The following is a 57,671-nucleotide window of genomic DNA, read 5'->3' on the forward strand; positions in this document are numbered from 1 at the left end:
TTGTTGGTGAGGACGGTGCCCTGGGCCTCCATGACGGCGAGGGGGGCGAAGTTCTCGGAGGCGATCATCTCCAGGGTGGACTGCTGGCGGTGCAGCTCGGCGTCGACGGCGGCGGCGACCTCGGGGTCCAGCTCGTGCAGGGGTGTGTTCAGAAGCGACATGCGTACGACCTCGTCTTCTCAGCCAGCGGTGTGGGCGACGTACTCGTCGGCGGAGAGCAGGTCGTCCGGCTCCTCCGCGACACGTACCTTGAACAGCCAGCCGCCTTCGAACGGGGCGGTGTTCACCAGCGACGGGTCGTTGACGACGTCCTCGTTGATCTCGGTGATCTCACCGGAGACCGGCGAGTACAGATCGCTCACCGACTTGGTGGACTCCAGTTCGCCGCAGGTCTCGCCCGCGGCCACCGTGGAGCCCACGTCGGGGAGCTGGGCGTAGACGACATCGCCGAGCGCGTTCGCCGCGAACTCCGTGATGCCGACCGTCGAGACGCCGTCCTCGGCGACCGACAGCCACTCGTGCTCCTTGCTGTAACGCAGCTGCTGGGGGTTGCTCATGGCCTGGATTCTCCTGTACGCGGGGGAGTGGTGATGAAGGGGGGACGGCTGAAACCGCTGTTGAACAGCGCGGATGTGCCGAGGGTCACGCTCGGGGTCCGTACGACGCCGCTTCTACGAAGGTGTCACTTCTGCCGCTTGTAGAACGGCAGCGCCACGACCTCGTACGGCTCGTGACTGCCCCGGATGTCCACGCCCACACCGGCGGTGCCCGGCGCGGAGTGCGTGGCGTCGACGTACGCCATGGCGATCGGCCTGCCCAGCGTCGGGGAGGGCGCTCCGGAGGTGACCTCGCCGATCACCTGACCGTCGGCGACGACCTGGTACCCGGCGCGCGGCACCCGGCGGCCCTCGGCGACCAGGCCCACGAGGACGCGCGGCGGGGCCGAGGCGGCACGCTCGGCGGCGGCCGCCAGAGCCGTGCGCCCGACGAAGTCGCCGTCCTTCTCGAACTTCACGACCCGCCCGAGCCCGGCGTCGAACGGCGTCAGCCCGGTGGACAGCTCGTGCCCGTACAGCGGCATCCCCGCCTCCAGGCGGAGCGTGTCCCGGCAGGACAGCCCGCAGGGCACCAGGCCGACGCCCTCGCCCGCCTTGGTCAGCGCCTGCCACAGCTCGACGGCGTGCTCCGGCGCGACGAACAGCTCGAAGCCGTCCTCGCCGGTGTACCCGGTGCGCGCGATCAGCGCGGGGATCCCGGCGACCGTGCCCGGCAGGCCCGCGTAGTACTTCAGACCGTCGAGGTCGGCGTCGGTGAGGGCCGCCAGGATGCCGGGCGACTCGGGCCCCTGGACGGCGAGCAGCGCGTACGCGTCCCGGTCGTCCCGCACCTCGGCGTCGAACCCGGCGGCCCGCTCGACGAGCGCGTCCAGCACCACCTGGGCGTTCGAGGCGTTCGCGACGACGAGGTACTCCGTGTCCGCGAGCCGGTAGACGATCAGGTCGTCGAGGATGCCGCCGTCCTCACGGCAGATCATGGTGTAGCGGGCGCGGCCGGGCTTCACACCGCCGATGTGGCCGACCAGCGCGTGGTCGAGCAGCGCGGCGGCCCCGGGACCGGAGACGGTGATCTCGCCCATGTGGGAGAGGTCGAAGAGACCGGCCTTCGCGCGGACGGCGAGGTGCTCGTCGCGCTCGGAGCCGTAGCGCAGGGGCATGTCCCAGCCTGCGAAGTCGGTCATCGTCGCACCGAGGGCACGATGCAGGGCATCGAGCGCGGTACGGCGCGATCCAGCGGTGGGGCTACTGCTCATCGGTTCTGCTCCCAGGGCATGACAGGCGAGGGCGATCCTCCCCTTCTGTCATCGGAACCTGAGAGGTTCACCGCGACCGCGCGTACCGGTGGTCGTGGTTTGCACCTTGGGTGGAGCCGTCCCCTACGGAAGAGAGGTGCGGCCCGCTTTTCAGATGTGCCTCGCCCGCGCGGTATCTGGGCCTGAGAGATTCAAGGGAGGGACTTGCTCCTTCGGCGCCCCAGCGAGACTGCTGGGAGCTCTCCCGCGCGGATTCAAGCGGCCGGTATGCAGTTGGCGCGCACATCATTGCACGCATCGACGCGGCGCGGCAGGGGGACCTTTCACAGGTGGGGGACGACGAGAGGAAGCGGACACAGCGGTTCGTAGCACTCTTGTGGCAGGACGAGGACTGAACCAGGAGGGATCGGGCATTACCTTTTCTTTACAGTCTGTGGGGATGGGTCTCCATACCCCTGGGGAGGACGATCACGGTGAACAGGACCACGGCGTACGCGACGACCTCGGGCATCGCCATGCCCAAGCAGCCCGTCGCACCGGCCGGTGAGGCGTGCGGCCCGTTCCCGAGGGCGGTCGTCCGCGACCTCAGGGAACGTGCCGGGCGCAGCCCGCACGGACTGTCCTTCGGCCCGCAGGACCTGGTGGTGGTGACCGGACTGCCCGGCAGCGGCAAGTCGACGCTGATGCGGCGGAGCGTCCCGGGCGTCCGGATCGACTCCCAGGACACCCGCGACCGGTTCGACGCGCGCTTCGCCCGCCATCTGCCGTACGCGGCGTACCGGCCCTTCGTGCGCCTCGCCCACTACGCCGGGCTGCGGCGCGCCCTGCGTTCGGGGGAGGGCGTCGTCGTGCACGACTGCGGGGCGCAGGCATGGGTACGAAGTTGGCTCGCCCGGGAGGCCAGGAGGCGGGGCGGCACCCTGCATCTGCTGCTGCTCGACGTGACACCCGGCGAGGCGCGGGACGGGCAGCGGGAGCGGGGGCGAGGGGTGTCGCGGTACGCCTTCGCGCGGCACCGGAGTGCCATGACCAGGCTGCTGCGTGCGGTCGAGGAGGGACGGCTGCCGCAGGGGTGCGGCGCGGCGGTGCTCCTCGACCGGGCGGCGGCGGACGTCCTGAAGCGGATCGACTTCGTGGGGTAGCGGGGCGCCCCGGAAGGGCGCGCCCCCGGCCCGGAAGCAATTAAGGTGCAGGGACAACAGCATCACGGAGCAAAGCGGTAGGCAGCAGATGGACTTCCCGGCGGACTTTCCGGCACAGGCACATCCCCACGGGCACGGCGGGTGGCCCGGCAACGAGCTGGAGGAGGTGCTGTCCGCGTCGCTCGGGGTGCCTCAGGCCGGGGCGCGGATCGTGGAGGTGCTGGCCCGCAGCTTCGTATGGGTGCCGCTGCCGGAGGGCGGCGGCCCGCAGAGCGGTCAGCTCGACCTGCCCACGATGGAGTTCGACGGCCAGGCGTACGTGCCGGTCTTCACCTCCGAGGAGCAGTTCCGCCAGGTCGTCGGCCACCACATGTCGTTCACGATCGCCCCGGCCGTCGAGTTCGCGCGCGGTCTGCCCCCGCAGATCGGCCTCGCCCTGAACCCGGACGGCGTCGTGGGCATGCCCTTGCCGCCGCCCGCCGTGGCCGAGCTGTGCCGGGCCGGACGGACCCCGCTGGACGGCGCGGCGAACGGCGCCCGCGTCCGGCTCTTCGAACCGGACTGGCAGGACGACCCCGTGGACTTCCTCGCGGCCGCCTCCGCCGAGTTCGCCGCGACCGGGGTGGTCCTCTCCGCCCGACGCTGCCTCGCCACCATCGAGACCGCCGCCCCCGTCATGTTCATCGGTGTCGAACTGGCCTCGTGGGAGGCCGACCGCGGCCTCCCCCTGGCCGCCCTCGGCAGGGCCCTGGCCAAGACCCCGGTTCCCTGGCCGGTCAACATGGTCTTCCTGGACGTCGCCCAGGACCCGGTGGGGGACTGGCTCCGCGAGAAGGTACGGCCGTTCTACCAACAGGGCTACTGATCAGCGCTTCCCGAAGGAGCGCGGGGAACGGCGCGACCAGCGACAACGCGCCCGCTCCGCGTGACGCACGACAACCCCCGAGCCCTGACCGGCTCAACCCGCACACCACCTAAGCTGTTTCCCACCACCAGGGTCCACCACCCACCACGGTCCACATCGAAGGGCGGCCAACGTGAGCGCGAGCGGCAGCCGCATCGCCACCGGGCAGGTCGAGCACATGCTGCGGCAGGTGACGCCCGGGCGTTACGACGCCTACGAGGCGCTGCTGCGTGCCCTCGCCACCCCGTCCTCCGGCCAGATCTGGATGCTGCTCTGGCACGGCCAGGGCGGCTCCCCGGACGCCCAGTACGGGAACATGGAGGTCGAAGGGTTCAACTACGCCCCGTGCGTGACCTCCGCCCAGGAGCTCTCCGCCAGTGGCTGGAACCGCAGTTACGAGGTGGTGGACGGCCTCGACGTGGCCCGCACCCTCTACCCCGACCACTACGGCCTCTGGCTGAACCCGCACGCCCCGGGCGGCGGCGTCGGCATCCCCTGGCTCGACCTGCGCCGGATCGCCACGGGCCTGGAGCGGCAGCCCGCCGGCCCGCTCCGGCTGTCCGAGCCGGCCATCGAGATCCCCCAGTTCTACGGCCTGCTGACGCAGAACGCGCACCGCACGCCCGCCGTGCGCTCGCTGCGCCGCGCCTGGGTGCAGCCCGCGCTCGGCGCGCCGTACCTGGCCATCGGCCTCGACGTGTACGACACCTCGCCGCCGGCCGTCGACTCGGTGCGCGCGATGATGCAGCAGTCCATCGGCGCCGTCCCGGACGGCCTGCCCGTGTCCACCGTCGCGATGTCCGACGAGTACGACCCGGTCGCCATGTGGCTGCGCGCCGGCGCCCGTCCGTTCTACGACCGCGAGGCCCACGCGGCCCCGGCACAGGCCCCGGCGGCGGGCGGCTACGGCTATCCGAGCCGGTACTGAACCGCCGCGCCCACGGCTCTCCACCGCACCCACCGCTCAACAGAGCGTCACGTCCGGATAGCGGAACCCCGCTGGCCACATCACGGTTGCGCATACATTCGCCGCCGGGTCTGGTGCCTGATCGCGCGGCCGTTGAAGACTCCCCCAGAGCGATGGGGGGATCCGGCGAACGCGCTGTTCACGCTGCGAAGTTCGATGCCGTACCTCTCCCTCGTACCCAGCAGTAGTCACAGAGCAGACGAAAGAGCAGTGGTGACGGACCGCACCGCAGACCCGGGCGGCCGCCAGGCACAGTCGGCAACCACCGGCACGGGCAAGCACGAGGGACGATGACCGCACCCATTGAGACGACCGGATCGCAGGCCGAGGCACAGCCCGAAGCCGTGCTGGAAGGCGTCGAGGCCAAGAAGATCGAGGGCCGTTCGCTCGGCCAGATCGCCTGGACCCGCTTCAAGCGCGACAAGGTGGCGGTCGCCGGTGGTCTCATCGTCGTCCTGCTGATCCTGATCGCGGCCCTCTCCCGGCCGCTGCAGTCGCTGCTGGGGCTCGACCCCAACGCGTTCAACCAGGACCTGATCGATCCCAACACCTCGCTCCCCCAGGGCGATTTCGGCGGGATGAGCTGGGACCACCCGCTCGGTGTCGAGCCCAAGTTCGGCCGCGACATCCTCGCCCGCATCCTGGAGGGCTCCTGGGTCTCCCTGGTCGTGGCCTTCGGCGCGACGATCCTGTCGAACGCCATCGGCGTGGTGCTGGGACTGGTCGCCGGCTACTACGGCGGCCGGGTCGACACGGTCGTGAGCCGGCTGATGGACACCTTCCTGGCGTTCCCCCTGCTGCTCTTCGCGATCGCCATCTCCGCGACACTGCAGGGCGGCGCCTTCGGCCTCGAAGGACTGCCGCTGCACATCTCGGTGCTGATCTTCGTCATCGGCTTCTTCAACTGGCCGTACATGGGGCGCATCGTGCGCGGTCAGACCCTGGCGCTGCGGGAGCGGGAGTTCATCGACGCCTCGCGCGGGATGGGCGCCGGCGGCCCGTACGTCCTGTTCAAGGAGCTGCTGCCCAACCTCGTCGCGCCGATCATCGTCTACTCGACCCTGCTCATCCCGACGAACATCATCTTCGAGGCGTCGCTCAGCTTCCTCGGTGTCGGGATCCAGCCGCCGCAGGCCTCCTGGGGCGGCATGCTCAACCAGGCTGTCGACTTCTTCGAGGTCGACCCGCAGTACATGATCGTTCCCGGCCTCGCGATCTTCATCACGGTGCTGGCCTTCAACCTCCTCGGTGACGGCCTCCGGGACGCCCTCGACCCCCGCAGCCGCTGACGTCTGCGACCGCGGCCCGGTTGTGGCCCGTAGTCCCACGCAACTGTCCAACTACGAAGGAGAACCCGACCATCATGCGAAGGTCAGCAATGGCCGCTGTCGCGGTTGTGAGCAGCGCCGGCCTGCTTCTGTCCGCGTGCAGCAAGGCGGACGACGGCACGGATGACGCCCCCAAGGGCGCCGGTGCCAACGCGGCGACCAAGGGTGTCGTCAACGAGTCCACGGCGAAGGGCGGCACGGTCACCTACGCCAGCTCCGACGCCCCCGAGTCCCTCGACCCGGGCAACATGTACTACGCGTACGGCTTCAACTTCAGCCGCCTCTACGCGCGTCCGCTGATGACGTTCAAGCCCGGCGCGGGCGAGGCGGGCAACGAGCTCGTCCCGGACCTGGCCGAGAGCGCGGGCACGCCGAGCGACGGCGGCAAGACCTGGACGTACAAGATCCGCCAGGGCGTCAAGTTCGAGGACGGCACCGTCGTCACCTCGAAGGACGTCAAGTACGCGGTCGAGCGCTCGAACTTCGCGCGTGACGTGCTCTCCTCGGGCCCCAACTACTTCCAGCAGCTGCTGGCCGGCGGGGACAAGTACAAGGGCCCGTACAAGGACAAGGACGAGGCGGGCATCGCGTCCATCGAGACGCCGGACGACAACACCGTCGTCTTCAAACTCAACAAGCCCTTCGCCGACTTCGACTATCTGGCGAGCATGCCGCAGACGGCCGCGGTGCCGCGGGCCAAGGACACCGGCGTCGACTACACGAAGAAGGTCGTGTCGACCGGCTCGTACAAGTTCGAGAAGTACGAGGAGGGCAAGCAGATCGTCCTCGTCCGCAACCCGGAGTGGGACGCCAAGACGGACCCGCTGCGCAAGCAGTACCCGGAAAAGATCGTGGTGAACCTGAAGGTCAACAAGGCCACCATCGACAAGGACGTCATGTCCGGCGACACCATGATCGACATCCAGGGCACCGGTGTCGACGCCCAGACCCAGGCCCAAATCCTCAAGGACAAGGACCAGCTGGCCAACACGGACAACGCGCTCGGCGGCCGTCTCGTCTACACGGCGATCAACACCAAGGTGGCGCCGTTCGACAACGTCGAGTGCCGCAAGGCCGTCGAGTACGCGATCGACAAGACCGCCGTGCAGACCGCCATGGGCGGCCCGATCCGCGGTGACATCGCCACCACCGTCCTGCCCACCGACGTCTCGGGCTACGAGAAGGCCGACACGTACGCAACCCCGGACAACAAGGGTGACGTCACCAAGGCCAAGGAGCACCTGAAGGCCTGCGGCAAGGAGGGCGGCTTCAAGACCTCCATCTCGGCCCGCACCGACCGTCAGGGCGAGGTCGACGCGGCCACCGCGATCGTCGAGGCGCTGAAGAAGATCGGCATCGAGGCCGACATCAAGCAGTACCCGTCGGGCAAGTACTTCTCCGACTACGCGGGCGTGCCGAAGTTCAACAAGAAGAACGACATCGGCCTCATCATGATGCAGTGGGGCGCCGACTGGCCCACCGGCTACGGCTTCCTGCAGCAGATCGTGCACGGCAAGGCCATCGGCCAGGCCGGCAACACCAACCTGTCCGAGCTGGACGACCCCGCGATCAACAAGCTGCTCGACGACGCGATCGGCAACACCGACGAGGCCGCCCGCACCGCCGCGTACACCGAGGTCGACAAGAAGGTCATGGAGCAGGCCGCCATCGTGCCGCTGACCTACTTCAAGGTCCTGCTGTACCGCTCGCCGTACGCCACCAACCTGGTGTCGTCCTCGGCCTTCAGCGGTCAGTACGACTACCTCAACATCGGTGTCAAGGAAAAGAAGTAGCCCCGGAAGGCAGGTGAAGGCATTGGCGCCCGCGGGTGAGCACACCCGCGGGCGCCGGCGCCGGTCCTCGTGATCTCGTACATCATCCGCCGGACGATCGCGGCGGTGATCCTGCTGCTCGTCGTCACCGCGGTCACCTTCGGCATCTTCTTCATCCTGCCGAAGCTCGCCGGACAGACCGCCGACCAGCTGGCACAGCAGTACATCGGCAAGAACCCCTCGCCCTCGGACATCGAGGCGGTCAAGCGGAACCTCGGCCTGGACCAGCCGGTCTACGAGCAGTACTGGAACTTCATCAAGGGCATTGTCTCCGGTGCCACGTACGACCTGGGGCCCTCCACCGTCCGCTGTGACGCCCCCTGCTTCGGCTACTCCTTCAAGGACCACCTGGAGGTCTGGCCGCAGCTCACCGGCCGGCTGCCGGTGACCATCTCGCTCGCCTCCGGCGCCGCCGTGCTGTGGCTGCTGGGCGGTATCACGGCAGGTGTCATCTCGGCCCTGAAGCCCGGCTCGTTCTTCGACCGGGCCGCCATGGGCGTGGCGCTCGCGGGCGTCTCCCTGCCCATGTTCTTCACCGGCCAGCTCGCCCTGCTGCTGTTCAGCTATCAGCTGGAGATCTTCGGCCGGACGTACGTCCCCTTCACCGAGAACCCCTCGCAGTGGGCCAACACCCTCTTCCTGCCGTGGTGCTCGCTCGCGCTCCTCTATTCGGCCATCTACGCCCGGCTCACCCGCTCGGGCATGCTGGAGACGATGAACGAGGACTACATCCGCACCGCGCGCGCCAAGGGCCTGCGCGAAGGCAAGGTGGTCGTCAAGCACGGCCTGCGCGCCGCGCTGACCCCGCTGGTGACGGTCTTCGGCATGGACGTCGGTCTGCTCCTCGGCGGCGCTCTCATCACCGAGACCGTGTTCTCCCTGCACGGCATCGGCGAGTACGCGGTCCAGTCGATCAGCGCCAACGACCTGCCCCCGATCCTCGGGGTGACCCTGCTCGCGGCGTTCTTCGTCGTCTTCATGAACCTTGTGGTGGACCTGCTGTACGCCACGATCGACCCGCGGGTGAGGCTCTCGTGACCGAACTGTCCAAGACCGGGGCCGCCGTGGGCGAGCCCGCACGTGCCGGGGACGCCCCCACGGCGTTCCTCGAAGTGCGCGACCTCAAGGTGCACTTCCCCACCGACGACGGCCTGGTCAAGTCCGTCGACGGCCTCTCCTTCCAGCTGGAGAAGGGCAAGACCCTCGGCATCGTGGGCGAGTCCGGCTCCGGCAAGTCGGTGACCTCGCTGGCGATCATGGGCCTGCACCGGCTCGGCGCGCGCGGCAAGAACGTGCAGATGTCCGGCGAGATCTGGCTCGACGGCAAGGAACTCGTCGGGGCGAGCCCCGACGAGGTGCGCCGGCTGCGCGGCCGCGACATGGCGATGATCTTCCAGGACCCGCTGTCCGCGATGCACCCGTACTACAGGGTCGGCAGCCAGATCGTCGAGGCGTACCGGGTCCACCACGACGTCAGCAAGAAGGTCGCCCGCAGGCGCGCCATCGAACTCCTCGACCGCGTCGGCATCCCGGAGCCCCACAAGCGGGTCGACGGCTACCCGCACGAGTTCTCCGGCGGTATGCGCCAGCGCGCCATGATCGCCATGGCCCTGGTCAACAACCCCGAACTGCTGATCGCCGACGAGCCCACGACCGCCCTGGACGTCACCGTCCAGGCGCAGATCCTGGACCTCATCCGCGACCTGCAGAAGGAGTTCGGCTCCGCGGTCATCATCATCACGCACGACCTCGGCGTGGTCGCCGAGATCGCCGACGACATCCTCGTGATGTACGGCGGCCGCTGCGTGGAGCGCGGCCCGGTCGACGACATCTTCTACGGACCGCAGCACCCCTACACCTGGGGCCTGCTCGGCTCGATGCCGCGCATCGACCGCGCCCAGACCGACCGGCTCATCCCGGTCAAGGGCCAGCCGCCGAGCCTCATCAACGTCCCCTCGGGCTGCGCCTTCAACCCGCGCTGCCCGTACGCGGACCTCCCCAAGGACAACATCACCCGCACCGAGCGCCCCGAGTTGCGCGAGGTCGGCGGCCGGCACTTCACCGCCTGCCACCTGTCGCAGGAGGACCGTACGCGGATCTGGACCGAAGAGATTGCGCCGAAGCTGTGAGCGAGACTGAGACCCGGGCCGCCGTGCCGGCCCCGCGCACCGACGCCGACGAGAAACCGCTGCTCAGGGTCGAGGGCCTGGTCAAGCACTTCCCCATCAAGAAGGGCCTGCTCCAGCGGCAGGTCGGGGCGGTCAAGGCCGTCGACGGCATCGACTTCGAGGTTCGCCGGGGCGAGACCCTCGGCGTCGTCGGGGAGTCCGGCTGCGGCAAGTCGACCATGGGCCGGCTCATCACCCGTCTGCTGGAACCGTCCGGCGGCAAGGTCGAGTTCGACGGCACGGACATCACGCACCTCAAGACGGCCGGGATGCGCCCGCTGCGCCGCGACGTGCAGATGATCTTCCAGGACCCGTACGGCTCGCTGAACCCCCGCCACACCATCGGCACCATCGTCTCGGCGCCGTTCAAGCTCCAGGGCGTCGAGCCCGAGGGCGGGGTGAAGAAGGAGGTCCAGCGCCTCCTGGAACTGGTGGGCCTGAGCCCCGAGCACTACAACCGCTACCCGCACGAGTTCTCCGGCGGCCAGCGCCAGCGCATCGGCATCGCCCGCGCGCTCGCCCTCAAGCCCCGGATGGTCGTCGCGGACGAGCCGGTCTCCGCGCTCGACGTGTCCATCCAGGCGCAGGTCGTCAACCTGATGGACGACCTCCAGGACGAGCTGGGCCTGACGTACGTGATCATCGCGCACGACCTCTCCGTCGTCCGCCACGTCTCCGACCGCATCGCCGTGATGTACCTCGGCAAGATCGTGGAGCTGGCCGACCGGGACTCCCTGTACGCGGCGCCGATGCACCCGTACACCAAGGCGCTGCTCTCGGCCGTGCCCATCCCGGACCCGGCGCGCCGCAGTGCCAAGAGCGAGCGCATCCTGCTCAAGGGCGACGTGCCCTCGCCGATCGCGCCGCCGAGCGGCTGCCGCTTCCACACCCGGTGCTGGAAGGCCACGCAGGTCTGCACGACCACCGAACCGCCGCTGGCCGAGCTGAAGCCGGGGCAGCGGGTCGCCTGCCACCACCCCGAGAACTTCGAGGACCAGCAGCCCCAGGACGTCGTCCTGCTGACGGCCGCGAAGGAGGCGGGCGAGCTGGTACCGGACGCGGTGAAGAAGACGGGGGCGCCCGCGGACCCGGAGGTTCCCGCGGTGTCGGAGGCGCCCGCGGTGTCGGAGGCGTCCGCGGTGTCGGAGGCGTCCGGCGAGCCAGAGCCGCCGGTCGCGACGGAGCCGCCTGCGAAGACCAAGGCCGCCAAGGAACCGGAAGCCGCCAAGGCACCGGAAGCCGCCGGGGAAACCGACGACAAGTAAGCGAAATCGAGCCCCCGCCTTGCAATGTAAGGCGGGGGCTCGTCGTTGCGTCACAATATAGGGGTGTCTCCCTATCCGCTCGACCTGATCGGCATCTTCGTCTTCGCGATCTCCGGCGCCCTGCTGGCCGTCCGCAAGAACTTCGACGTGTTCGGCATCGCCGTCCTCGCCGAGGTGACCGCCCTCGGCGGCGGGCTGTTCCGGGACCTGGTCATCGGCGCCGTACCGCCGGCCGCCTTCACCGATCTCGGCTACTTCTTCACCCCGCTGCTCGCCGCGATCCTCGTCTTCTTCCTCCACCCGCACGTGGAGCGCATCCAGTCCGGGGTCAACGTCTTCGACGCGGCCGGCCTCGGCCTGTTCTGCGTCGCGGGCACGACGAAGGCGCACGCGTACGGACTCGGTCTGACCGCCTCCGTCGTCCTCGGCCTCGCCACCGCGGTCGGCGGCGGTGTGCTGCGGGACGTCCTCGCCAACGAGGTGCCCTCACTGCTGCGCTGGGACCGGGACCTGTACGCCGTCCCCGCGATGGTCGGCGCCGGGATGGTCGTCCTGTGCATCGGCCTGGACGCACTGAACCCCTTCACCTCGGCCCTGGCCGCGATCACGGCCTTCGTGCTGCGACTGCTGGCGATGCGGTACCACTGGCGGGCCCCGCGGGCGTGGAACCGGCGGTCGGCGGCCGTCGAGGAGGCCTGAGGGCCTGAGGGCCTGAGGGTCTGCGGCATAAAGCTACCGCTTAGTAATCACCTGTTGTACGGTTCATCCATGCCCGAAGCAGCTTCCGTACAGGCCACCATCGGCGACAGCGAGTTCGACCGGGACACCGCGGTCACCCGGCGGTCGCCCGGCGTCTACGACGTCGACCTCTCCGCCGGCTGGACGATCATCGGCGCCGTCAACGGCGGCTATCTCCTCGCCGTCCTCGGTCGCGCCCTCGCCGAGGTGCTGCCGCACGGCGACCCGTTCACGATCTCCGCGCACTACCTGACCGCCTCCCAGCCGGGCCCGGCGGTCGTCCGCACGGACGTCGTACGCACCGGCCGGACCCTGTCGACCGGCCAGGCCTCCCTCTTCCAGTACGACCACGAGGGCCGCGAGGTCGAGCGGATCCGCGTCCTCGCCTCCTACGGCGACCTGGACGCCCTCCCGGACGACGTCCGTACGACGGCGAAGCCGCCGGCGATCCCGCCGATCGAGCAGTGCTTCGGCCCGCAGGACGCGCCCGGCCCCGTCCCCGGCGGCTCCGCGATCGCCGACCGGCTGTTCCTGAAGCTGGACCCCGCGACCCTCGGCTGGGCACTCGGCGCGCCCTCCGGCAAGGGGGAGATGCGGTCGTGGTTCGGGCTCGCCGACGGCCGTGACCCCGACCCGTTCTCCCTGCTCCTCGCGGTGGACGCGCTGCCGCCGACCGCCTTCGAGATGGGCCTTGAGGGCTGGGTCCCGACGGTCGAGCTGACCGTCCACGTCCGGTGCCGCCCGGCGCCGGGCCCGCTCCGCGTCGCCATCTCCACCCGCAACCTCGCCGGCGGCTTCCTGGAGGAGGACGCCGAGGTCTGGGACAGCGCGGACCGGCTGGTCGCGCAGTCCCGGCAACTGGCGCGCGCCAGGCTGACGGACTGAGGCACCCGGCGACGCCCGCCGAACCGGCCGGCACCGCCGTCCCTGTCACGAACCCGTACCGGCGTCCGCTCGTGAGGGAGCGGTGAAAGGCCGGGCCGGGCGGGTGCGTTGGGGGCGGCTTTGCCGTTCGCACAGGGTTGGCACAGCGCGAACCCAAGAGAGCCCCATGCTGCGTTGATTCGATGCGGCCCACGAACTCCTCATCGTTCTTGGAGCTGCCTCTCATGAAGCGTGCACGTCTCGTCCCCGCCGTCGTCCTGCTGGCGGCCGCACCCCTCTTCCTGGTGGCGTGCGGCTCCGGCGCCTCGTCGTCGTCCACCTCGAACAACGGCACCTCCGGCCAGCAGAGCTGCCAGGCCCCGTCGGGTGCTCCCTCGGGCGCCCCCTCCGGTCAGCCCACCGCGAACGGCCAGGCCCCGTCCGGCGCTCCCTCGGGTGCTCCCTCGGACCGGCCTTCCGGTGCGCCGAGCGGCGGCCCGGGCGGCGGCGAGAACGGTGGCCCCGGCGGTGGCGGCGGCTGCGGCGGCCCCGGCGGCGCTGGTCGGCCGGGCCAGGGCGGGCAAGCTCCGAGCGGGGCCCCGAGCCAGGAGGCGACGGCCTCGGCGTCCGAGGACGGCTGACGGCGGCGAGGCGGACGGAAAGGGCGCGCCCGTTCGGCGCGCCCTTCGTGCGTCGCGGCGTTCAGTCCAGCCAATGGCGACAGCCGATGCTGATCAGCCGCATACGGCGGCTCGCCAGCCGGGTCACCCGGGTGCGCTCCTCCTCCGGCTGGTCCCGGGCGGCCAGGAACAGCGAGGCGGTCACCAGCATCTGATCGACGTACAGGCCCGCGAGCATCAGCCGGTCGTCGTCGGTCCACCCGCCGGTCTCCGGCCGCTTGGCCAGCTCGGTCCGTACCTCTTCGGCGAACCGCGCCAGTTGCCCCTGGATGGCGTCCCGCACCGGCTGGACCCCGCTGTGCCGTTCGCGCGCGATGAATCTGACGTGTGCGGGGTACGCGTCCACATGGCGGGCGATCAGATCGACGGCGCTCTGGATGAGTTCGTCGCTGTCGCCCACCGCCGACATCAGGTCCCCGAGCACCGGGTGCAGACTGCCGAGCACCTCCTCGACCAGCGCGACACCGAGGTCCGCGGTCGAGCGGAAGTGCCGGTAGAACGCGGTGGGCGCGACACCCACGGCCCGGGTGACCTCGCGCAGTCCGAGGCTGCTGAGGCTCTGCTCCTCCAGCAGACCGAGCGCGGCGTCCATGAGCGCCTGCCGGGTCCTCTGCTTCTGGACCTGCCGGATGCCGAGCGTGTGACTCATGCCATGCAGTCAACAACTGTTCTCCGTAAATGCAAAGCCGGGCGACGCGCTAGACTTGGCAGTCAGTGAACAATTGTAACCACAACCGTTCACCAAGCTGTCACCGAAACGTCCGGACCGACGAACCGAAACGAGAGGCGGGTCCGCCATGTTGTTCCTGGTCGCCGCACTACTGCTGCTGGGTGTCGTCCTCGGCACCGTCGCCCATGTACCGATGGCCGTCTCGTCCGCCCTGGCCGCCGGCATCGCCCTGTGGCTGGCGGTGTTCGCGTACCGCGAGCGCCACGCCCGCCGCGGCCGCACCACCGACTGACCGTTCGCCACCACTCGACCGGCGCCACCGGACGACCACGCACCACCCGCGACCGTCCCCGAGAGCCCGTAGGGAGCAGACCGACCATGCAACTCACCGCCGCACGCCCGCAGACCGGATCGACCACCACCCGCACCCGTACCCGAGGCCGGGACGCCGACGGCATGGCCGTCGCCTCCTTCGTGCTGGGCCTGTTGGGCCTGCTGGTCCTCAACCTCTTCCTCGGCCCCATCGCCATCGTCCTGGCGGCCGTCGCCCTGAAGCGCGGCACGACCCGACGGGGCCGCGCCTTCCTGGGCCTGGGGCTGGGTGTCGCCGACCTCGTGGTCCTGGCCGCGCTGATGCAGAGCACGGACACGGTGTCCTGGAGCTTCTGAGGCGCGGCCGAGTGCCTTGTCGGCCATGATCCGAGAGCACCCCGAGGGCACCCGCACGGAGCCCCGTAGAATCGGCTCACCATGGCTTACCTCGACCACGCGGCGACCACCCCGATGCTCCCCGAGGCGGCAGAGGCCCTGACCGCCCAGCTGAGCGTCACCGGCAACGCCTCCTCGCTGCACGCCTCCGGCCGCCGAGCGCGGCGCACCGTCGAGGAGGCCCGCGAGACCCTCGCCGAAGCCCTCGGAGCCCGCCCGAGCGAGGTGGTCCTCACCTCCGGCGGCACCGAGGCCGACAACCTCGCCGTGAAGGGCCTGTACTGGTCCCGCCGCGCCGCCGACCCGGCCCGCACCCGTGTCCTGGCCAGCCCCGTCGAGCACCACGCGGTCCTCGACGCCGTCCACTGGCTCGGCGAACACGAGGGCGCCACCGTCGAGTACCTCCCGGTCGACGCGTACGGCAGGGTCCACCCGGACGCCCTGCGCGAGGCCATCGCCCGCGACCCCGACGACGTCGCCCTCGCGACCGTCATGTGGGCCAACAACGAGATCGGGACCATCCTGCCGGTCCGTGAACTCGCCGACGTGGCACAGGAGTTCGGTGTCCCGTTGCACGCCGACGCGGTCCAGGCCTTCGGTCAGATTCCGGTCGACTTCGACGCCTCCGGCCTCGCCGCCATGACCGTCTCCGGCCACAAGATCGGCGGCCCGTACGGCATCGGCGCGCTCCTGCTGGGCCGCGAGTACAGCCCCGTACCCGTCCTGCACGGCGGCGGCCAGGAGCGCCATGTGCGCTCCGGCACGCTCGACGTCCCGGCCGTCGCCTCCTTCGCGGTCGCCGGCCGGCTCGCCGCCGAGCAGCACGAGTGGTTCGCCCGCGAGATCGGCGCCCTGCGCGACGCCCTGGTCGACGCGGTCCGTACGGCGGTGCCGGACGCGATCCTGGGCGGCGACCCGGCCCCGGGGGGCCGCCTCCCGGCCAACGCCCACTTCACCTTCCCCGGCTGCGAGGGCGACTCCCTGCTCCTGCTGCTCGACGCCCAGGGCATCGAGTGCTCCACGGGCTCCGCCTGCACCGCGGGCGTCGCCCAGCCGAGCCATGTCCTCCTCGCCACCGGCACCGACCCCGATCTGGCCCGCGGCACCCTCCGCTTCTCCCTCGGCCACACCTCCACGGAGGCTGACGTGGAGGCGGTCGCCAAGGCCATCGGACCGGTGGTGGAACGCGCCCGCACCGCGGGCCTGAGCTGAGCGGACGTACCCGCCCCGTGCCCAGCTCTCCCCGTGCCTAGCTCTACATGACCATGAGGCCGGCCATCATGCCCTCGTCCTCGTGCTGGAGGAGATGGCAGTGGAGCATGTACATGTACGTGTCGTCCGCGAAGTCGGTGAACTCCATGGCGATCTTGATGGACCCGCCGCCGACGACCTCGTAGGTGTCGAACCAGCCGAGATCGACACCGGTCGGCTCCTCGCCGTTGATCTCGATCAGCTGGAACGGTACGTCGTGCAGATGGAACGAGTGCTCCAGCATCGTGTTGTTGGTGATCGTCCAGATCTCCTTGGAGCCCAGCGTCGTCATGATCGTCGCCATGGAGTCCATGGTGGTGCCGACCGCCCCGTTGATCGCCATCTCCAGGCCGTCCTGGTCGAGGGTGATCTCGCGCGCGGTGAAGGCGGAGGTGTCGTACCGCTCGATCGTGTTGAGCGAGGACGGCAGGTCGTCGGGGCTGTCCGAGGCGTCCGGGGTGACGGTGAGGAAGTCGTACGTACCGCTGCCGCCACGGACCCATCCCGTCGTGATGACGGCCTGCAGGGTCACCGCGTCGCTCAGGTCCATGACGAACTCGGCGCGCCCGCCCGCCACCAGCCTGATCGACTTCACCTCGGTGGCCTCGGTGAGGTAGCCCTGCTCGGTGGCGACCTGGGTGAGTGTGCCGCCGTCGCCGCGCTGGACGGTGATGATGTCGGACGGCGAGGCGTTGAGCACCCGGAACCGGGTGCGGGTCTTCGTCGCGGTGAACGTCAGCGTGGTGTCGTCGACGTTCGTGCCGTTGCACAGCACCGGAAAGCTGAGGGTGTTGCGCAGGTAGCCGTTCAGGTCGTACTTGATGTCTCCCGCCGCGTCGGTGGCCAGGCACTGCAGGACGAGCGGGATGTCGTCGACGCCGTACTCGCTCGGCAACGCGGCCGACGCGTCCGTCTCGTCCTCCACGATGATCAGACCGGCCAGGCCGTGCACGACCTGCTCGGCCGTGGTGCCGAGCGCGTGCGGGTGGTACCAGAGCGTCTTGGCCTCGTCGAGGATCTCGAAGGTGGGGGACCAGGTCTCCCCGGCGGCGAACGCGTTCTGCGGGCCGCCGTCCATGTCGGGCGGGATGTGCGCGCCGTGGAAGTGGACGCTGGTGTCGGCGTCGAGGTCGTTGGTGATGTTCAGCAGGACCGTGGAGCCGGTGGTCCACTTCATGGTGGGGCCGAGGTAGGACCCGTTGTAGCCGGCGGTGTCGCTCGTGACACCGCTGAGGATTTCATGGGTGCCGCTCTGGGCGGTGAACGCGAACGTGGTGGTGCCGTCGGAGGTGGTGCCCTCCAGGAGGTCCGGGATGTTCAGCGAGGCGGTGCCGGTCGCGGCGCCCGCCTTGTTGCCCTTCGCGTCGGTCAGCAGCGAGAAGGTCGTACCGGCCACCGCGACCGCCGCCAGCCCGGCTCCCGCCATCCCGCCGAGGAACTTGCGGCGGTGCAGCCCCTTGCCGTTGCGGCCGCCCTTGCGCTCAGTGTTGTTCGTCATGAGCCGGGATGCTCGACGTGAGGCCTGTGTGAGCACTGGGGTGAACGTAGGAGCGGACCGAGTGCGCTGTGAGCCCGCCGTGCGCGACGGACTGTCTCAACTACGGTGAGGCAGTGGGGAGTTGAGGCAGATGCAGGTCGGGTCCGTGGCGCGGGACGTATCGGGCGGCCGTCGGACGGGGTGGGAATACCGGCGCATGATCATGTGATGCCCGTCACATGTCCGTCGCGTCGGTGACGGTCTGTGCTGCCGCTGTCCCGGCCCTCTCGCGCCCCTGTGCCCCCGCTGTCGGGTGCGGCCCGGTGCCGGGGTCAGGCGGACGTCGACGACTGTGTGGCCGCCGCCGCGCGGACCAGCTTCATGTAGCGGTCCCAGTCCCAGCCCTCGCCGGGGTCGGTGTGGTCCGTCCCCGGCACCTCGACATGGCCGAGGATGTGCTCACGGTCGATCGGGATGTCGTACCGCGCGCAGACACGGGCCGTGAGCCGCGCCGAGGCCTCGTACATCTCGGCGGTGAAGTCCTCGGGCTTCTCCACGAAGCCCTCGTGCTCGATGCCGACACTGCGCTCGTTGTAGTCGCGGTTGCCCGCGTGGTAGGCCACGTCCAGCTCGCGGATCATCTGGGTGACATGGCCGTCCTTGCGGACGATGTAGTGCGCGGCGGCGCCGTGCTCCGGGTCCTGGAAGACCTTCACGGCGCTGGCGAAACTGCCCTGGGTGACATGGATGATCACCATGTCTATGCCGAAGTCGTCCGGCCGGTCCGCCAGCCGCCAGTTCGCGTCCGAGGCCGCGACCCACTTCGCTCCCGCGTAGTCGACCTCGCCCTCCTTGCGCGGCTTCGTGACCCCGGGCACGCGCCACCAGGCGCGCTTCAGCTCGTCCTTGGCCACGACGGCCGTACCGACGGCGGCCACGGCCGTGCCGATGAGCAGCGCCCGGCGTCCGACGCGCCGGCCCGTGTCCCCGCCGCCGGAGGCGCTCGCGTCGCCGCCCCCGGAACCGCTCTTCGAAGCCCTTCTCGTTCCCACGAGATCGTCAACGGATACTCGCGGGCTCCGGTTCCCGGCGACCCGTACCCTTGAAGGGTTATGACTGAGATCTCGCAGCGCTCCCGCCCCCTCCGTGTCCTCGCCGCCATGTCCGGCGGGGTCGACTCCGCCGTGGCCGCCGCCCGCGCGGCGGAAGCCGGGCACGACGTCACGGGCGTCCATCTGGCGCTGTCCGCCAACCCGCAGTCGTTCCGGACCGGGGCGCGCGGCTGCTGCACGATCGAGGACTCCCGGGACGCCCGCCGCGCCGCCGACGTCATCGGCATCCCCTTCTACGTGTGGGACCTCGCCGAGCGCTTCCGCGAGGACGTGGTCGAGGACTTCGTCGCCGAGTACGAGGCAGGACGCACCCCGAACCCCTGTCTGCGCTGCAACGAGAAGATCAAGTTCGCGGCCCTGCTCGACAAGGCCCTCGCCCTGGGCTTCGACGCCGTCTGCACCGGCCACTACGCCCAGGTGCTCGTGCGCGAGGACGGCACCCGGGAGCTGCACCGCGCCTCCGACATGGCCAAGGACCAGTCGTACGTCCTCGGCGTGCTCGACGACAGGCAGCTCGCCCACGCGATGTTCCCGCTCGGCGACACCGTGACGACGAAGGACGAGATCCGCGCCGAGGCCGAGCGCAGGGGCCTCGCCGTCGCCAAGAAGCCCGACTCCCACGACATCTGCTTCATCGCCGACGGCGACACCCAGGGCTTCCTCGCGAACCGGCTGGGCCGCTCCGAGGGCGACATCGTCGACGAGTCCGGCACGGTCCTCGGCACCCACGAGGGCGCGTACGGCTACACCATCGGCCAGCGCAAGGGGCTCCGCATCGGCACCCCCGCCCCCGACGGCAAGCCGCGCTACGTCCTCGACATCTCCCCGGTGAACAACACGGTCACGGTCGGCCCGGCCGCCGCCCTCGACGTCGACGCCCTGACCGCGATCCGCCCCCGCTGGTGCGGCGCGGCCCCCACGGGCCCCGGCACCTACACGGCCCAGCTGCGCGCCCACGGCGGCGAGACCGAGGTCCGCGCGGAGCTGATCGACGGCACCCTGGAGGTCTCCTTCACGGAGCCCGTCCGCGGTGTCGCCCCCGGACAGGCGATCGTCCTGTACGACGGCACGCGCGTCGTGGGGTCGGCGACGATCGCCTCCACCACGCGCGCGCGGGCGGGTGCCGTGTAGCGCCACGGCCACGATCGTCCCTCCCCGGGTAGCCGTCCTCGTGCGCACGGCGCAGGCTGCTTGGTGAGCTTCGAGCTCTTCCAGGAGGCCCCGGACGGGCCGCAGGGGGACGTAGGAGGTCGCCATGACAGCCACAGATCCGGCAGAACAGGCGGGAAACCCGTCCCGGGGGCCGTCCCCGGAACCGTCGCGCGCCGCGGATCCGCCACGGGACGCGGGCCGGGATCCGTCACGGGACGGGCCTCGGGATCCGTCCCGCGACGCGGCCATGGATCCGCCCCGTGACGCGGCCATGGATCCGTCACGCGACCCGTCTCGTGGTCGGTCCCCTGACCCGTCTCGCGACCGGTCCCGTGATCCGTTCCGGGACCCGACGAGGAACCGCCGGAGTCTCAGCCACCGGATGCGGTACGCCCTGCGCCACCCCCGGCGCGTGCCCGCGCACGCCCACCGGGTGGCGCGGGACACCTGGCTGCGGCTGAAGCACCGCGACCACATCGCCTACTACCGGGCCGTCATGGCCGCCGACACGGCACGCAGTCCCGAGGCCGCCGTCGGGCACAACCCGTCCGTCGAGAAGTGGGAACGCATCGGCCGGATGCAGTTCGACTACCTCCTGCGGCACGGCCTGGAGCCCCGGCACCGGATGCTGGAGATCGGCTGCGGGAACCTGCGGGCCGGGCGGCTGTTCATCGACCACCTGGACACCGGGAACTACTACGGGATCGACATCTCGCCCGCCATCCTCATGGAGGCCCAGCGCACCCTCGCGCGAGAGGGTCTGCAGTCCAAACTGCCCCACCTGGCGCTCGTCGCCGACCTCACGTTCGCCTTCCTGCCCGCCGGTCACTTCGACGTCGTCCACGCGCACAGCGTGTTCTCCCACTCGCCGCCGCACGTCATAGAGCAGTGCCTCGCGCACGTCGGCCGCGTCCTCGCCCCCGGCGGCCACTTCGACTTCACCTTCGGCCGCACCGAGGGCGACGAACACCACGTGCTCCACGAGGACTTCTACTACCGCACCGACACCCTCGTCGAACTCGCCCGGCGGTACGGCCTGTCCGCCCGGCTCATGGACGACTGGGAGGACCTGCCCCATCGCCAGTCGAAGATCCGCGCGACCCTGGCGGAGGAAGCCGGCGGGCGTGGGGGACCGGATGTCGGTACCGCCCCCTAACGTGGACGCATGAACATCTGTGTCTTCCTCTCCGCCGCCGACCTCGCCGACCGTTACACGGGCCCGGCGAAGGAGTTTGCCAAGCTGATCGGCAAGGGCGGGCACACCCTGGTGTGGGGCGGCTCGGACGTCGGGCTGATGAAGGTGGTCGCCGACGGCGTGCGGGAGGCGGGCGGCAGACTGCTGGGCGTCTCGGTCGAGTTCCTGGCGGCCAAGGCGCGGCCGGACACCGACGAGATGGTGGTCGCACGGGACCTCGCCGAGAGGAAACGGCTGCTCCTGGAGAAGGCCGACGCGGTCGTCATCATGGTCGGCGGGACCGGCACGCTCGACGAGGCGACCGAGATCCTGGAGCTGAAGAAGCACGGTCACACCGAGATGCCGGTCGTCCTCCTCAACACCGCGGGCTTCTACGACGGCCTGAAGGAGCAGTTCCGGCGCATGGAGGACGAGGGCTTCCTGCCCCGCCCGCTCACCGACCTGGTCTTCTTCGCGGAGGAGCCGGTGGGGGCGCTGGCATATCTGGAGGAGAGCCGGGGCGTCGCCTGAGGGGCGTTCTTCGTTCCGCTCCGGTGATGCGAGCATGACCGCATGGCTACTCATGTGATCACCGGGGCGGGTTCCGGCATCGGCGCGGCCGTCGCCCGACGGCTGCACGAGCGCGGGGACGACCTCGTGCTGCACGCGCGCGACGCGGGACGGGCGAAGGAACTGGCCGCGGAGTTCCCGGGGGCGAGGACGCTGGTCGGCGATCTGGCGGACCCGGACAAGATCTCCTGGGCCTTCTCCCACCAGAGCCTGCCGGACCGCGTGGACTCGCTGCTGCACATCGCGGGTGTGGTCGACCTCGGCCCGGTCGGCGAGCTGACCCCCAAGACATGGCGCCACCAGCTCAACGTCAACCTCATCGCCCCCGCCGAACTGACCCGCCACTTCCTGCCCCAACTCCGGGCCGCCCGTGGGCACGTGCTGTTCGTCAACTCCGGCGCGGGCCTCAACGCCCACGCCGACTGGTCCGCGTACGCCGCCTCCAAGCACGGGCTCAAGGCGTTGGCGGACTCCCTGCGGTGGGAGGAGCACGGCAACGGGGTCCGGGTGACGACGGTGTACCCCGGCCGCACCGCCAGCCCCATGCAGGCGAAGGTGCACCAGCAGGAGGGCAAGGAGTACGACCCCGCTCGCTGGATCGCCCCCGAGTCGGTCGCCACGACGATTCTCATGGCGCTGGACCTGCCCCGCGACGCGGAGGTGAACGACCTGACGGTCCGACCGGGCGCGTGAGGGCTCTGCCGGACGGGGTGCGTTGCCGGGTGCGGGTGCGGGTGCGGGGGCGGGGGCGGGTGAGTGGGGGCTGGTCGCGCAGTTCCCCGCGCCCCTGAAAAGCAGGGGCTGTGCCCCGTGCTTCTCAGGCCCGACACCGGCCGCCTTTCAGAGCCGCGGGGTCCTGGGCTTTCAGGGGCGCGGGGAACTGCGCGAGAGGCCCCACCCACCCGCACCCGACAACGCACCCCCGGCGGAGCCGTACGCTTCGGGGCGTGAGCGACGACTTCAGTTTCGGCCCCGCCACCGGCGTGGGGTCCATGCCGGGCGGCGACGCCCGAGAAGCCGCCAAGACCGTCACCGGCACCTTCGAGTGGCCGGAGACAGGCATGGCGCACCTTCCCGAACTCCCCGCCAGAGGCCCCGGCGCCGACATGATCGGCAGAACCGCGGGGATGCTGGTCGAGCTGTACGCGCGCGTGGAGCCCAGCGGCTGGCGCCTCGGCGACCGACCGGGCCGGGACACCAAGCGGGCCCGGTCGTGGCTGGGCGAGGACCTCGACGCGCTGGAGGAGTTCACCCAGGGATACGAGGGCCCACTGAAGGTCCAGGCCGTCGGACCCTGGACCCTCGCCGCCGCGCTGGAGCTGAGGAACGGCGAGGCAGTCCTCTCCGACCCCGGCGCCTGCCGTGACCTCGCCGGCTCGCTCGCCGAGGGCCTGCGCCAGCACCTCGCCGAGGTCCGCCGGCGGGCGCCGAGAGCCCAACTCGTCCTCCAGCTCGACGAACCCTCCCTCATCGCCGTCCTGCGCGGACAGGTCAAGAGCGCCAGCGGCTACCGCACGCACCGCGCCGTCGACCGCCAACTCGTCGAGGCCACGCTGCGGAACGTCATCGACGCCGCACAGGGCGCGGTGACCGTGCACTCGTGCGCCCCCGACGTGCCGTTCGCGCTGCTGCGCCGGGCCGGTGCCACCGGGATCTCCTTCGACTTCACTCTGCTCACCGAGCGTGACGACGACGCGATCGGGGAAGCGGTCGAGGGGGGCACCAAGCTGCTGGCCGGTGTCGTGCCGACCACGGAGGGGGCATTGTCGGACCCTGCCGGTAGCGTCATGGGTGTCAGGACGTTGTGGCGCAGGCTGGGACTGCATCCGGGGCTTCTCGCGGAGGCGGTCACGGTCACTCCGGCGTGCGGGCTCGCGGGGGTCTCCCCGGCATACGCGCGCACGGCACTCGCGCACTGCGTCAAGGCGGCGAGATCCCTCGCGGACAACCCAGAGTAACGGGAGGACAACACGGTGGCCGGCGACCAGGACGCACAGCCCACATCGGTACCCGCCGAGGCGACGGTGCCCCCCGAGGCACGCGAGAAGCACGCGCGGCTCGCCGAGGAGATCGAGGCGCACCGCGCCCGGTACTACGGGCAGGACGCTCCCGTCATCAGCGACGCGGAGTTCGACGAACTCCTGCGCACCCTGGAGGCCTTGGAGGACGAGTTCAGCGAACTGCGCACCCCGGACTCACCGACGCAGAAGGTCGCCGCCGAGTACAAGACCGATCTCGCCGAGGTCGAGCACCGCGAGCGCATGCTCTCCCTCGACAACGTCTTCGACGACGAGGGCCTCGCCGCCTGGGCCGAGCGCGTGGCCAAGGACGTCGGCACCACCGACTACCACCTGCTGTGCGAGCTGAAGATCGACGGCCTCGCGGTGAACCTGACGTACGAGGACGGCAGACTGACCCGGGCCGCCACCCGCGGCACCGGCGAGGTCGGCGAGGACATCACACCCAACGTCATGACGATCGCCGAGATCCCGCACCGGCTGAAGGGCGACCGCGTCCCCCGGCTCGTCGAGATCCGCGGCGAGGTCTACTTCCCGATGGAAGCCTTCCAGGGCCTCAACGAACGCCGGGTCGCGGCCGGCGAGAAGCCGTACGCCAACCCCCGCAACTCCGCCTCGGGTTCACTGCGTCAGAAGGACCCCAAGGTCACGGCCACCCTCCCCTTGCACATGGTGGTCCACGGCATCGGCGCCCTGGAGGGCTTCGACGGCGGCTTCACCCGCCTCTCCCAGGCCTACGACCTCCTCAAGTCCTGGGGCCTGCCCACCGCCGAGCACAACCGGGTGGTCGACGACCTCGACGGCGTACGGGAGTTCATCGCCCACTACGGCGAGCACCGCCACTCCGTGGCGCACGAGATCGACGGCGCGGTGGTCAAGCTCGACGAGATCCGGCTGCAGGGACGTCTCGGGTCCACGGCGCGCGCACCCCGCTGGGCCATCGCGTACAAGTACGCGCCGGAGGAGGTCAACACCAGGCTCATCGACATCAAGGTGGGTGTCGGCCGCACCGGTCGGGTCACTCCGTACGCCCAGGTCGAGCCGGTGACCGTGGCCGGCTCGGAGGTCGAGTTCGCCACCCTGCACAACCAGGAGGTCGTCAAGGCCAAGAACGTCCTCATCGGGGACACGGTCGTCATCCGCAAGGCCGGTGACGTCATCCCCGAGATCCTCGGCCCGGTCGTGGACCTGCGCGACGAGAACGAGACGCGCCCGTTCGTGATGCCGACCGAGTGCCCGGAGTGCGGGACCCCGCTGCGTGCGATGAAGGAGGGGGACATCGATCTGCGGTGCCCCAACGCCCGCAGCTGTCCGGCCCAGTTGCGGGAGCGCGTCGCGTATCTGGCGGGCCGGGAGTGCCTGGACATCGAGCACTTCGGCGGGGTCGCCGCCGCCGCGCTCACCCGGCCCCTGGAGCCGGCCGACCCGCCCCTGGTCGACGAGGGCGACCTCTTCGACCTCACCGTGGAGAAGCTGCTCCCCATCAAGGCGTACGTCCTGGACGCGGACAGCGGTCTGCCCAAGCACGATCCCGAGACGGGCGAGCCGAAGGTCGTCACGGTCTTCGCCAACAAGGAGGGCGGGCCGAAGAAGAACACCCTCGCCCTGCTCCAGAAGATCGAGGAGGCCAAGAGCCGTCCGCTCGCCCGCTTCCTCAACGGGCTCTCCATCCGCCACGTCGGACCGGTCGCCGCCCAGGCCCTCGCCCGCGAGTTCCGCTCGATCGACCGGATCGAGCAGGCCACACAGGAGGAACTCACGGCGGTCGACGGCGTGGGCGCCATCGTCGCGAAGGCCCTGGAGGAGTGGTTCGCCGAAGAATGGCACCGGGAGATCATCCGTAAGTGGAAGGCGGCCGGTGTCCCGCTGGAGGACAAGGGCGCCGGTGAGGACGAGGGACCCAGGCCCCTCGAAGGGCTGACGGTCGTGGTGACCGGCACACTCGAACACCACACACGGGACGGGGCGAAGGAGGCGCTGCAGAGCCGGGGCGCCAAGGTGACCGGCTCGGTGTCCAAGAAGACCTCCTTCGTCGTGGTGGGCGAGAATCCGGGCTCCAAGCACGACAAGGCGATGCAGCTCAAAGTGCCCGTCCTGGACGAGGACGGCTTCGCCGTCCTGCTCGAACAGGGACCGGACGCGGCGGCGGAAGTCGCGCTCCCGATCGAGGAGTAGGGGTTGAAGGCCACCCGTTCGGCGCATACCAGATGCATACGGGTGGCCGGTCGCATTCGGGCAACCGCCGTCGACCGCTGCCCGTGGAAGCCTTGCGCGGCCTACTGTTGAGGTGTGCGCCTGCCGTGCCCGGACGCGTGGTGGGTTGCCGGACGCGGTGCCGTCGAGGTCGTGAGAAGAGCGACGGGCCGCGTGGCGTGGGCACCGCCGGCTGTGAGAGGGACGGGAATGGAACCGACCGAGAGCGTCGCCCCGGAATCGCGGCTGCGCCTGCGCCGGGTGTCCGGGGCCTGGCGACGGGGACGCTCTCTGCTCATGGGAGGACGCCCGTTCGAGCGAAGCCGGGAGGACGCCCCCGGGCAGGCGACGACGGCGGAGTCCAGGACCGGTACGGCATGGCCGCCGGGCCGTGCGGGCGCGAGCGCACCCCGCCCCCTCGTACCCGGCCCGGCCCAGCTCGGCTCCGGCACCGCGGCCGCCATGGGCGGGGCACCCGTCGTCACCGGCGCGCTCGGCGAGGGCCGCGGACACGAACTGCCCGGTCACGACGCCGATCGGCATTTGTCCTGGCCCGCGCTGCCCGCCGTGATCGTGGGCCTCGCCGGTGCCATCCTCGGCGCCGGCTTCTACCGGGCGTTCGTCGGACCGCACGCGCTCTTCCCGGCCGGTACGGTCGGCTGGTCCCTCGCCCTCCTGACCGGCATCATCGTCGGCCATCTCGTCGCCATGGGCCGCGCGCGCTGGTGGGGCGGCACCGGCTCCGGCGCCGCCCTCACCCTCGCCGTCCTGCTGCTGTACGGCTGGGTGGCCGCCGGGATGGTCAGCCTCACCGTCGTCGTGCTCGTCGGCGTCGCCCGCCGGGGCCGCTGGCGTCAGGGCGTCCTGCACGGCGCGGTCGACATCCTCGGCATCGGCGCCGCCGCGCTCGTCCTGCGGGTCTTCGGACGCGTCCCCTCGGTGGAGCGGCCCTGGGACCCGGACAGCTGGAATCTCTACTCGGCTCCGCAGGTGGCCCTGGTCGCGGTCGCCTATCTTGCGGTCAGCCGGGTGCTGCTGTGGCATCTGGCCGCACCGCGCGGCGGACTGCCCACCGTCGCCCGTACGGCCCTGGTCAGACAGGGGCTCGTCGCCGTCGCGCTGCTCGGTATCGCGCCGCTCGTCTGCGTCGTCGCCCTGGCTCAGCCCCTGTTGCTGCCGCTCTTCGCCATCCCCCTCATCGCGCTCGACTCCACCCTGTGGATAGCCCGCGCCCGTGCGGAGGAACAACTGCGCGACCCGCTCACCGGCCTGCCGAACCGGCAGTGGCTGCTGGAGCGGACCTGGACCGCGCTGGACGACGCCGAACGCATCGGGGCGCGGTCGGCGCTGCTGCTGATCGACCTCGACCGCTTCAGGTCCGTCAACGACACGCTCGGCCATCTCGCGGGCGACCGGTTGCTGTTGCAGATAGCGGATCGGCTGCGGGTCGCCCTGCCGCGCGGAGCGGAGGCCGCGCGGCTGGGCGGTGACGAGTTCGCCGTACTGCTGCCCGTCGCCGACTCCACGACGTCCGCGTCGCGGGTCGCCCGCAACCTCGTCGCCGCGCTCGGCTCACCGCTCGACCTGGACGGGCTCACCCTCGTCCTGGAGGCCAGTGCCGGGCTCGCCGTCTTCCCCGACCACGCGCTCGACGCGGAGGGACTGCTGCGGCGGGCGGACGTGGCGATGTACCAGGCGAAGCGCGACCGTACGGGCGTGGAGGTCTACGAGTCCAAGCGGGACTCCAACACCCCCGACCGGCTCGGTCTGCTGGGTGACCTGCGGCGCGCGCTCGACGCGCACGAGGTCGAGCTGCACTACCAGCCGAAGGTCCGCTTCGACGGGCAGGTCGCCGGCCTGGAGGCCCTGGTGCGGTGGGTGCACCCCGAACGGGGGAAGGTGCCGCCGGACGAGTTCATAGCGATCGCCGAGTCCTCCGGACTGATGCCGCACCTGACGGAGTACGTCCTGGAGACCGCGCTCGGGCAGGTGGCGCGGTGGCGTGCTCAGGGGCTGCACGTACCGGTGGCGGTGAACGTGTCCCCACGCGACGTCCACACCCCCGGCTTCGCCGGCGCGGTGGCCGCGCGGCTCGCCCGCCACGGGGTTCCCGCCGGGGCGTTGCAGCTGGAGATAACGGAACATGTGCTGCTCGAAGACCCGCAGCGCGCCGCGGACACCCTCGCCGGGCTGACCGGGCACGGGGTGAAGATGTCGCTCGACGACTTCGGGACGGGGTACTCGTCGCTGGTGCATCTGAGGCGGCTGCCGGTCAGCGAGCTGAAGATCGACCGGTCGTTCGTGGCCCGGCTGGCGATCGACAGCGAGGACGCGGCGATCGTGCGCTGCACGGTCGATCTCGCGCATTCGCTGGGGCTGCTCGTCGTCGCGGAGGGCGTCGAGGACGACGAGACGTGGGAGCGGCTGCGGGATCTCGGGTGCGACGCGGTCCAGGGGTGGCTGGTCGCCGCCGCGATGCCGGCGGAGGAGGCGACCGCGTGGTTGCGGGCCCGGGGTTCCCGGGGCTGGCAGCGGCGCCCGCCGGCGGCGCTGCCGGCGGCTACGGCGGAGGAGTGACGAGGGGGGCGGGTGGGGGGCGCCTCATAGCTCGGGGGTTCGGGTGCGTCGGCGGGTGCGGCTCCGGTGGGGGTTTCTCGCGCAGTTCCCCGCGCCCCTGAAAAGCAGGGGCTGCGCCCCATGCTTTTCATCGCAGCCCCGCCGCCGTGCGTCCCGCAGCTCCGTCGCCGGTGCGTTCCTCGGCCCCGCCGCCGTGCGTCCCGTGGCTCCGTCGCCGTGCGTCCCGTGGCTCCGTCGCCGTGCGTCCCGTAGCTCCGCTGCCGTGCGTCCCGTAGCCCCGCCGCGCGTGCGTCCCGTGGCTTCCGCCGCCCGTCCATCCCACGGCCCCGTCGCCGTGCGTTCCGTAGCCCCGCCGCCACGCATCCCTCGGCCCCGCCGCCGTGCGTTCCGTAGCCCCGCCGCCCGTGCGTCCCGTGGCTCCGTTGCCGGTGCATCCCTCGGCCCCGTCGCCGTGCATCCCTCGGCCCCGCCGCCACGCATCCCACGGCCCCGCCGCCACGCATCCCACGGCCCCGGCGCCGCGCATCGCGCAGCCCCCTCCGCCAAGCATCGCGCAAGCCCGTCGCTTTCCAGGCCCGCGGCCCCCGTCGCATTTCGGGTCCGCAGGGCCTGGGCTTTCAGGGGCGCGGGGAACTGCGCGAGAAGCCCCGCGCACCCGCGCTCGCCCGATTACAGTGCCCCCGAGCCACTGGGCGCCCGGCCCAGCGGCGCAGTCAAGCCGTCGCGCCCCATAGGATTGGCGCCAAACCACACACACTCACCCCAGAGGATCGCTGCATGCCTGGCATTACGCGCGAGGAGGTCGCCCACCTCGCCCGGCTGGCGCGTCTGGAGCTGAAGCCCGAAGAGCTCGAACACTTCGCGGGTCAGCTGGACGACATCATCGGCGCGGTCGCCCGCGTCAGCGAGGTCGCCGACCAAGATGTACCACCGACCTCGCACCCGCTGCCGCTGACGAACGTCATGCGCGCGGACGAGGTCCGTCCGTCGCTCACCCCCGAGCAGGCGCTTTCCGCCGCCCCGGCCCAGGAGCAGCAGCGTTTCAAGGTGCCGCAGATCCTGGGGGAGGACTGATCACGTCATGACCGACAGCATCATCAAGCTCACCGCGGCCCAGATCGCCGCGAAGATCGCCTCCGGCGAACTCACCGCCGTGCAGGTCACCGAGGCCCACCTGGCCCGGATCGAGGCCGTCGACGAGAAGGTGCACGCCTTCCTGCACGTCGACCGTGAGGGCGCCCTCGCCCAGGCCCGCGCCGTCGACGAGAAGAAGGCCAGGGGCGAGAAGCTCGGCCCGCTCGCCGGCGTCCCGCTCGCGCTCAAGGACATCTTCACCACGGTCGGCATTCCGACGACCGTGGGCTCGAAGATCCTCGAAGGGTGGATCCCGCCCTACGACGCGACCCTCACCAAGCGGTTGAAGGACGCCGACGTCGTCATCCTCGGCAAGACCAACATGGACGAGTTCGCCATGGGGTCCTCGACGGAGAACAGCGCGTACGGGCCGACCGGCAACCCCTGGGACCTCACCCGCATCCCCGGCGGCTCCGGCGGCGGTTCCTCCGCCTCCCTCGCCTCCTACCAGGCGCCCCTCGCCATCGGCACCGACACCGGCGGCTCCATCCGCCAGCCGGCCGCCGTCACCGGCACGGTGGGCGTGAAGCCGACGTACGGCGCGGTCTCCCGCTACGGCATGGTCGCCTTCTCCTCCTCCCTCGACCAGGGCGGGCCCTGCGCCCGCACGGTCCTGGACGCGGCACTCCTGCACGAGGTCATCGCCGGTCACGACCCGCTCGACTCCACCTCCATCGACGCCCCGGTCCCCCCGGTCGTCGAGGCCGCCCGCAACGGCAGCGTCGCCGGGATGCGCGTGGGTGTCGTCAAGCAGTTCCGCGGCGAGGGCTACCAGGCCGGCGTCGTCCAGCGCTTCGACGAGTCCGTCGAGCTGCTGAGGGAGCTGGGCGCCGAGATCGTCGAGCTGGACTGCCCGTCGTTCGACCTGGCGCTGGCCGCGTACTACCTGATCGCGCCGAGCGAGTGTTCGAGCAACCTCGCCCGCTTCGACGGTCTGCGCTACGGCCTGCGGACCGGCGACGACGGCACGAACTCCGCCGAGACGGTCACCTCCCTCACCCGTGAGGCGGGCTTCGGCCCCGAGGTGAAGCGCCGCATCATGCTCGGCACGTACGCGCTCAGCTCCGGCTACTACGACGCGTACTACGGCAGCGCCCAGAAGGTCCGTACGCTCATCACGCGGGACTTCGAGAAGTCGTTCGAGCAGGTCGACGTCATCGTCTCGCCGACCACGCCCACCACCGCCTTCCCGATCGGCGAGCGCGCCGACGACCCGATGGCGATGTACCTGGCGGACCTCTGCACCATCCCGACCAACCTCGCGGGCAACTCCGCGATGTCCCTGCCCTGCGGCCTCGCGCCGGAGGACGGTCTCCCGGTCGGACTGCAGATCATCGCCCCGGCGCTGAAGGACGACCGTCTTTACAAGGTCGGCGCCGCCGTCGAGGCCGCCTTCGTGGAAAAGTGGGGGCACCCGCTTCTCGAGGAGGCTCCGTCGCTGTGAGCAAGACACTGTCCAAGGCCAAGGACTTCCAGAAGTCCAAGTCCGGTACGTACGTGTCCATCGCCACCACCGCCTTCGGCGCGTGGGGCATCGCCAAGCGGATCAAGAAGGCCCGCGTCGAGCAGGACACGCTCCGGCTGATCGACGCGTCCGTGGCCGCCGTCGGCATCGTCACCGGTCTCGCCATCCTGTACCGCGAACTGAAGCGGCTGGGCGACGACGACGTCCTGCTGGGCTGAGACATCGTGCCGGGACCGTTCCATCAGGGTCCGGTCCCGGCCCCGTCCGCACCGCCCCGAGGGGGCGGGCGGTCCGCCCCCTCGGGGCAGGCACCACGATCAACGACAACGAGGTACACCAGGGAGGTGGCGCAAGATGATCACGCACATGGAGATCGAGGGGTTCCGGTCCTTCCGTGACGCGGCGTTCGACCTCTCGCCGTTCACCATCCTCGTCGGCCCCAACGGCTCCGGCAAGACCAATCTCCTGGAAGCGGTCGACCTGGCGTCCCAGATGTGCAAGGACGCCATGCTGGGCAGCTGGGGTATCGACAAGGAGTCGCTCTTCTTCTTCACCGATCTGCGCCCAGGGGACGAGCGCCGGGGCAGGGTACTCGACCTTTTCCACCGGGACGGCGAGGGCTCCACCACCGGCCGGATCCGGCTGGTCATCTGCTTCCTGCAGTCCCACCGCGAGGCACTGAGCCATCTGCGCCTGGAACTCCGCGCGGAGCTCGGCGACAAACACTCTCCGAGCGTCGCCGGCCGGGTCACCCTGCTATCAGAGCCACCCGTGGGCTGGGACCTGACTCCTGGCCAGCGCGCGCACATCGCCGAGACCGCCCGGCAGGGAATCCATGCCTTCCGCTCCCTCCCCGGCGGGCGTTGGACCTGGCTCGTCCCTGAACCTGCGCTGATGCGCATCCCTCCGGACCTGACGGACGAGCGCCGGCTGGCGCGCGACGGCCACAACCTCGCGGCCGTCCTCGGCCGCCTGCTGACCGACCCCGACCGGGACCGGCACCGGGAGTTGCTGCTGCGCGCCGACGCCGCGGCCGTGCTCCCTGGCCTCGTCGACCTGCGGCCCACACCCGACCCGCATAGTGGCGTGTGGGACTTGGACCTGATCTATCGCGACGCGCCACCCGTGCCCGTCCGGCTGGCTTCGTACGGGACCCTGCACGTACTGGCCCTGCTGACCGCGGCCCACGCGGGGCTGACGGTGCCGCCCCGGAGCCGCTCGAAGTCCTCCGGCCACGGGCCCAACCGCTGTTCCACGCTGATGATCGAGGACGTCGAGAACGGACTGCACCCGGCTCTGGTCCGGGAACTGGTCCGACGGCTGCGGCGCTGCACTGGCGAGGGACAGACCCAGCAGCTGATTGTCACCACCCACTCCCCGGTGGTGCTGTCCGCCGTCTACGACGACCACCCCGCGGACGTGTTCTTCGTGGACACCGTCAGCCGCGTGGGCGGGGGCGGCACGCCCTCCCGGCACAGCAGGGTGCGGTCGCTGGCCGAGTCCGGCCCGCGCGGGACGTTCGTGCCAGCTCGGGAGGCCCGCCGGTACCTGGAGAGCGCGGTGGCGAGCGGAGCGTGACCCGTTACCTGACCCTGGGGCTGCTCGCCGAGGGCCCCGAGGACGAGATCTTCCTCTCCACGCTGGCGATACGCCAGCTGACCCAGCTGGCCGCGCGGGCACCCATGCCGTTCGACGTCGCGGACACGGTCCAGCGCGGGGAGGCCAGCACCGCGCGCACGGCGCACCCGCGGCTCTGCGAGGAGGCACAGGATCTGGCCACCACCTGTGACCTGCTGCTGGTGCACAACGACCACCGTGAGCGGGGCAAGATCGACAAGCTGAGGCAGGACGCCGCACCGCCCTTTGACTGCCGTATGGTCGGCATCGTGCCCGTGCGGGAGACAGAGGCGTGGCTGCTCGCCGACTGCGGCCTGCTGCGTTCGCTGCCCGGGGCGGTGATCTCCGCCTTGCCGTGGGCCGGCGAGCCCTCGGGCACACAGGTCGAGCGGGTGTCCGACCCCAAGGCGCTGCTGGCCGCCGTCCTGCCCGGGTACGACACACGCACGCTCGCGGAACTGCTCGGCCAACGCGTCGACCTCGACCGTCTCCACACCCTTCCCGCGTACCAGCGATGGTGCGCGGAGCTGACCACCGCACTGAAGGAGTTGCACTTCCTGTGACCACGACCGACCTCGTGTCGTACGAGGACGCCCTGGCGTCTTACGACCCCGTCATGGGCCTCGAGGTCCATGTCGAACTCGGCACCAAGACGAAGATGTTCTGCGGCTGTTCGACCGAACTCGGCCAGGACGCCAACACGCAGACCTGCCCCACCTGCCTCGGCCTGCCCGGCGCGCTCCCGGTCGTCAACGCGATCGGCGTCGAGTCCGCGATCAGGATCGGTCTCGCGCTGAACTGCGAGATCGCCGAGTGGTGCCGCTTCGCCCGGAAGAACTACTTCTATCCGGACATGCCGAAGAACTTCCAGACCTCCCAGTACGACGAGCCGATCGCCTTCAACGGCTACCTCGACGTACAGCTGGAGGACGGCGAGACCTTCCGCGTGGAGATCGAGCGCGCCCACATGGAGGAGGACACCGGCAAGTCGACGCACGTCGGTGGTGCGACCGGCCGTATCCACGGCGCCTCGCACTCGCTGCTCGACTACAACCGCGCGGGCATCCCGCTCATCGAGATCGTCACCAAGCCGATCGAGGGCGCCGGCGAGCGCGCTCCCGAGGTCGCCAAGGCGTACGTGCGTGAGCTGCGCGAGGTCATCAAGGCGCTCGGCGTCTCGGAGGCCCGTATGGAGATGGGCCAGATGCGCTGCGACGTGAACCTGTCGCTGCGCCCGCACGGCCGGAGGAAGTTCGGCACGCGCTCCGAGACGAAGAACGTGAACTCGCTGCGCAGCGTCGAGCGCGCCGCCCGCTTCGAGATCCAGCGGCACGCCGCCGTCCTGAACGGCGGCGGGACGATCATCCAGGAGACCCGGCACTTCCACGAGGACACGGGGTCCACGACCTCGGGCCGTGTGAAGGAGGAGGCCGAGGACTACCGGTACTTCCCCGAGCCGGACCTCGTTCCGGTGGCCCCCTCGCGCGAGTGGGTCGAGGAGATCCGGGCCGCGCTGCCCGAGCTGCCGCTGGTGCGCCGCAATCGGCTCCTCGCGGAGTGGGGCATCTCGGGCACCGAGATGCAGGCGATCCTCAACGCCGGCGCGCTGGACCTCATCGTCGCCACCATCGACGCCGGGGCGGACGCCGCCTCGGCCCGCAAGTGGTGGATGGGCGAGCTGGCCCGCAGCGCCAACGAGTCCGGCACGGCGCTGGACGAGCTGGCCATCACGCCGGAGCAGGTCGCCCGCGTCACCGAGCTGGTCACGAAGGGTGATCTGAACGACAAGCTCGCCCGCCAGGTCATCGAGGGCGTCCTCGCGGGCGAGGGCACCCCCGACGAGGTCGTCGACAAGCGCGGTCTGAAGGTCGTCTCCGACGAGGGCGCCCTGACGACGGCAGTCGAGGAGGCCATCGCCGGCAACCCGGGCATCGCCGACAAGATCCGCGGCGGCAAGGTCGCCGCGGCCGGAGCCCTGGTCGGCGCGGTCATGAAGGCCACCCGCGGCCAGGCCGACGCGGCCCGCGTCAAGGAGCTGATCCTGGAGAAGCTGGGCGTCACCGAAGGCTGAGCCGAGGGGTGAACGGACCCCCGGTTCCCCGCGTGATCCTGAGGGCGGCACATCACGGCGATGGGCCGCCCTCAGGCGTGCGCGTGGCGGTGACGCGGGGTGACAGAGTGCCGTGATCTGTCCTGTGAGGTGGCTCCCATCCTCTGTGAGGAGACCCTCACACGGGCCAAACGATCACATTGTGGTGCAACAGTTGCCAGGAATTGCTCAGTCTCCCCCCTCAGGAGCACGATCCGTGGCCGCTCTTGCACGCTGGTGTGTCCGGCACCGCCTTGTCGCCGTCCTGCTGTGGCTGCTCGCCTTCGCGGGCACGGCCGCCGGAGCAGCCGTGGCGGGAGCCGCGTACTCCAACGACTACAAGACCCCCGGAACCGAGTCCAGCCGCGCCACCGACCTCCTGAACGAGGGATTCCCGGGTGTCAGCGGTGACAGCGCCACCGTCGTCTGGCACACGAGCGACGGGACCGCGAGCGTACGGGCCGCCGCTGTCGAGCAGACCATGACGAAGACCCTCGACAAGATCGCCGGCCTGCCCGGCGTCGCGGCCGTCACCGACCCGTACGACGGCGCCGACGGCGGCCGGATCAGCGGGGACGGCCGTACGGCGTACGCCACCGTCACCTTCGACCGGCCGGCCGAGGACGTGGACAAGGCGCAGGCCGAGGCCGTCGTCGACACCGCGAAGGGCGCCGAGGGGGCCGGGCTCCAGGTGGAACTGGGCGGCACCTCGATCGGCCTCACCGAAGCCTCCGGCGGACATCTCGCCGAGATCGTCGGCGTACTCGTCGCAGCCGTCGTCCTCTTCCTGGCGTTCGGCTCGCTCGCCGCCAGCCTGCTGCCGATCGCGACCGCCGTGGTCAGTGTGGGCACCGCCTACGCGGGGATCACACTGCTCGGGCACGCCATGACGGTGGCCGACTTCGCGCCCATGCTGGGGACCCTGATCGGCCTCGGCGTCGGCATCGACTACGCGCTGTTCATCGTGACCCGGCACCGCCGGGGGCTGAAACGGGGCCTGTCCGTCGAGGAGGCCGCGCGGAACGCGGTCGCGACCACCGGGCGGGCCGTCGTCTTCGCGGGCGCCACCGTCTGCATAGCCCTGCTGGGCATGCTGATCCTTCGGCTCGGCTTCCTCAACGGCGTCGCGATAGCCGCCTCCCTCACCGTGGTCCTCACCGTCGCCGCCTCCGTGACGCTGCTGCCGGCCCTGCTGTCGCTCATCGGCATGCGCGCGCTCAGCCGCCGCGAGCGCCGCCGCCTCGCCGAGCACGGCCCCGAACCCGAGCTGCCCACCGGCTTCGCCGCCCGCTGGTCCGCCTTCGTGGAGCGGCACCCCAAGAAGCTCGGCGCGATCGCCCTCGTCGTCATGACCCTGCTCGCCCTGCCCACGCTCGGACTGCGCCTCGGCACCTCCGACCAGGGCAACGACCCGGCGGCGACGACCACCCGCCAGGCCTACGACCTCCTCGCCGAGGGCTTCGGCCCGGGCGTGAACGGCCCGCTCACCCTCGTCACCAAGGTCGACGGCGCGGCCGACAAGCTCGCGCTCGACAACCTCGACACCACGCTCCGGGCCACCGAGGGTGTCTCCGCGGTGACCCCGGTGACGTACAACACCGGCGGTGACACCGCGTACCTCACCGTCGTACCGACGTCCTCCCCGCAGTCGGCGAAGACCAGCGACCTCGTCGAACGGCTGCGCGACGAGGTGTTGCCGAGGGCCGAGACCGGCACCACGCTCGATCTGCACGTCGGCGGGGTGACCGCCGGGTACGACGACTTCGCGGACGTCATCGTCGGCAAACTGCCCCTGTTCGTGGGCGTCGTCATCGGCCTCGGCTGTCTGCTGCTCCTGCTCGCCTTCCGGTCCGTCGGGATACCGCTCAAGGCCGCCGCGATGAACGTCGCCGCCGTCGCCGCCGCCTTCGGCGTGGTCGTCGCGATCTTCCAGTGGGGCTGGGGGAGCGAGCTGCTGGGCCTCGGCCGCGCCGGGCCGATCGAGCCCTTCCTCCCGGTGATCATGGTCTCGGTCCTCTTCGGGCTCTCCATGGACTACCAGGTGTTCCTCGTCAGCCGGATGTACGAGGAGTGGCTGGAGACCGGCGACAACCGGCGCGCGGTCCGGGTCGGCCTCGCCGAGACCAGCCGGGTGATCAACTCCGCGGCGGTCATCATGATCTCCGTCTTCCTCGCCTTCGTCCTCAGCGGCGACCGCGTGATCGCGATGTTCGGCATCGCGCTGGCCGCCGCCGTCGCCCTGGACGCCTTCGTCCTGCGCACGCTCCTCGTCCCCGCCCTCATGCACCTGCTCGGCGGGGCCAACTGGTGGCTGCCCCGCTGGCTCGACCGGCGCATGCCCCGCATCAGCATCGAGCCGCCCGAATCCCGCGCCGCCCATGAGAGGCTGGCCGCCGCGACGGACGCCGAAGCGGCGGACGTACTGGCGGGGGACGCCGACGCGACGGACGTGAGGGCGAAGGAGCGGCAGCCGGATGTACGCGATATCCCTGGGTGACGACGGGGCCGAACTGCGGCCCCTGGAACCCTGGCACGCCGAGGAGTTCCTCACGCACCTGGAGCGGGGGCGGGACTTCATCAACACCTACGTCCCCTTCGGCCAGAGCGCCACGGACACCGACGGCGCGCGTGCCGTCCTCCAGCGGTACGCCGACATGCGCGCCGCCGACACCGGCTCCCTGCACGGCATCTGGCTCGACGGCACACTCGTCGGCGGGGTCCTCTTCCTCAACTTCGACGCGGCGAACGCCAACTGTGAGGTCGGCTGCTGGCTGGAGCCCGCAGGCACCGGACGGGGACTCGTCACCCGCGCGATGCGGATCCTCATCGACTGGGCCGTCGACGTCCGCGCGATCCACCGCGTCGAGTGGATCGCGTCCTCCGGCAACACACCGAGCCTGAACGTGGCACGGCGGCTCGGCATGGTCAGGGACGGTGTGCAGCGGGAGCGGTATCCCCATCGAGGCGTCCGGCACGACGTGGAGATATGGTCCGTCCTGGCGCCCGAATGGCGCGGGGCACGTGATCGCGGCGTTCACAGCGATCATTAAGAGACCTCTCAGACAACATTCGTACGGTGCGAGGTATGGGAACCACAACAGCTGACGAGACCGGTGCCGACACGGGCGCCGAGGCCAGGAACGACGAGGAGTCGGTGAAGGCCGACGTCATCAAGGACGACGCGGCGAAGCAGGCGGACCACACGGCCGCGACGGACAACGGCGACACGGTCGGGGCCGACGGTTCCGACGAGGCCGCGGAGTTCGAGGACGAGTTCCCGCCGGCCGTCGCCAGGACGCAGGGTGTGGGACAGGGTGCCGCCGGCATCGTGTCCGTGGTGCTGGGCCTGGTGTCGCTGACCGGCGGCTGGGTCGGCACGGTCGCCTCCGCGCGCGAGGGGATCGCGGGCCAGCTGGAGATGCAGGCCGCGACGAACGCCGACGTCGCCACGCAGCTCCAGGCGGTCTACGGCGACGCCTGGCAGGCCTCCGCGCTGTGGGGCGGTGTCTTCGCGCTGTTCGGGCTGCTCGTCGGCGTGGTCGTGCTGGTGCGGCCCGCGTTCGGTGACCCCGACCAGGTACAGGCACCGTGGATCAAGTCGGTGGCCTGGGCCGGTGTCTCGGTCGGCGTCATCGGGCTGGTGCTCGCCGCCCTGAAGTACTCCGACCTGCTGCTGGCGCTGCCGAGCACCTGACGCCCGCCACGCCAGGACGGCTTCTGAGGGGCCTTAGGTCCGTCGTAGGGATCCCTACGACGGACCTAAGGCCCCTCGCGCGTTCAAGATGCGGAACTCTCCCGATGTGGCCACCCTGCCTGGGAGACGAAGGTTGAGGCATCGCAGCAAGCGAGCGCACACCGACTCTTCACCAGGGGTACGAGATGTTCGAGTACGAACTCCAGCAGATCCGGTCCGCGGAGATGATCCGCGAGGCGGAGCACTACCGCCAGGTACGCGAGGCCCGCCGTGCCCGCCGCGAGGCCGCACACGACTCCAGGACGGCGGCGAGGTCCGCCTCCGGGGAGGGGGACACGGACGCCGAACGGCCGGTACTCGGAGAACGGATACGCCGGCTCCGCTTCCCGCGCGCCGCGTGAGCGGGCAGCAGCGCCGCGAGGGCGGGCACGCCGACGGGGGCGCTGCCACCGGGCGCGGGAGCCCGGAAGCCGGACGGGCGGCGGACGACCGCCGTCCGGCTCTCGGGACCCTGCGGATAATCGGTGCCGGAGGGTCCGAGGGTCGTGCGATGCTCGGCGATGTGGAGACCAGGTCCGTCAGTCCCGTGTTCGTCGGTCGCGCCGACGAACTGGAGGTGTTGCGCGAGGCATTGACCCGCGCCGGGGAAGGCGCCGCGCGCGGCGGTGAGCGGGGGAGACGGGGGCGAGGGGGGCGGGCCGCAAGCCCTGCTGCTCGGCGGTGAGGCCGGGGTGGGCAAGACCCGCCTGGTCGAGGAGTTCGCCGCCGAGGCCGCGCGCGGGGGCGCGGTCGTCGCGCCCGGCGGCTGCGTCGAGATCGGCGCCGACGGTCTGCCCTTCGCGCCCTTCTCCACCGCGCTGCGCGCCCTGCGCCGCCGGCTGCCCGACGAACTCGCCGCCGCGGCCGCCGGACAGGAGCAGGAACTGGCCCGGCTGCTGCCCGAGTTGGGCGAGACCTCGCGCACACGGCACGACGAGGAAGGCACCGCCCGCCTCTTCGAACTCACCGCCCGCCTCCTGGAACGACTCGCCGCCGACCGCACGATCGTGCTCGTCCTGGAGGACCTGCACTGGGCCGACGCCTCCACCCGGCACCTCCTCTCCTACCTCCTGCGCACCCTGCGCACCGGCCGCCTCGTCGTCCTCGCCACCTATCGCTCGGACGACATCCACCGACGCCACCCGCTGCGCCCGCTCCTCGCCGAACTCGACCGCCTCCGCACGGTTCGCCGCATCGAACTGCCCCGCTTCAACCGCGCCGAGGTCGGCCACCAGCTCGCCGGCATCCTCGCCGCCGAACCCGACCCGGACCGCGCCGACGAGATCTTCGAACGCTCCGACGGCAACGCCTTCTTCGTCGAGGAACTCGCCGTGGCCGCCCATGACGGCGGCTGCCCCGGCCTCACCGACACCCTGCGCGACCTGCTCCTCGTCCGCGTCGAACGCCTCCCCGAGGACGCGCAGCGGATCGTCCGCATCGTGGCCGAGGGCGGCTCCACCGTGGAGTACGCCCTGCTCGCGGCCGTCGCCCGGCTCCCCGAGGACGAACTCATCGAAGCCCTGCGGGCCGCCGTCGGCGCCAACATCCTGCTCGCCGCCCCCGGCGACGACGGCTACCGCTTCCGGCACTCCCTGGTCCGCGAGGCCGTCAGCGACGACCTGCTGCCCGGCGAACGCTCCCGCCTCAACCGCCACTACGCCGAGGCCCTGGAAGCCGACCCCGCGCTCGTCCCCGCCGACGGCCGCGCCACCCGCCTGGCCAGCTACTGGTACCACGCCCACGACGCCGCCAAGGCCCTGCCCGCCGTACTCGACGCCGCGGCCGAGGCCCGCTCCCGACACGCCCACGCCGAGCAACTGCGCCTGCTGGAACGGGCGATGGAGCTGTGGGATGCCGCCCCCGACACCGTACGGGCCACACTGCGCCCCGTCGACCACACCGAGGTCTACCCGCCCTGCGGCTGCGCCCCGGGCACCCACCCCCTGCGCTACCTCGACCTGATGGCCGAGGCCGCCGTCGCCGGACGGCTGTGCGGAGAGCGCGAGCGTGCCCTGAGGATCACCCGACGGGCACTCGACCGGCTGGCGGACACGGACAACCCCCTGCGCGCCGCCTGGTTCTGGGTGCAGCGCTCCATGCTGACCGAGGGCCTGGCCAGGGGCGACGGCTGGAAGGAACTGGCCACCGCCCAGGAACTGGTCCGCGGCCAGCCCCCGTCCGAGGTGCACGCCGAGGTCCTCTCCCGGGTCGCCTGCTGGTCCATGCTCCACGCCCCGGGACCCGAGGCGCTCTCCGACGCCCAGCGCGCTGTCGAGTACGCCCGCATGGTCGGCGCCGAAGACATCGAACTCAACGCCCGCCTCACCCTCGGCGGCCTGATGGCCGACGCCGGTCACGTCGAGACCGGCATCGACGAGATGAAGGCCGTCCTCCAGCGCTCGCTCGAACGCGGCCCCGCCGCCGTCGTGGGCCGCGCCCATGTGAACCTCCCGTCCTGTCTGGAAGGCGTCGGCCGCTCACAGGAGGCCGCGCACCTGCTGCGCTCCGGACTCGACGTCACCCGGCGCATGGGCCTGCGGGACTCCGAGGCATGGATCTGGGGCAACCTCTCCGAATCGCTGTTCTCCCTCGGCCAGTGGGACGAGGCCACGGAAGCCGCCGTGCAGGCCGGATGCGCCGGGAACAGCACCAAGAGCCGCGGCGGCAGTTCCCTCTCCCTCGCCGCCCTCGCCCTCGCCCGCGGCGACACCGCCGACGCACGGCGCCAACTGGCCGCCGCCCACACCTACTTCGGCACCCACAACCCCATGCCCCAGAACAACCTGCCGCTCTCCTGCCTCACCCTCGGCATCGCCGTCGCCGAGGGCCGCCTCCCGGACGCCCGCGCCGAACTGGCCCGCGTCCTCGACACCGGCTTCCCCGTCGGCACCCAGCGCTACGCCTGGCCCCTGCTGCTCACCGCCGCCACCGCCGAGGCCGATGCCCGTGCCCTGCCGGCCGCCGGACCCGGCCGCGCCGAGGCACTCGACCGGATCCTCACCGTGGTCAGGAAGCTCACCACCGGCGCACCGATCTGGCACGCCCACGACCACTGGGTCCGCGCCGAACTGCAGCGCGCCGAGGGCCTGACGGACCCCGACACCTGGTCCGACGTCGTCACCGCCTTCGAGCCCCTGGAGCGGCCCTACGACCTAGCCCGCGTCCGGCACCGGCTCGCCGAGGCGCTGCTGGCCCACGGCACGGACGACGAGGCCCGGCTCCGCGCGACGGAGCTGCTGCGGCTGGCCGCCGCCGTCGCCGACCACCTCGGCGCCCGCCCGCTCGCCGACGAGGTCGCCCTCCTCGCCCGCCGCGCCCGCCTCACCCTGAGCCGCGCCCCCGAACCGGCTCTCGCCCCCGCCGACCCCGTCGCCGCGCTCGGCCTCACCGGCCGTGAACACGACGTCCTGTGCCTGGTGGCCGTCGGCCGCACCAACCGCCAGATCGCCGAGGAACTCTTCATCTCCCCGAAGACGGCCAGCGTCCACGTCTCCAACATCCTCGCCAAGCTGGGCGTCTCGGGCCGTGGCGAGGCGGCGGCGGTGGCCCATCGAGTGGGGTTGTCCCCGGCGGGGTCCGGGGAACGGCTGGCAGCGGGATGATGGAAGAGAGGACCGCCGAGGCTCCGCTGTTCGACAGGGACCGACCGCCCGCCGCCTCGCGGCCCCCGGGGGAGGGAGCACCGTGTTCAACGCCTTCGAGGAACTCTTCGCACCTGGCCGCAAGCACACGCGTGACGAGCAGAACCGGCTGGCACTGACCCGCGAGGACGTCGGGGACAACGACCCCGGACGCGGACCGATAGACCTCGCGTCCGGGAAGGTCGTCGTACGGCAGCCCGAGCCGGTCGAGGAGGAGGCCGGGGCGGACCGGGAGGCAGAGGCGTAGGCGGCGGGTCACTTCACCTCCAGCTCCAGGATCTTGTCGTCGCCGTCCTCCGGGGAGCCCCGGCCGTCCGTCTCGCTGGTCACCAGCCACAGCCTGTCGCCGCCGGCGGAGACGACCGTGCGGAGGCGGCCGTGGTCGCCCTCCAGGAACGCCTGGGGGGCGGCGGCCGTCTTCGTGCCGTCGAGGGGGACGCGCCACAGCCGCTGGCCCTTCAGCCCCGCCATCCAGACCGAGCCCTCCGCTATGGCGATACCGCTCGGGGAGGCCTCGTCCGTACGCCACACGGCCACCGGGTCGACGTAACCGGACTTGCCGCCCTCGCCCTCCACCTCCGGCCAGCCGTAGTTCCCGCCGGGCTTGATCTGGTTCAGCTCGTCCCAGGTGTTCTGACCGAACTCCGAGGCCCACAGGCGCTGCTTGGCGTCCCACGCCAGGCCCTGGACGTTGCGGTGGCCGTACGAGTACACGACGGAGTCGTCGAAGGGGTTGCCCGGGGCCGGCCCGCCCTCCGGGGTCATGCGGAGGATCTTGCCGCCGAGGGAGTCCTTGTCCTGGGCCAGGGGGCCCTCGTACCGCTCGCCGGTGCTCGCGTACAGCATCTGGTCGGGGCCGAAGGCGAGACGGCCGCCGTTGTGGTTCGTGCCCTTGGGGATGCCGCGGAGGATGGTGTCGGGGGCGCCGAGCTGCTCGCCCGCCGGCTTCTCGGGGTCGTACAGCATCCGCACGATCCTGTTGTCGGACTCCGAGGTGAAGTACGCGTAGATCATGTGGTCCGAGGCGTACTCCGGGGAGACCGCGAGGCCCATGAGGCCGCCCTCCCCGGCCGGCGCCACGCCGGGGACCTCCCCGAGCACGGTCTTCTCGCCCGACTCCTCGTCGATCCTGCTGATCGTGGCCTCGTCACGGGAGGACACGAGGAGCCCGCCCTCGGGCAGGGGCGCGAGGCCCCAGGGGGTGTCGAGGTCCTCGGTGACGGTGCGCACCACCGTCACCGAGCCCTTGGCGGGGGGTGCCGTGTCCGCCGCCCGCTCGGGCGGAGGCGACTGGGCACCGGTGCTGCTCGGGGGTGAGCTGCCGGCCGTGTCCTTCTTCTCTCCGTCGTCGGAGGAGCAGCCGGTCGTCACCAGGAGCACGGCTGCGGCCAACGCGGCCGTCATCACTCGACGTTGCACCATCACGATCCCTTCGGCGTGGAGCCTCTACCTGTCTTACACCGCGAGTGCCCCACAGGTTCCGCCTCCGCCCGATCAAGCAGATATTTCGCACGCCGCGCCACACCACGCACCGCGGTGCACCGCCCGGCGCACCGGCCGCCGCATCCCCTCAGTCCCAGGATCCCCGGGCGGGCGGAAGGGCCGCCACCTCCGCCAGATCCGCGGCCGTGAGGCGCAGGGCGTGGGCGGCCGCGTTCTCCGCGGCCCACCGGGCCCGCTTGGTGCCCGGCACCGGCACCACGTGCGGGCCGAGGGACAGGATCCAGGCGAGGGCGACCTGGGCCGGGGTCACCTCCGCCCCGTGGCGGGCCGCGACGCGGCGCAGGCCGACGACCAGCGGCTGGTTCGCGGCCATCATGTCCGCGGTGAAACGGGGATGACGGGCGCGGAGGTCGTCGCGCTCGAAGCCCCCGCCGGGCGTCAGGGTGCCCGTGAGGAAACCGTTCCCCAGGGGCATGGCGGCGAGGAAGCCGATGCCACGGGCCACGCACCACGGAAGAAGGGACTCCAGCGCCTCCCGCGACCAGACCGACAGCTCCGCCTGCACGGCGCTCACCGGGAAGACCTGCTGGACCCGCCGGAGCTGGCGGAGCGTGGTGTCGTACACACCCGCGCCCGGCCCGCGCCCCGCCCGCGCACCCACCGCGCACAGACCCAACGCCCTGACCTTCCCGGCCTGCACGAGATCCGCCATCGCACCCCATGTCTCCTCCACGGGGACCTCGGGGTCCGCCCGGTGGAGCTGGTAGAGATCGATGACGTCGGTCTGGAGCCGGCGCAACGAGGCGTCGCAGGCACGTCTCACATAGCCGGGGCGTCCGTTGGCCACGATGTGCTGCTCACCCACCAGCAGGCCCACCTTGGTGGAGACGAACGCCTCCGCACGGCGTTCCTTCAGCACCCGGCCCACCAGCAGCTCGTTGGTGAAGGGGCCGTACATGTCGGCGGTGTCCAGGAGCGTGGTGCCGAGGTCGAGCGCCCGGTGCACCGTCCGCATCGACTCGTCGCCCCGTTGCCGCGACCCGGTGTACGCCCAGCTCATCGGCATGCACCCGAGTCCTACGGCCCCCACCTCGAGCGTCGCCGCGCCGATCGTCCTGCGCTCCACCTGGTCGTGACCCTCCCTCTCCCGAACCCCCAACCTAACCTCTGCCGTACCGGGTACCTGACATAGCCTCCGGAGCATGACTGCTGACGCGACTGGCGACCCGACCGCGGGCGTGACCGGCGAGGTGTGGCTCTCCATCCCGCCGGACGAGATCGAGGGGCTCCCCAAGGGTCCCCGCTACCTCTTCTGGGACGGGGGCGACGACGGCACGGAGCCGTTCCCGGGCGACCCCGCGGACTGCGTCCTGTACGTGGTGCCCTACATGAAGCGCCGTCCGAGGACCGTGAACCCGCTGGAGTCCATGCGTAATCTGCGGGTCGTCCAGACGCTCACGGCGGGCGTCGACGACGTCCTGGCCCGGATGTCCGTGCTCCCGCCCGGGGTCCAGCTCTGCAACGCGCGCGGGGTGCACGAGGCCAGTACGGCCGAACTCGCGCTCACCCTGACCCTCGCCTCGCTGCGCGGCGTCCCCGACTTCGTCCGTGACCAGCAACAGGAGCGCTGGCAGGGCGACTTCCGTCCCGCGCTCGCCGACAGGTCCGTCCTGATCGTCGGTTACGGCGCGATCGGCGCCGCCATCGAGGACCGGCTCGTGCCCTTCGAGGTGGCGCGGGTGGCGCGCGTCGCGCGCTCTGAGCGCACCACGGCGCGCGGACCGGTGCACTCGTTCACCGACCTGCCCTCCCTGCTGCCGACGGCGGATGTCGTGATCCTGTCCACTCCCCTCACGGAACAGACGAGAAAGCTGGTCAACGCCGACTTCCTGGCCCGGATGAAGGACGGGGCCCTCTTGGTGAATGTTGCCCGCGGAGGCGTCGTCGACACCAAGGCGCTGCTCGCGGAACTGGACGCCGGGCGCATCACCGCGGCCCTCGACGTCACCGACCCCGAGCCGCTGCCGCCCGGGCACCCGCTCTGGCGCGCGCCCGGGGTGCTCATCAGTCCGCACGTCGGCGGCCCCACGTCGGCCTTCCTGCCGCGTGCCAAAAGGTTGCTGGTGGACCAGTTGGGACGATTCGTGAACCGGGAGCCCCTGCGCAACGTGGTCTTTACGACGGGCGGGACGGACGTCGTGTAGTCCACTTCGGGCACCCTCCGCGTTCCTTCGGAAGCGGACCGTGCTCGTGTTGCCAGAGACGGTCACTGAGCGTAGAGGAACTATGTCCCTGAGTGACGAGACTGGTGTATCGTCCCGACAGGGGCTGCGCCGCGCACCGTTCGGCGCCGGGGACGAACTTGAGACAGCGAGGGGGGCGACGGGCGATGCACGGCCTATGGACGAACGATCCGACGCGGCGGAGCCGCCGACGACGGCCCTGGCGAGCTGCGACGCGGAGGCACCCGCACGGGAGCCACGGCGGCCACAGCGGTCAAGGTCATCACCGCGGGCACGGCAGCCGCAGAAAGCACACCCACCCCGCACGCCGGGACCAGCGGGGCAGGGGAGTGGCGCTCTCCGGGGAGACCCCGTGAGCCCCCGCCAGTCCTCCGCCACCACGCTGAGCCCCGCGCCGCGGACGGCCAAGCCGCTGCCCGGTCCGCTGCCCGGCGGGCGGGCGCCCGACCGCGGTGGCGCGAGCCTGCGGGCCCAGATCGCCCTCGCCCTGCTCTGCGCGGCCTACGCCGTCGGCGCCGCGTTCGGCTGGGGCAATGAGCAAGTCGCCCTCGTCATGGGCGACTTCGGGCTCAGCGCCGCCGCCGCGGCGGCCGCCGTCTCCTGCTTCCGCTACGCGCGCAGCCGCCGCAGCCGCTTTCGGCCCGCCTGGCTGCTGTTCGCCCTCTCCTCCGCCATGGCCGCCCTGGGCAACGGCGTCTGGGGATGGTACGAGGTCGTCCTGGAGCGGCCCGTGCCCGAGCCGAGCTACGCGGACCTGTTCTTCCTCTGCTTCGCGCCCCCCGCCATCGTCGGTCTGCTGGTGCTGGCCAAGAGGCCGGTGACCAAGGCCGGCTGGATCTGCCTCGCGCTCGACTCCTGGCTCATCGGCGGCTCCCTGGTCACCCTCTCCTGGAGCCTCGCGCTCGCGCAGAACGCCCAGCTCGACGACAGCGACACCGCGCACACCGCGCTCTCGCTGGCCTACCCGCTGCTCGACATCGCCCTGGTCAGCATGGTGCTCGCGCTGCACTTCCGCCGCTCGTCGATGCATCGCTCCGCGGTGAACACCGCGATCGGCGCCCTCGCGCTCACCGTGATGTGCGACGCCCTGTTCACCTCCCCCCTGCTGCACACCAGCTACGAATCGGGCCAGCTCCTCGACGCCGGCTGGTTCGCGGGCTCCGTGCTCCTCGCCTACGCCCCCTGGGCCGGCCAGCGCCACGGACAGGGGGACGAGGGCGGGCGCGCGGGCGTGGTGCACGAACACATCCCGGGCCAGCGCCCCGACGTGCACCCGGGCCTGCGTCACGACGTACATGCGGTTCACCGCCACGAGGTCCACCCGGGGCACCGGCACGACAGCCCGCAGGGAGGGCACGCGCACGCGCTCCTCCAGGGCGGAGGCCACGGTCGGTATCCGGCCACCCGCCCCATCGCCGGATCCCTGGCCGCGCTCACTCCCTACCTGGCCGCCGCCGTCTGCACGCTGGGCATCCTCTACAACGTCCTCAACGGCCGCCGCGTCGACCGCGTGGTGCTCATCACCGCCTGCACCGTCGTGCTCGCCCTCGTGGTGCGCCAGGGCATCATGCTCCTCGACAACATCACCCTCACCCAGGAACTGGCCCAGAAGGAGAACCACTTCCGCTCCCTGGTGCAGGGCTCCAGCGACGTCATCATGATCGCCGCGCCGAACGGCATCCTCCGCTACGTCAGCCCTGCCGCCGCCGGGGTCTACGGACGCCCCGCGGAGGACCTGGTCGGCAAGGAGCTGGCCTCGATCATCCACCCCGAGGACCTCGGCTGCGTCGTCCACGAGGTGCGCCGCTTCCTCGCCGCCAGCCCCGCCGAGGAGCCCACCACCCGCATCGAATGCCGCTTCAAGGCCGGCGTCGGGGGAGGCTGGCTGAACGTGGAGTCCACGGTCAACCGCCACCACGGCGGCCTCATCTTCAACAGCCGGGACGTCACCGAGCGCGTGCGGCTGCAGGCCCAGCTGCAGCACAACGCCGAGCACGACCCGCTCACCGACCTGCCCAACCGCGCCCTGTTCACCAAGCGCGTCCAGCAGGCGCTCTCCGGCCGCCGCTCCTCCGACCGCGGTGCCGCCCTGCGCAACACGGCGGTCCTCTTCATCGACCTCGACGGCTTCAAGGCCGTCAACGACACGATCGGTCACCAGGCCGGGGACGAACTGCTCGTCCAGGCCGCCCGCAGACTCCAGGACGCCGTGCGGCAGGGGGACACCGCCTCCCGCCTCGGCGGTGACGAGTTCGCCGCCCTGATCGTCGGGGACGGCACGCACGACCGCGTCGCCCGGGAACGGCACATCGTGGAGCTGGCGGACCGGCTCCGGATCGCCCTCTCGCAGCCGTACACCATCGACGGCAACGATGTCCGGGTCGCCGCCTCCATCGGCGTCTCCTTCGCCGAGCCCGGCCTCGGCGCGGGCGAGCTGCTGCGCAACGCCGACCTGGCCATGTACCGGGCCAAGGCGTCCGGCAAGGGCCGCGTCGAGCTGTACAAGCCACAGATGCAGCAGGACGTCGTCCGCAGGGCCGAGCTGGCCACCCGGCTGCGGGCCGCGCTGCACGACGGCGAGTTCATGCTGCTCAACCAGCCCGTCGTGGAGCTGGCGACCGGCCGGATCTCGTCGGTCGCGACCGCCGCCCGCTGGCGCTCGTCCCAGGGTGTGCTGTTCACGCCCGCCGAGTTCCTGCGGGTCTCCGAGGACAGCGAGAAGACCGCCGAGCTGGGCCGGTGGATGCTCGAACAGGCGATCGAGCAAGCCGCCGACCGCCTCACCAGCGGGCTGAACGTCCCGGTGTCCGTCCGGATGAGCGCCCGGCGTCTGCTGGACCGCTCACTGCCCCCGGGCTCGCTGGAGACGCTCCTCACCCGCCACGGGCTGCCCTCCGGCTCCCTGGTCGTCGAGCTGTCCGACACCGAGCTGAAGGGTCCGCCGGACGAGCTGGAGCGCCGGCTGAACCAGCTGCACCGCCTCGGCGTCAGAATCGCCCTGGACGGCCTCGGCAGTGGGCACGCGGCCATCACGGCCCTGCGCCGGCTCCCCGTCGACGTACTGAAGCTGGACCGCGGCCTCGTCGAGGGGATCGTGGAATCCACACGGCTGCAGAAGATCACTCGCGGGCTGCTGCGCATCGCCGACGACCTGGGGCTGCAGTCCGTCGCCGACGGGGTGGACCTGCCCGAGCAGGTTCTCGCCCTGCGCGCGATGGGCTGCACCCACGGTCAGGGCGCCGCGTTCTGCGGACCGCTGGACGAGTACCGCCTCCGCCGGGCCCTGTCCCTCGGCCACTTCCCGGTGCCCTCCGGACCGGCGGAACCCGCCTTCGCGGGCGGCACGAGAGAACAGGAGGGCCGCGTCGTGGCCTCGGCACCGACCCTGGCGCCCCAGGGGTGAAGGAGCAGTGACGGGTGCGGGGGTGTACACAAGTGGTGTCACCGCTGTCCACCACGGAGCCGGACGTGCCCGTCGCTCACATGTTGAGACTCCCGTCCCACCCGCTTGACACGCGGTGCGCGCCGGAGAGAGGGTCATTGCCATGCGCACCCGAATCCTCGTACTTGGAAAGCGCGTCGGCTGAAGCTGGGACCCACCGGACGACGATCCGGAATCCCCAGCGACCGTACCCGACGCGCTCCCCTCGCTTGCCCTGTGGCAAGGAGGGGTTTTTTGTTGCACGGGCACCGGTCGGCGTTAGCCGCACACCGCACGAACCTCGCAAAACACCCTCAGCATCGAGAAGAGAATGCCGATGACCGAGCAGGCCACCGGGGCCCACCATCCGCAGCCGCGGCCCCGATCCGGAGGACCGTCCACCCCCGTCGAGCACGTCACGGGTGCGCAGTCCCTCATCCGCTCTCTCGAGGAGGTCGGGGCCGACACGGTGTTCGGCATTCCCGGGGGCACCATCCTGCCGGCGTACGACCCCCTGATGGACTCCAAGCGGGTGCATCACGTGCTGGTCCGCCACGAGCAGGGCGCCGGGCACGCGGCCACCGGTTACGCGCAGGCCACCGGCAAGGTCGGGGTGTGCATGGCGACGTCCGGGCCGGGCGCCACGAACCTCGTCACCCCGATCGCGGACGCGCACATGGACTCCGTGCCGCTGGTCGCGATCACCGGGCAGGTCGCGTCGAAGGCGATCGGTACGGACGCCTTCCAGGAGGCGGACATCGTCGGCATCACCATGCCGATCACCAAGCACAGCTACCTGGTCACCAAGGCGGAGGACATCCCCCGGGCGATCGCGGAGGCGTTCCACATCGCCTCCACCGGCCGCCCGGGCCCGGTCCTGGTCGACATCCCCAAGGACATCCTCCAGGCGAAGACCACCTTCAGCTGGCCGCCGACCATGGACCTGCCCGGCTACCGCCCGGTGACCAAGCCGCACGCCAAGCAGATCCGCGAGGCCGCCAAGCTGATCACCGCCGCCAACCGGCCCGTCCTGTACGTCGGCGGCGGTGTCCTCAAGGCGCACGCGACGGCCGAGCTGAAGGTGCTGGCCGAGCTGACCGGCGCGCCCGTCACGACCACCCTGATGGCGCTCGGCGCGTTCCCCGACAGCCACCCGCAGCACCTGGGCATGCCCGGGATGCACGGCTCCGTGGCCGCCGTCACCGCGCTGCAGAAGGCCGACCTGATCGTCGCCCTCGGCGCCCGCTTCGACGACCGGGTCACCGGCAAGCTGGACAGCTTCGCGCCGTTCGCGAAGATCGTCCACGCGGACATCGACCCGGCCGAGATCGGCAAGAACCGCGCCGCCGACGTCCCGATCGTGGGTGACGCCCGCGAGGTCATCGCCGACCTGATCCAGGCGGTGCAGAAGGAGCACAGCGAGAGCGGACCGGACCAGGCCGCGGGCCCCCGCTACGCGGCCTGGTGGAAGGACCTCAACCGCTGGCGCGAGACCTACCCGCTCGGCTACGACCAGCCGGGCGACGGCTCGCTCTCCCCGCAGCACGTCATCGAGCGCATCGGACAGCTCGCCCCCGAGGGCACGATCTTCACGGCGGGCGTCGGCCAGCACCAGATGTGGGCCGCCCACTTCATCCAGTACGAGAAGCCCGCCACCTGGCTGAACTCCGGCGGCGCCGGAACGATGGGGTACGCGGTCCCGGCAGCCATGGGTGCCAAGGCCGGAGCCCCGGCCAACACCGTCTGGGCGATCGACGGCGACGGCTGCTTCCAGATGACCAACCAGGAACTCACCACCTGCGCCCTGAACAACATCCCGATCAAGGTCGCCATCATCAACAACGGCGCCCTCGGGATGGTCCGCCAGTGGCAGACCCTGTTCTACAACCAGCGCTACTCCAACACCGTCCTGCACAGCGGCCCGGACGACGTCAACCCCAACGCCCGCGGCACCCGCGTCCCCGACTTCGTGAAGCTGTCGGAGGCCATGGGCTGCTACGCGATCCGCTGCGAGTCCCCGGACGACCTCGACAAGGTCATCGAGGAGGCGAACTCGATCAACGACCGTCCGGTCGTCGTCGACTTCGTCGTGCACGAGGACGCGATGGTGTGGCCGATGGTCGCCGCCGGCACCTCGAACGACACCATCATGGCCGCCCGGGACGTCCGCCCCGACTTCGGCGACAACGAAGACGACTGAGCGAGAGAGACCGAACCAGACATGTCCAAGCACACGCTCTCCGTCCTGGTGGAGAACACCCCCGGCATCCTGGCCCGGATCGCCGCGCTGTTCTCCCGTCGCGGCTTCAACATCGACTCGCTCGCGGTCGGTGTCACCGAGCACCCCGAGATCTCCCGCATCACCATCGTGGTGACGGTGGTCGAGGAACTGCCCCTGGAGCAGGTGACGAAGCAGCTCAACAAGCTCGTCAACGTCCTGAAGATCGTCGAGCTGGAACCGGGCTCCGCCGTTCAGCGGGAACTCGTTCTGGTGAAGGTGCGCGCCGACAACGAGACGCGCTCGCAGATCGTCGAGATCGTCCAGCTGTTCCGCGCCAAGACCGTCGACGTCTCCCCGGAGGCCGTCACCATCGAGGCCACCGGGTCCAGCGACAAGCTGACCGCCATGCTCAAGATGCTGGAGCCGTTCGGCATCAAGGAACTGGTCCAGTCCGGCACGATCGCGATCGGCCGCGGCTCCCGTTCGATCACGGACCGCTCGCTGCGCGCCCTGGACCGTTCGGCCTGACACGCGACACGGGCGGCCGACGACGCGCGGCCGCCCGTATGCCGAGACCCGCGGACTTTCATCCCGCCCGCCGTCATACGGTGGGACGCAACACCTGCACTCAAGGAGAGAACCCAAAGTGGCCGAGCTGTTCTACGACGCCGACGCCGACCTGTCCATCATCCAGGGCCGCAAGGTCGCGGTCATCGGTTACGGCAGCCAGGGCCACGCCCACGCGCTGTCCCTGCGCGACTCGGGTGCGGACGTCCGCGTCGGTCTGCACGAGGGCTCCAAGTCCAAGGCGAAGGCCGAGGAGCAGGGCCTGCGCGTGGTGACTCCGGCGGAGGCCGCCGCCGAGGCCGACGTCATCATGATCCTCGTCCCGGACCCGATCCAGGCCCAGGTCTACGAGGACCACATCAAGGACAACCTGAACGACGGCGACGCGCTGTTCTTCGGCCACGGCCTGAACATCCGCTTCGGCTTCATCAAGCCCCCGGCCGGCGTCGACGTCTGCATGGTCGCCCCCAAGGGCCCCGGCCACCTCGTCCGCCGCCAGTACGAGGAGGGCCGCGGCGTTCCGTGTATCGCCGCCGTCGAGCAGGACGCGACCGGCAACGCCTTCGCGCTGGCGCTGTCGTACGCCAAGGGCATCGGTGGCACCCGCGCGGGTGTCATCAAGACGACCTTCACCGAGGAGACCGAGACCGACCTGTTCGGTGAGCAGGCCGTTCTCTGCGGTGGTACGGCCGCCCTGGTCAAGGCCGGTTTCGAGACGCTGACCGAGGCCGGCTACCAGCCCGAGATCGCGTACTTCGAGTGCCTGCACGAGCTGAAGCTGATCGTCGACCTCATGTACGAGGGCGGCCTGGAGAAGATGCGCTGGTCGATCTCCGAGACCGCCGAGTGGGGCGACTACGTCACCGGCCCCCGGATCATCACGGACGCCACCAAGGCCGAGATGAAGAAGGTCCTCGCCGAGATCCAGGACGGCACCTTCGCCCAGCAGTGGATGGACGAGTACCACGGCGGTCTGAAGAAGTACAACGAGTACAAGACCCAGGACTCCGAGCACCTGCTGGAGACCACGGGCAAGGAGCTGCGCAAGCTCATGAGCTGGGTCAACGACGAAGAGGCGTGATCCGAGGGGCCGGTCACGGCGGGGTTCACCCGGCGCCGTGACCGGCCTCGCTCTCACGTCCGGGTGACCTTTCCGCGGTGACGTGGGACGACGCCCCCGGCGCCACTACACTGCTGCACTACATACGCGTCAGGCCCACAGCGTCGTGCGTCTTCCACGCGGCCAAGCGACACCGGGGGAATCCCGGCTGTCACTCCCCTCCACCGCCTGCGGCCGTCGGGACGGCCGTCCGCAGCATTGGACTTGTGAGGACTCACGTGAGCTCGAAACCAGTCGTACTGATCGCTGAAGAGCTGTCGCCCGCCACCGTCGACGCGTTGGGCCCGGACTTCGAGATCCGGAACGTCAACGGAGCGGACCGAGCCGAACTGCTCCCGGCCATCGCCGACGTCGACGCCATCCTGATCCGCTCGGCCACCAAGGTCGACGCCGAGGCGATCGCCGCCGCGAAGAAGCTGAGGGTCGTCGCGCGCGCCGGCGTCGGCCTGGACAACGTGGACGTCTCCGCCGCCACCAAGGCCGGCGTGATGGTCGTCAACGCCCCCACCTCGAACATCGTGACCGCCGCCGAGCTGGCCTGCGGTCTGCTCCTCGCCACCGCCCGCCACATCCCGCAGGCGAACACGGCGCTGAAGAACGGCGAGTGGAAGCGCAGCAAGTACACGGGCGTGGAGCTGGCCGAGAAGACCCTCGGCGTCGTCGGCCTCGGCCGCATCGGCGCCCTGGTGGCCCAGCGCATGTCCGCCTTCGGGATGAAGGTCGTCGCCTACGACCCCTACGTGCAGCCCGCGCGGGCCGCGCAGATGGGTGTCAAGGTCCTGTCGCTGGACGAGCTGCTGGAGGTCTCCGACTTCATCACCGTCCACCTGCCGAAGACCCCCGAGACGGTCGGCCTGATCGGCGCCGAGGCGCTGCAGAAGGTCAAGCCCTCGGTGCGCATCGTCAACGCCGCGCGCGGCGGGATCGTCGACGAGGCCGCGCTGTACTCGGCGCTCAAGGAGGGCCGCGTCGCCGGCGCGGGCCTCGACGTGTACGCCAAGGAGCCCTGCACCGACTCGCCGCTGTTCGAGCTGGACGAGGTCGTCTGCACCCCGCACCTCGGTGCCTCCACCGACGAGGCGCAGGAGAAGGCCGGCATCGCGGTGGCGCGGTCCGTGCGGCTCGCCCTCGCCGGTGAGCTGGTCCCGGACGCGGTGAACGTGCAGGGCGGTGTCATCGCCGAGGACGTCAAGCCGGGCCTTCCGCTGGCCGAGAAGCTCGGCCGGATCTTCACCGCGCTGGCCGGTGAGGTCGCGGTCCGCCTCGACGTCGAGGTGTACGGCGAGATCACCCAGCACGACGTGAAGGTGCTGGAGCTGTCCGCGCTCAAGGGTGTCTTCGAGGACGTCGTCGACGAGACGGTGTCGTACGTCAACGCTCCGCTGTTCGCGCAGGAGCGTGGCGTCGAGGTACGGCTGACCACCAGCTCCGAGTCGCCCGACCACCGCAACGTCGTCACCGTGCGCGGCACGCTCGGCAGCGGTGAGGAGGTGTCGGTGTCCGGCACGCTCGCCGGGCCGAAGCACCACCAGAAGATCGTGGCGGTCGGTGAGTACGACGTGGACCTCGCGCTGGCCGACCACATGGTCGTCCTCAGCTACGTCGACCGGCCCGGTGTCGTCGGCACCGTGGGTCGCGTCTTCGGCGAGGCCGGGATCAACATCGCCGGTATGCAGGTCGCCCGGTCCGCGGCGGGCGGGGAGGCGCTGGCGGTGCTGACGGTGGACGACACCGTTCCCCCGGTGGTGCTCGCCGAGGTCGCCGAGGAGATCGGCGCGACGTCGGCGCGGTCGGTCAACCTGGTCTGAGGTTCGTTCCGCCCGGGAGGCGGGGTCCGGTCACCTGGGGTGGCCCGGGCCCCGCCTCCTTTCGGTGCGTGGTCGGGTGCGGGCGCGTGGGGTTTCTCGCGCAGTCCCCGCGCCCCTGAAAGCACCAGGCCCCTGCGCGACCAGCCCCCACCGGCCCCGCACCGGGCATTCCCTCCGGAGATGAGGGACGTGCCAGGATGGCGGCGTGGCTCAGAGCATCGTGTACGCGCCGTTCGTCGGGCGGGACTCCGAGATGGCCCGGCTGAGGGACGTGCTGGACCGGGCCGCGGCCGGGGAGCCCCGGGCCGTGCTGGTCGCGGGGGACGCGGGGGTCGGCAAGAGCCGGACCCTCGCGGAGGCCGCGGCGTACGCGACGCGCAACGGCACCGTCGTGTTCACCGGCCACTGCGTGGACCTCGGCGACGTCGGACTGCCCTATCTGCCGTTCACCGAGATTCTCGGTGCCCTGGCCGCGGACGAGCGGTTCGCGCCGCTCCTCCAGGCGCACCCGGCGACCGGCCGTCTCCTCGGCGGCGGAGCCGACGGCGGCGACCGGCTCCAGCTCTTCGAGGGCATCGCCGCCCTGCTGACGGACCTCGCCGAGACGACCCCCGCCCTGCTCGTGCTGGAGGACCTGCACTGGGCCGACCAGTCCTCACGGGACCTGCTGCGTTTCCTGCTCAGCCGGGGCGTCCTCCAGCGCCCCACCCCGGGCGTGGCGCCCCACCGCCTCGCCGTCTTCGCCTCCTACCGCGCCGACGACCTGCACCGCCGCCACCCGCTGCGCCCGCTGCTCGCCGAGCTGGTGCGGCTGCCCGCCGTGGAGCGGCTGGAGTTGCGGCCGATGCCGGACAAGGAGGTCGCGCGGCTGGTGCGTTCGCTGCGTGCCGAGCCGCTGTCCGAGGCCACGGTCGGCCGGATCGTCGAGCGGGCCGAGGGCAACGCCTTCTACGCGGAGGAACTGCTGGCCGCGACGGCGGACGAGCCGGGGGCGGTCCTGCCGAGCGGGCTGGCCGACCTCCTGCTGATCCGGATCGAGCAACTGCCCGGCGCCGCCCAGCAGGTGCTGCGCACGGCGGCCGTGGCGGGCCGCCGGGTCGGGCACGACCTGCTGCGGGAGGCCCTCCAACTCCCCGACGACGAGCTGGAGTCGGCGCTGCGGGAGGCGGTCGGCCGGCAACTGTTGCTGCCGGGTGAGGGATCGACGTACGAGTTCCGGCACGCCCTCACCCGGGAGGCGGTCTACACGGATCTGCTGCCGGGCGAACGGGTGCGCCTGCACGGGGTGTTCGCGAAACTGCTGGCCCGCCGGGGCCGGCCGGGGGAGAGCGCCGAACGGGCGCACCACTCGCGCGAGAGCCATGACCTCGCCGACGCGCTGGCCGCCTCCGTCGAGGCCGCCGATCACGCGCACGGCATCGGGGCGCCCGCCGAGGAGCTGCGGCATCTGGAGGCCGCCCTCGATCTGTGGTCGTCCGTGGAGTGCGGGGTCCTGCCCCGGGACCTCGACACGGTCACCCTCACCCTGCGCGCCTCGTCCGCCGCCGCGCGCGCCGGGGAGAACCACCGTGCCGTCTCCCTCTCCCGCTCGGCGCTCGCCGGAGCCGGCCCGGACGCCGGCTCCGAACTGGCCGCCCGGGTGCGCTACACCCTCGCCGGTGACCTGATGCGCGTGGACAACCTGGAGGCCGCGTTCCGGTACAGCAGCGAGGCGCTGGCGATGATCCCCGCCGAGCCCCCGTCCCGTACCTGGGTGTGGGCGGCGGCCACGCATGTGATGGCGGCGCGGTACGTGGGGGAGGACGAGGAGGCCGGGCGGGTCGCGGAGGCGGCGCTGGGCGTCGCCGGGCGGCTCGGACTGGCCGACGCCGAGGCCGACCTGGTCATCTCCGTCGTCGGCCTCGACCCCCGGAGCAACCGGCGTACCCGGGCGGGCCGTGCGCGGCTGAAGGACGCCCGTGAGCTGGCCGGGCGGGCGGGGAACGTCCCGGTGGAGATGCGCGCCCTGTTCAACCTCGCCGTCGGCTGTTTCGAATCCGGCGACCTCGACGAATGCCTCGACTGGCTCTCCGAGGGGCTGGGGCGGGCGGGTCGCACCGGGATGCTCTCCTCCCCGTACCCGGTGGAGATGCGTTATCTCCACTCCCTGTGCCTCTACACGCTGGGCCGCTGGGACGAGTGTGTCCGTTCGGCGGCCGAGGCCGACCGGCTCCCCGTGGCGGGCGGCTACGCGGTCGGGCCCGCCCTGTACGTGCGCCTCGCGCGCGGCGACGAGGGTGCCGCGGAGCGGGCGCGGGCGCTCCTGGACGGGCCGCCCGACTTCATGACCTGCCTCGTCGCGGGCATCGTCCTCACCGAGGCGGCCCTCCTGCGGCACGCCCCCGAGGCCGCGGTCGCCCAGTACCGTTCGAGCGTCGCGACGCTCACCGAGCTGGCCGGGGTCCGGCCCGACGCGACGGTCCGGCTGGCGGCGCTCACCCTCGGGGCGATCGCGGACGCGGCGGCGCGGCGGCGGTCGGCCGGCGACGAGGAGGGCGTACGCCACTGGACGGCCACCGGCGATGAGCTG

At 71.2% G+C, this 57,671-nt stretch carries 45 protein-coding genes, 3 pseudogenes and 2 riboswitches (1 of these 50 running past the window's edge); of the genes and pseudogenes, 40 read left to right on the plus strand and 8 right to left on the minus strand.

The window, feature by feature from the left end; genetic code table 11:
* The 3 genes and pseudogenes from ACWCRJ_RS33875 to gcvT form a co-directional block, all read right to left on the minus strand.
* Window positions 1-161 (minus strand): annotated as a pseudogene (locus tag ACWCRJ_RS33875) (serine hydroxymethyltransferase); the annotation flags it as partial.
* Window positions 162-179: 18 nt separating this feature from the next.
* The gene (gene gcvH, locus ACWCRJ_RS33880) at window positions 180-557 is read right to left on the minus strand and encodes a glycine cleavage system protein GcvH (RefSeq protein WP_046912761.1); all 378 of its coding nucleotides are present in this window, start codon (window positions 555-557) and stop codon (window positions 180-182) included.
* Between the two features lie 125 nt (window positions 558-682).
* The gene (gene gcvT, locus ACWCRJ_RS33885) at window positions 683-1,810 is read right to left on the minus strand and encodes a glycine cleavage system aminomethyltransferase GcvT (protein WP_450942889.1); all 1,128 of its coding nucleotides are present in this window, start codon (window positions 1,808-1,810) and stop codon (window positions 683-685) included.
* A gap of 35 nt (window positions 1,811-1,845) precedes the next feature.
* A riboswitch (glycine riboswitch) is annotated at window positions 1,846-1,970 on the minus strand.
* Window positions 1,971-2,067: riboswitch (glycine riboswitch) on the minus strand.
* Between the two features lie 216 nt (window positions 2,068-2,283).
* On the opposite strand from gcvT, the gene ACWCRJ_RS33890 reads away from it, so the two are divergent.
* The 11 genes from ACWCRJ_RS33890 (at window position 2,284) to ACWCRJ_RS33940 (ending at window position 13,659) form a co-directional block, all read left to right on the plus strand.
* Window positions 2,284-2,952, plus strand: coding sequence for an AAA family ATPase (locus ACWCRJ_RS33890; RefSeq protein ID WP_450942890.1), 669 nt, complete (start codon window positions 2,284-2,286; stop codon window positions 2,950-2,952).
* A gap of 88 nt (window positions 2,953-3,040) precedes the next feature.
* Window positions 3,041-3,817, plus strand: coding sequence for an enhanced serine sensitivity protein SseB (locus ACWCRJ_RS33895; RefSeq protein ID WP_450942891.1), 777 nt, complete (start codon window positions 3,041-3,043; stop codon window positions 3,815-3,817).
* A 172-nt stretch (window positions 3,818-3,989) separates the two neighbouring features.
* Window positions 3,990-4,784: an enhanced serine sensitivity protein SseB C-terminal domain-containing protein gene (locus ACWCRJ_RS33900; protein WP_005480035.1), complete on the plus strand. Its 795-nt coding sequence runs from the start codon at window positions 3,990-3,992 to the stop codon at window positions 4,782-4,784.
* Between the two features lie 329 nt (window positions 4,785-5,113).
* Complete coding sequence (locus ACWCRJ_RS33905) at window positions 5,114-6,112, plus strand: ABC transporter permease (protein WP_046912757.1); 999 nt, start codon at window positions 5,114-5,116, stop codon at window positions 6,110-6,112.
* 74 nt (window positions 6,113-6,186) lie between these two features.
* Window positions 6,187-7,944, plus strand: a complete 1,758-nt coding sequence (locus tag ACWCRJ_RS33910) for an ABC transporter substrate-binding protein (protein WP_450942892.1) — start codon at window positions 6,187-6,189, stop codon at window positions 7,942-7,944.
* A gap of 69 nt (window positions 7,945-8,013) precedes the next feature.
* Window positions 8,014-9,021: an ABC transporter permease gene (locus ACWCRJ_RS33915; RefSeq protein WP_450942893.1), complete on the plus strand. Its 1,008-nt coding sequence runs from the start codon at window positions 8,014-8,016 to the stop codon at window positions 9,019-9,021.
* The gene (locus ACWCRJ_RS33920; protein ID WP_450942894.1) at window positions 9,018-10,112 is read left to right on the plus strand and encodes an ABC transporter ATP-binding protein; all 1,095 of its coding nucleotides are present in this window, start codon (window positions 9,018-9,020) and stop codon (window positions 10,110-10,112) included. The genes ACWCRJ_RS33915 and ACWCRJ_RS33920 overlap by 4 nt, the downstream gene beginning before the upstream one ends.
* The gene (locus tag ACWCRJ_RS33925; RefSeq protein WP_450942895.1) at window positions 10,109-11,416 is read left to right on the plus strand and encodes a dipeptide ABC transporter ATP-binding protein; all 1,308 of its coding nucleotides are present in this window, start codon (window positions 10,109-10,111) and stop codon (window positions 11,414-11,416) included. The genes ACWCRJ_RS33920 and ACWCRJ_RS33925 overlap by 4 nt, the downstream gene beginning before the upstream one ends.
* 63 nt (window positions 11,417-11,479) lie before the next feature.
* Entirely contained in the window at window positions 11,480-12,115 is a 636-nt protein-coding gene (locus tag ACWCRJ_RS33930) for a trimeric intracellular cation channel family protein (RefSeq protein ID WP_450942896.1), read from the plus strand.
* A 69-nt stretch (window positions 12,116-12,184) separates the two neighbouring features.
* Window positions 12,185-13,039 (plus strand): thioesterase family protein, encoded by an 855-nt coding sequence (locus ACWCRJ_RS33935; protein WP_450942897.1) that lies wholly within the window; start codon window positions 12,185-12,187, stop codon window positions 13,037-13,039.
* A 224-nt stretch (window positions 13,040-13,263) separates the two neighbouring features.
* On the plus strand, window positions 13,264-13,659 hold the full coding sequence (locus tag ACWCRJ_RS33940) for a hypothetical protein (RefSeq protein WP_450942898.1): 396 nt from the start codon (window positions 13,264-13,266) through the stop codon (window positions 13,657-13,659).
* Between the two features lie 61 nt (window positions 13,660-13,720).
* Here the strand turns inward: ACWCRJ_RS33940 and ACWCRJ_RS33945 are convergent, their stop codons facing one another.
* Window positions 13,721-14,347, minus strand: a complete 627-nt coding sequence (locus tag ACWCRJ_RS33945) for a TetR family transcriptional regulator (protein WP_450942899.1) — start codon at window positions 14,345-14,347, stop codon at window positions 13,721-13,723.
* Between the two features lie 148 nt (window positions 14,348-14,495).
* Between ACWCRJ_RS33945 and ACWCRJ_RS33950 the strand changes: the two genes are divergently transcribed.
* The 3 genes from ACWCRJ_RS33950 to ACWCRJ_RS33960 all read left to right on the plus strand — a co-directional run bounded on the left by ACWCRJ_RS33950 (window position 14,496) and on the right by ACWCRJ_RS33960 (window position 16,288).
* Window positions 14,496-14,660 (plus strand): hypothetical protein, encoded by a 165-nt coding sequence (locus ACWCRJ_RS33950; protein WP_450942900.1) that lies wholly within the window; start codon window positions 14,496-14,498, stop codon window positions 14,658-14,660.
* Between the two features lie 86 nt (window positions 14,661-14,746).
* On the plus strand, window positions 14,747-15,037 hold the full coding sequence (locus tag ACWCRJ_RS33955) for a hypothetical protein (RefSeq protein ID WP_046912750.1): 291 nt from the start codon (window positions 14,747-14,749) through the stop codon (window positions 15,035-15,037).
* 81 nt (window positions 15,038-15,118) lie between these two features.
* Window positions 15,119-16,288 carry a cysteine desulfurase family protein gene (locus ACWCRJ_RS33960; RefSeq protein ID WP_450942901.1) on the plus strand — a complete coding sequence of 390 codons (1,170 nt, stop codon included), beginning with the start codon at window positions 15,119-15,121 and terminating at the stop codon, window positions 16,286-16,288.
* A 43-nt stretch (window positions 16,289-16,331) separates the two neighbouring features.
* Here ACWCRJ_RS33960 and ACWCRJ_RS33965 read toward each other — a convergent pair whose 3' ends face one another.
* Together ACWCRJ_RS33965 and ACWCRJ_RS33970 are read right to left on the minus strand one after the other, a co-directional pair.
* The gene (locus ACWCRJ_RS33965) at window positions 16,332-17,825 is read right to left on the minus strand and encodes a multicopper oxidase family protein (protein ID WP_450942902.1); all 1,494 of its coding nucleotides are present in this window, start codon (window positions 17,823-17,825) and stop codon (window positions 16,332-16,334) included.
* Window positions 17,826-18,136: 311 nt separating this feature from the next.
* On the minus strand, window positions 18,137-18,856 hold the full coding sequence (locus ACWCRJ_RS33970; RefSeq protein WP_450942903.1) for an N-acetylmuramoyl-L-alanine amidase: 720 nt from the start codon (window positions 18,854-18,856) through the stop codon (window positions 18,137-18,139).
* Between the two features lie 60 nt (window positions 18,857-18,916).
* On the opposite strand from ACWCRJ_RS33970, the gene mnmA reads away from it, so the two are divergent.
* The 19 genes and pseudogenes from mnmA to ACWCRJ_RS34065 all read left to right on the plus strand — a co-directional run bounded on the left by mnmA (window position 18,917) and on the right by ACWCRJ_RS34065 (window position 42,526).
* The gene (mnmA, locus tag ACWCRJ_RS33975) at window positions 18,917-20,047 is read left to right on the plus strand and encodes a tRNA 2-thiouridine(34) synthase MnmA (protein WP_450942904.1); all 1,131 of its coding nucleotides are present in this window, start codon (window positions 18,917-18,919) and stop codon (window positions 20,045-20,047) included.
* Between the two features lie 403 nt (window positions 20,048-20,450).
* Window positions 20,451-21,224: a class I SAM-dependent methyltransferase gene (locus tag ACWCRJ_RS33980; RefSeq protein WP_450942905.1), complete on the plus strand. Its 774-nt coding sequence runs from the start codon at window positions 20,451-20,453 to the stop codon at window positions 21,222-21,224.
* A gap of 9 nt (window positions 21,225-21,233) precedes the next feature.
* A complete protein-coding gene (locus ACWCRJ_RS33985; protein WP_450942906.1) occupies window positions 21,234-21,773 on the plus strand; it encodes an LOG family protein in 540 nt (179 codons plus the stop codon).
* A gap of 42 nt (window positions 21,774-21,815) precedes the next feature.
* Window positions 21,816-22,505: an SDR family oxidoreductase gene (locus tag ACWCRJ_RS33990; protein ID WP_078907342.1), complete on the plus strand. Its 690-nt coding sequence runs from the start codon at window positions 21,816-21,818 to the stop codon at window positions 22,503-22,505.
* Between the two features lie 299 nt (window positions 22,506-22,804).
* Window positions 22,805-23,770 carry a methionine synthase gene (locus tag ACWCRJ_RS33995; RefSeq protein ID WP_450942953.1) on the plus strand — a complete coding sequence of 322 codons (966 nt, stop codon included), beginning with the start codon at window positions 22,805-22,807 and terminating at the stop codon, window positions 23,768-23,770.
* Between the two features lie 15 nt (window positions 23,771-23,785).
* Window positions 23,786-26,005 carry an NAD-dependent DNA ligase LigA gene (gene ligA, locus ACWCRJ_RS34000; RefSeq protein WP_450942907.1) on the plus strand — a complete coding sequence of 740 codons (2,220 nt, stop codon included), beginning with the start codon at window positions 23,786-23,788 and terminating at the stop codon, window positions 26,003-26,005.
* 228 nt (window positions 26,006-26,233) lie between these two features.
* Window positions 26,234-28,600, plus strand: coding sequence for a putative bifunctional diguanylate cyclase/phosphodiesterase (locus ACWCRJ_RS34005; protein ID WP_450942908.1), 2,367 nt, complete (start codon window positions 26,234-26,236; stop codon window positions 28,598-28,600).
* Between the two features lie 777 nt (window positions 28,601-29,377).
* Complete coding sequence (gene gatC / locus ACWCRJ_RS34010; RefSeq protein WP_005480000.1) at window positions 29,378-29,674, plus strand: Asp-tRNA(Asn)/Glu-tRNA(Gln) amidotransferase subunit GatC; 297 nt, start codon at window positions 29,378-29,380, stop codon at window positions 29,672-29,674.
* Window positions 29,675-29,681: 7 nt separating this feature from the next.
* Window positions 29,682-31,178 (plus strand): Asp-tRNA(Asn)/Glu-tRNA(Gln) amidotransferase subunit GatA, encoded by a 1,497-nt coding sequence (gene gatA / locus ACWCRJ_RS34015; protein WP_450942909.1) that lies wholly within the window; start codon window positions 29,682-29,684, stop codon window positions 31,176-31,178.
* On the plus strand, window positions 31,175-31,417 hold the full coding sequence (locus ACWCRJ_RS34020; protein ID WP_450942910.1) for a hypothetical protein: 243 nt from the start codon (window positions 31,175-31,177) through the stop codon (window positions 31,415-31,417). The genes gatA and ACWCRJ_RS34020 overlap by 4 nt, the downstream gene beginning before the upstream one ends.
* 136 nt (window positions 31,418-31,553) lie before the next feature.
* Window positions 31,554-32,777 carry an AAA family ATPase gene (locus ACWCRJ_RS34025; protein ID WP_450942911.1) on the plus strand — a complete coding sequence of 408 codons (1,224 nt, stop codon included), beginning with the start codon at window positions 31,554-31,556 and terminating at the stop codon, window positions 32,775-32,777.
* Window positions 32,774-33,379: a DUF4276 family protein gene (locus tag ACWCRJ_RS34030; protein ID WP_450942912.1), complete on the plus strand. Its 606-nt coding sequence runs from the start codon at window positions 32,774-32,776 to the stop codon at window positions 33,377-33,379. The genes ACWCRJ_RS34025 and ACWCRJ_RS34030 overlap by 4 nt, the downstream gene beginning before the upstream one ends.
* Window positions 33,331-34,887 (plus strand): Asp-tRNA(Asn)/Glu-tRNA(Gln) amidotransferase subunit GatB, encoded by a 1,557-nt coding sequence (gene gatB, locus ACWCRJ_RS34035; protein WP_450942913.1) that lies wholly within the window; start codon window positions 33,331-33,333, stop codon window positions 34,885-34,887. The genes ACWCRJ_RS34030 and gatB overlap by 49 nt, the downstream gene beginning before the upstream one ends.
* Before the next feature lie 235 nt (window positions 34,888-35,122).
* Window positions 35,123-37,402 carry an MMPL family transporter gene (locus ACWCRJ_RS34040; RefSeq protein ID WP_450942914.1) on the plus strand — a complete coding sequence of 760 codons (2,280 nt, stop codon included), beginning with the start codon at window positions 35,123-35,125 and terminating at the stop codon, window positions 37,400-37,402.
* Window positions 37,380-37,955: a GNAT family N-acetyltransferase gene (locus tag ACWCRJ_RS34045; protein ID WP_450942915.1), complete on the plus strand. Its 576-nt coding sequence runs from the start codon at window positions 37,380-37,382 to the stop codon at window positions 37,953-37,955. Before ACWCRJ_RS34040 ends, ACWCRJ_RS34045 begins: the two co-directional genes overlap by 23 nt.
* 35 nt (window positions 37,956-37,990) lie before the next feature.
* Window positions 37,991-38,599 (plus strand): hypothetical protein, encoded by a 609-nt coding sequence (locus ACWCRJ_RS34050; protein WP_450942916.1) that lies wholly within the window; start codon window positions 37,991-37,993, stop codon window positions 38,597-38,599.
* 185 nt (window positions 38,600-38,784) lie between these two features.
* Window positions 38,785-39,000 (plus strand): hypothetical protein, encoded by a 216-nt coding sequence (locus ACWCRJ_RS34055; protein ID WP_450942917.1) that lies wholly within the window; start codon window positions 38,785-38,787, stop codon window positions 38,998-39,000.
* Between the two features lie 149 nt (window positions 39,001-39,149).
* Window positions 39,150-42,240: pseudogene (locus ACWCRJ_RS34060) on the plus strand (helix-turn-helix transcriptional regulator).
* A gap of 82 nt (window positions 42,241-42,322) precedes the next feature.
* A complete protein-coding gene (locus ACWCRJ_RS34065; protein WP_450942918.1) occupies window positions 42,323-42,526 on the plus strand; it encodes a DUF6191 domain-containing protein in 204 nt (67 codons plus the stop codon).
* Window positions 42,527-42,534: 8 nt separating this feature from the next.
* On the opposite strand, the gene ACWCRJ_RS34070 is transcribed toward ACWCRJ_RS34065, so the two are convergent.
* Both ACWCRJ_RS34070 and ACWCRJ_RS34075 read right to left on the minus strand, forming a co-directional pair.
* Entirely contained in the window at window positions 42,535-43,683 is a 1,149-nt protein-coding gene (locus tag ACWCRJ_RS34070) for a PQQ-dependent sugar dehydrogenase (protein ID WP_450942919.1), read from the minus strand.
* Between the two features lie 166 nt (window positions 43,684-43,849).
* Window positions 43,850-44,848 (minus strand): aldo/keto reductase, encoded by a 999-nt coding sequence (locus ACWCRJ_RS34075; protein ID WP_450942920.1) that lies wholly within the window; start codon window positions 44,846-44,848, stop codon window positions 43,850-43,852.
* 76 nt (window positions 44,849-44,924) lie between these two features.
* Between ACWCRJ_RS34075 and ACWCRJ_RS34080 the strand changes: the two genes are divergently transcribed.
* The 7 genes and pseudogenes from ACWCRJ_RS34080 to ACWCRJ_RS34110 form a co-directional block, all read left to right on the plus strand.
* Complete coding sequence (locus ACWCRJ_RS34080) at window positions 44,925-45,926, plus strand: 2-hydroxyacid dehydrogenase (protein ID WP_450942921.1); 1,002 nt, start codon at window positions 44,925-44,927, stop codon at window positions 45,924-45,926.
* Between the two features lie 391 nt (window positions 45,927-46,317).
* A pseudogene (locus ACWCRJ_RS34085) lies at window positions 46,318-49,477 on the plus strand (putative bifunctional diguanylate cyclase/phosphodiesterase).
* A 246-nt stretch (window positions 49,478-49,723) separates the two neighbouring features.
* Window positions 49,724-51,586: an acetolactate synthase large subunit gene (locus tag ACWCRJ_RS34090; RefSeq protein ID WP_450942922.1), complete on the plus strand. Its 1,863-nt coding sequence runs from the start codon at window positions 49,724-49,726 to the stop codon at window positions 51,584-51,586.
* A gap of 21 nt (window positions 51,587-51,607) precedes the next feature.
* Window positions 51,608-52,135, plus strand: coding sequence for an acetolactate synthase small subunit (gene ilvN / locus ACWCRJ_RS34095; protein ID WP_005479969.1), 528 nt, complete (start codon window positions 51,608-51,610; stop codon window positions 52,133-52,135).
* Between the two features lie 118 nt (window positions 52,136-52,253).
* Entirely contained in the window at window positions 52,254-53,255 is a 1,002-nt protein-coding gene (ilvC, locus tag ACWCRJ_RS34100; protein WP_045562452.1) for a ketol-acid reductoisomerase, read from the plus strand.
* A gap of 257 nt (window positions 53,256-53,512) precedes the next feature.
* Window positions 53,513-55,102 carry a phosphoglycerate dehydrogenase gene (gene serA, locus ACWCRJ_RS34105; protein ID WP_450942923.1) on the plus strand — a complete coding sequence of 530 codons (1,590 nt, stop codon included), beginning with the start codon at window positions 53,513-53,515 and terminating at the stop codon, window positions 55,100-55,102.
* Between the two features lie 205 nt (window positions 55,103-55,307).
* Window positions 55,308-57,671, plus strand: the 5' portion of a protein-coding gene (locus ACWCRJ_RS34110; protein ID WP_450942924.1) for a helix-turn-helix transcriptional regulator. Its footprint extends 561 nt past the window's final position; 2,364 of the gene's 2,925 nt are visible here — the first part of the coding sequence; the start codon lies at window positions 55,308-55,310; the stop codon falls past the right edge of the window.

This window comes from Streptomyces sp. NPDC002324, from assembly GCF_053593335.1.

Coding starts and splice junctions, on each gene's coding strand:
- gatA (WP_450942909.1), top strand. CDS start 29,682: ATGACCGACAGCATCATCAAGCTCACCGCGGCCCAGATCGCCGCGAAG.
- gatC (WP_005480000.1), top strand. CDS start 29,378: ATGCCTGGCATTACGCGCGAGGAGGTCGCCCACCTCGCCCGGCTGGCG.
- ACWCRJ_RS33980 (WP_450942905.1), top strand. CDS start 20,451: ATGCGGTACGCCCTGCGCCACCCCCGGCGCGTGCCCGCGCACGCCCAC.
- ACWCRJ_RS33940 (WP_450942898.1), top strand. CDS start 13,264: ATGAAGCGTGCACGTCTCGTCCCCGCCGTCGTCCTGCTGGCGGCCGCA.
- ACWCRJ_RS33990 (WP_078907342.1), top strand. CDS start 21,816: ATGGCTACTCATGTGATCACCGGGGCGGGTTCCGGCATCGGCGCGGCC.
- ACWCRJ_RS33950 (WP_450942900.1), top strand. CDS start 14,496: ATGTTGTTCCTGGTCGCCGCACTACTGCTGCTGGGTGTCGTCCTCGGC.
- gcvH (WP_046912761.1), bottom strand. CDS start 557: ATGAGCAACCCCCAGCAGCTGCGTTACAGCAAGGAGCACGAGTGGCTG.
- ACWCRJ_RS34055 (WP_450942917.1), top strand. CDS start 38,785: ATGTTCGAGTACGAACTCCAGCAGATCCGGTCCGCGGAGATGATCCGC.
- ACWCRJ_RS33945 (WP_450942899.1), bottom strand. CDS start 14,347: ATGAGTCACACGCTCGGCATCCGGCAGGTCCAGAAGCAGAGGACCCGG.
- ACWCRJ_RS33905 (WP_046912757.1), top strand. CDS start 5,114: ATGACCGCACCCATTGAGACGACCGGATCGCAGGCCGAGGCACAGCCC.
- ACWCRJ_RS34045 (WP_450942915.1), top strand. CDS start 37,380: ATGTACGCGATATCCCTGGGTGACGACGGGGCCGAACTGCGGCCCCTG.
- gcvT (WP_450942889.1), bottom strand. CDS start 1,810: ATGAGCAGTAGCCCCACCGCTGGATCGCGCCGTACCGCGCTCGATGCC.
- mnmA (WP_450942904.1), top strand. CDS start 18,917: ATGACTGAGATCTCGCAGCGCTCCCGCCCCCTCCGTGTCCTCGCCGCC.
- ACWCRJ_RS33910 (WP_450942892.1), top strand. CDS start 6,187: ATGCGAAGGTCAGCAATGGCCGCTGTCGCGGTTGTGAGCAGCGCCGGC.
- gatB (WP_450942913.1), top strand. CDS start 33,331: ATGGTGCGCGGAGCTGACCACCGCACTGAAGGAGTTGCACTTCCTGTG.
- ilvN (WP_005479969.1), top strand. CDS start 51,608: ATGTCCAAGCACACGCTCTCCGTCCTGGTGGAGAACACCCCCGGCATC.
- ACWCRJ_RS34090 (WP_450942922.1), top strand. CDS start 49,724: ATGACCGAGCAGGCCACCGGGGCCCACCATCCGCAGCCGCGGCCCCGA.
- ACWCRJ_RS34070 (WP_450942919.1), bottom strand. CDS start 43,683: ATGACGGCCGCGTTGGCCGCAGCCGTGCTCCTGGTGACGACCGGCTGC.
- ACWCRJ_RS33935 (WP_450942897.1), top strand. CDS start 12,185: ATGCCCGAAGCAGCTTCCGTACAGGCCACCATCGGCGACAGCGAGTTC.
- ACWCRJ_RS33965 (WP_450942902.1), bottom strand. CDS start 17,825: ATGACGAACAACACTGAGCGCAAGGGCGGCCGCAACGGCAAGGGGCTG.
- ACWCRJ_RS34080 (WP_450942921.1), top strand. CDS start 44,925: ATGACTGCTGACGCGACTGGCGACCCGACCGCGGGCGTGACCGGCGAG.
- ACWCRJ_RS33955 (WP_046912750.1), top strand. CDS start 14,747: ATGCAACTCACCGCCGCACGCCCGCAGACCGGATCGACCACCACCCGC.
- ACWCRJ_RS34050 (WP_450942916.1), top strand. CDS start 37,991: ATGGGAACCACAACAGCTGACGAGACCGGTGCCGACACGGGCGCCGAG.
- ACWCRJ_RS33985 (WP_450942906.1), top strand. CDS start 21,234: ATGAACATCTGTGTCTTCCTCTCCGCCGCCGACCTCGCCGACCGTTAC.
- ACWCRJ_RS33960 (WP_450942901.1), top strand. CDS start 15,119: ATGGCTTACCTCGACCACGCGGCGACCACCCCGATGCTCCCCGAGGCG.
- ACWCRJ_RS34005 (WP_450942908.1), top strand. CDS start 26,234: ATGGAACCGACCGAGAGCGTCGCCCCGGAATCGCGGCTGCGCCTGCGC.
- ACWCRJ_RS34025 (WP_450942911.1), top strand. CDS start 31,554: ATGATCACGCACATGGAGATCGAGGGGTTCCGGTCCTTCCGTGACGCG.
- ACWCRJ_RS33895 (WP_450942891.1), top strand. CDS start 3,041: ATGGACTTCCCGGCGGACTTTCCGGCACAGGCACATCCCCACGGGCAC.
- ACWCRJ_RS33995 (WP_450942953.1), top strand. CDS start 22,805: ATGCCGGGCGGCGACGCCCGAGAAGCCGCCAAGACCGTCACCGGCACC.